The following is a 57,671-nucleotide window of genomic DNA, read 5'->3' as shown; positions in this document are numbered from 1 at the left end:
GTTTCTATCAATCCGGCTTTACACAGTTGGACCATTGAAAATTTGATGAAAAATGCTATTGATGCTATGAAAGGCAGAGGCAAATTGAAAATCATGATTGAAAAAGAAGGTCAAAACATAAAAATCAATGTAATCGATTCTGGAAAAGGTATTCCAAAAAATCAATACAGACGTGTTTTTGAACCAGGATTTACTACTAAAAAACGTGGTTGGGGATTGGGTTTATCACTAACAAAAAGAATTGTTGAGGAATATCATAATGGAAAAATAAAAGTAGCCCATTCAGAAATTGATAAAGGAACTACAATGCAAATTCTTTATAAAAAAGCTAAATAATTATCTGGTTTTTGTAAACATTAATTTTCTTTGCGCTTTATTTTTACTCAAATAATCTTTAACAAACTGAGCGTGTTCTGTTGCGATTTTGATGTTTTGAGCCATCTGTGATTTAAGTGTTTTCAAGTTGGATGTGTTATCTTTTCCAACAGAACCTACACCATAAATAGCATCTTGACATTTTTTTAATGCATCCAAAGGTGTATTTATCATTTCACTAATAATCTCGTCAGAGAAAAGTGGTCTGAAGTTCTTATTTCTATACAAGATAAAATCATTTAGAGAAGCTACAGCACCATTATAGTCTAATACAATTTGTGCTACTTTTTCAATGTTCTTATTTTGACGAATCACATTAAACTCCTCTTTTTTTGAAGCCAAATATTCAGCAATTAGATTATTAATGACAGCATTTTTTTCGATACGTTCAGCTGCTTCAAATGCTTGTTCTTCCTTAGGATGTGTTTCATATTTTTCAATTTCTGAATCGAAATTAAAATTCATTTTAGGCTTATCTTTTTGTATAATTCCACTAAAAAACTCATGGTTTGTAATCGGCTCATTTGAAAATTGCCATAAATAGTCAAATGGCATGTGCGTTTGAATCATTTTAGCAGCTGATGTTTTAAAAAAATTATTATTTAGTTTTTTGTAAAACTTCAAATTATTGACGTAACCTGCACCCCAAGTTGGATCAAAAAGAAACCATTTACCTTCAATTTTAGAAGCATTCCATGCATGACCAATAGGAGAAACAACACCATTTTGTTTGGTGTAACCCACCACAATTACAGTTTTTATAGCCAGTTTGTTTGCTATTTCATTGTAAACCTCAGCATAATGAATACAAACTCCTTTCTTGTTTTTTAATGCACTTGCAATCTTTTCTGAAGAGGAATAAACAAAATTTGGTTCATTCATGTTTTCAACATCATAACTAATATTGTTTGCAGTCCAATAAAATGCGGCTCTAATTTTATCCGATTCTGATTTAAAATTAAGGTTAATATAATCGGCTATATCTGAAGTGGATGTTGTTTTTTCTGTTGGGATTTTATTCATTATTGCATCAATTGTAGTATATTCATTTTTTACTTGAGCTACTACAGATGAGAAAAAAAATAACGATATAAGTTGATAAATAAGTTTCATATATGTAAATGTTAATTTTTAGCGGTCATATATGGTATCGCCTTTTTAATCATTGGAGTTTGTTTGCAACAAACTTTTTGTTAGTGGCGATTTCATAGTATAAAAATAAAAAACCCGTTAAGCCATAAACGTAACAGGTTTGTATTTAAGAAACGATAAATTGTTTTATAAATTGTTTTGAATCGCTTTCGCTAAATCTTCAAACTCATCTTTAGTTAGCGAAACCTTGTTTTGAAAACGCATTTCATCCATTTCGTTTAAAGGAATTAAATGAACGTGCGCATGAGGAACTTCCAAACCAATAACAGCCATTCCAATTCTTTTGCATGGAACTGTTTTTTCAAGAGCAACGGCAACTTTTTTTGAAAAAGCCATCAATCCTATATACAAATCATCTTCAATATCAAAGATTTTATTGATTTCTTGTTTTGGAATACATAAAGTGTGTCCTTTAGCATTTGGATTTACATCTAAAAAAGCTAAAAAGTTATCGTCTTCTGCAATTTTATAACAAGGAATTTCTCCGTTTACTATTTTGGTGAAAATACTACTCATAATTAATCACGTGAAATTTCTACAATTTCAAATTTTATAGTCCCATTAGGTACAGTGATTTCTGCTATTTCTCCAACAGATTTACCAAGTAATCCTTTTCCTATTGGAGATGTTACTGAGATTTTTCCTGTTTTTAAATCGGCTTCACTTTCTGCTACCAACGTATAATTCAATTCCATTCCGTTGGCTTGATTTTTAATTTTCACCTTAGAAAGAACCAGCACTTTAGATAAGTCTAAATTACTTTCGTCAATTAACCTTGCATTAGAATATACTTCTTCCAATTTTGAAATACGCATTTCTAACATTCCTTGAGCTTCTTTGGCTGCGTCATATTCTGCATTTTCGGACAAATCACCTTTATCTCTTGCTTCTGCTATATCTGCTGATGCTTTTGGTCGCATCACACTTTTTAAATGATCTAATTCTTCTTTTAATTTTTTTAATCCTTCAGCTGTATAATACGATACTGTACTCATAATTTTATTCTTTATTAAGCTTCACTTTTTAACTTAAATGAAGTTATTTTTCTGTTAATTTTATATCGAAAGTTACTATTTCATCGTTATCATAAAATAGAAAAAATCCCATCGGAACGGGATTTCTTTTTTCAAAGATATATTTTTTGTTTATTAAATTCCTATTTTTGTCTAGTAATGTTATACAAAGTTAACTAATTTAATTTTTTTTGAACTAATCTTTTTGTAAAATTTTTAAAATGAAAAAAACAACTCTATTAATTCTTTTCGCAACTTTCATTTTTGGATGCAGTAAAGACAGGTTTAATAACGACAATCCTTATCTTCCAAATTACAATTTCTCTATAGATTTGAATACTAATTTGCCAACTTATGCTAGTTTGAAATTCACAGGAAATGCTGTAAAAGCCTATCCTTCAGGTCCTTCAAGAGGAATAATTGTATTCAATACAGGAAGCGGATTTAATGCTTTTGATGGTGCATGTCCAAATCAGGATTTAACATCTTGCTCTACTTTAAACATAAGTGGCTCAAATGCTAATTGCTCATGTGGAAGTGAAAATTATAATTTATTTACAGGACAATCTTCTGGACAATCCTATGATTTAAAAAAATATCGTGTTGAAGTAAATGGAGATGTGATAAGAGTCTTCAACTAAAAATAATAAAGCCAAGTCGGAAAAATTCTAACTTGGCTTTTTTATTAAGAATTAGATTATCATTAAAAGGTTAATATTGCACCAACTAAAAAGTTTCTTGTTGCTTGCGGAAAATATCCAGCACCTTCAATTGTTGTAATAGTTCCTGGATTTGAAAAATCATCATCATAAGTATAGAAATAGCCATTCGACTCATATTTATTATCCAAAACATTATTAATCAATCCTGAGAATAGAATCGATTTAAGTCCTTTATTAATTTTCCATAAATAGGTAATATTGATATCATGAAAGTGGTACTCTTTAAGAATAGATCTTTCTGAATCAATATTTCCCATAAATTGTTTACCAACAAACTTATTTAAAATGGTAAAATTCAAATGCTTGTTTACAGCGTACGTTATTGCATTTCCAACAACTAGATTTGGAGAAAAAGCGATATTAGTATTACCCAAGTTTTGAAGAACTCCATCACGTTGAAAAAAGAAATCTTCATTCTTGTTTTGACTTAAAGTCACATTAGGTTGAAGTGTAAACTTACTTCCCAATTTTAAGGTAGATTCTAACTCCAATCCCAATCTGTAACTTGAACCACTATTTGTAAAAATTGGCGAACCAACATCATTCAAAGCTCCTGTTAAAACCAACTGATTTTTATATCGCATGTAGAAAGCATTTGCATTGATAATCATTTTCTTGGTAGTATATTTCCAACCCAATTCAAAATCAAACAAGCGCTCGGATTTTGTGCTTCCGTTTTCATAATCGTCTCTTCTTGGTTCTTTGTTTGCGATTCCAGCAAAAGTGTAAAAAGCATTTTTGCTGTTCAATTGATAATTTAAACCAACTTTTGGATTAAAAAATCTAAACGTATCATTTACATCATCAAATCGGAAACTATTGGCTTCATAAAAAACCATTCGATATTGCAAATCTGCGAATAAGTTCAATTTTCCAAAAGTTTGTGATGCTTTTACATAAGCATTTACATCATCTTTGTTTCCAATATTATTGTAGTATCTATTTGAATTTGGAACATAATACTGAGTCCAAACTACCTCTCCGAAATGCTTTCCTAAATATCGATTTGCAGCACCACCAAATAAAATATTTGTTTTATTTTTTTTGTAATTTAAAGTAAAAGTCGTTCCGAAAAAATCATTATCTAACCATCTCTTTCTAATTAAATCTGAAGTTGAATTTCCTTGAAAATCGGGTAAATAATAATCGGATAATGTTTCATCTTCTTTGTATTGTTCAAAATATCCTTTTCCAATTGTATAGTGAAGAGCAACATTAGAAGACCATTTTTCAGACCATTTTTCAGACCAATGCAATTGAAAATGATTTTGCCAATAATTATCGGTTTCGTTATCGTGGAAACGTATAGTCCCATCAGCGTCAAAATACATTCCAGCTGGATTGAACGTTCTATCGTTTTTTAATTTGTCCAAATCTTCAATTCCATACCATGCTTGATATGTTTTTTCTTTCCCACCAAAAAACAAGGCTTTAATTTGAGTTGATTTATTAATATAATTGGCATTAAAAAAATAACCAAACATATTAGTAGAAGCTCTATCAACATATCCATCAGAAGCGATTTGAGAAATTCTTCCGTTAAATTCAAAATTATCGTGTAAACCTGTTCCGAAAGCTAATGTATGTTTTCTTGTGTTGAAACTTCCAACAGAATTAGCAATTTCTGCATAAGATTTTTCTTGAAAAGATTTAGTTTGCATATTTAAACTTGCGCCAAATGCACCAGCACCATTAGTAGAAGTTCCTACACCGCGTTGTAATTGAAGACTTTCTACAGAAGAGGCGAAATCGGGAAGATTAACAAAAAATGTTCCTTGACTTTCGCTATCGTTAAATGGAACTCCATTTAAAGTGACATTGATTCTAGAACCATCTGTTCCTCTTACTCTCATGTAAGTGTAACCAATTCCATTTCCTGCATCGGTTGTTGAGACAACAGAAGGTAAATAATTAAGTAAAATTGGAATGTCTTGCCCAAGATTTCTAGGAGCAATTTGTTCTTTACTAACATTAGTAAAAGTAACTGGATTGTTTTTTTGAGCTCGAACTCCTGCAATTAAAACTTCATCGAGTGTTGTAACTTTTGTTGTGTCCTTGGGTTTCTCTTGTGCAATAGAGATAATAGAAAAAAGAAAAAAGAAAATAGATAATAGACTTCGCAATTTAAATCTTTGTGCCTTCGAGTCTTTGTGGCAAGTTTTTTCAAATAAAATTTCCATTCGTAAAATAAATTATACGAATAAAAAGAGGTAATTATTCTTGGTTAAAAAAATAAAAATGTTTGTTTCCTGTGACAAAGTTCAGTGTGCACTCTGCTTTGTCACTTTTCCCTAAACAGCATTACCTGTTCTAGGTTCATTGGGTATAATCTCAGCTCGTAATTTAGAGCACCCCTTTTGAGACGATGCAAAGGTAAAAAGATTTTTAGACTTTTAGATTATTAGACCATTAGATTTTTTTTATAAATCAGGCTTTTTCCTGTTCTGTTTTATTTCAGAATTTGTTGATTTGTCTTTTAATCTTTTTTCGATAACTGATTTTGGAATTTTTGTAGCTTTTCTTTCTTTTGGTATAACTAAAGACTTTTCTATCAACTCCAAAAATCTTTTTATAACGATTTCTTTATTTTTAAGTTGACTTCTGTCTTCATCACAATTTAAAATTAAAATTCCATCAAGAGTTAATTTAGATTTTAATTTCTTTTGAGACCTTTCTTTTTCTTCCTCTGAAAGTGATTGAGAATTGTTTAAATCAAATGTTAAAACTACTTTGGACGAAACTTTATTTACGTTTTGTCCGCCAGCTCCAGAGCTTCTAACGGCTTTGAAAGAAAGTTCTGAAATAATTTTATCCTTGTCCATTTGTTGATTGATGAGCAGGTTTTAATAAATCATTTACCGTTTTCACCGGATTGAAAGTAATAAGTGGAACTTCAACAAAAATAGTCATCCATTTTGCCATAGCACCATTCCAAAGTCCCGGTAATTCAAATGCTCTTAATGACTTTCCTTTGTTGTTTTTTTCAACAATAAAACCTGAATTTTTATCTATGAACTTCATTAAATCAAACTTTTGTCCGTTGTAATCTTTTATTCCACAAACAAGGTCAACTGGATTAAAATGAGTGGCGCTTTCGAAGATTTCTTTTTGCCTTGTATCCTTTGAATCAATCTGAGAAGATTCTATAATTTGTAAAAATGTTTTTCCTTTTTTATCGATTACCCAAAAAGGTCCACCACCAGGTTCGCCTTCATTTTTTACCATTCCACAAACACGAATTGGACGGTTTAAAATCGTTTTTAAATGATCAACTTTACTTTCTTTGGTGAATTTTGAAAAATCATCTTTTATATCAATATTCAATTTTGATTTTATATAATTTACAATTTCATTCAAATCTTCGTTAGAAACATTTTCACTATTAAGCATTTTCATATACTTAAAAATAACTTCTTGATATTGAATTAAAATTCCTGCCAAAGCTTTTTTATAAAGTGCAATTTCTTGAATATGATTTTGTATAACATTATCAATATTCTTGATAAAAATCACATCTGCAATTAGATTGTTCAAATTTTCAATCAATGCACCATGTCCGCCTGGTCTGAAAACGATATTATCCTTTTCATCTCTAAAGGGATTTCCGCCCAAATCAACCGCAATAACATCTGTAGCTTTATTTTGGTAAGAATATTTTACATTAATTTCAGTATTGGTTTGCTTTTCAATTCTAGGTTTTACTTCATTGATAATGGTTTCAAAATCACTTTGATGTTCCTCTGAAACTGTAAAATGAAGATTGGATTTTCCATTTGAAGTAGCATAAAAAGCACATTCATTTAAATGTTCTTCTATCGCAGTAGCAGTGTAATTTTCATATTTATGAAAAGGTAAAACGCCTTTTGGTTTGTTTGAAAAATCAAAATATTTAGGAGAAAGCATTGTTTTTATAAAACCAAAATCTCGGGTATCTTTTTCCCATGTCCCATATTCTGGCAATGAGGATTTGGCAACCTCTAAAATTTCATTGTAGAAAGGAAACTTTTCTTTTGCTACTAAAAAGATAGGTAAATTTTTATCCTTTTTTCTATTAATATAAGCGTTTATACTTTCTTCACCAAGTTTAAATTCATTCAAAAATTCGTTTAAAAACTTGAACATTCTGCTCGCTGCTCCAGAAGCTGGTACAAATTTTTTCAGTTTAAGATTAGTCTTTTTCTCATCAAAAAAATTTGAAAAATACTTAGCTTCGTCATCGGTTATTCTTAGAATTCCGTCATTAATTACAGCCGGTCGTTCTAAATTTATCTTTGGAATTCCATTTTTCAATATTTGAAATTGGTCTTCAATGACATCTAAATTAGTATTTCTATTGTAGATTTTTATATAGTCAAATGAGTTTAAACCTATTTTTTTTGCTTTTTGAAAATCTGAAATTATTTTGGTTGCTTTTTCAAGACGTTCTTCTTTATTTCCAGAAAGTTTGATGAAAGGCTTTTTAAATTCGACCAAAGCTTGTTCAAAAAAAGCTATTGATTTTTCCCTATCGTCTGGTTTATCTCTTAAATCATCTTTTTCCCACGGAACATCAACGTCTGTTAGAAAAATCAAATCATATTTGTGCTTCTTGGCTGCTTTTGCAATTATTGCATCACAAGAATTGTAGTTAATATCAGAAAATACTTTGGTCACAAAAACATTAGTATCACAAAAAAGAATTTTATTAGCACTCTTTAATGCGTTATTCTCAAGTTGTGTTTGCCCAATTGCAATTGGCATTAAATCTTCTTTAACACAAATTTCTTGCTTCAAATCCCATTTGTCTTGAAGATAATCGCGTGCAAACTCTGGAATCCAATTGGTATTGAATTCTTCAGCAAGTTGCGATGCTAATGTGGTTTTACCTGTTGATTCAGGTCCTACAAAAGCAATTTTTATTATTTCTGTATGTTCTTGTTTAAGATGTTCTTCCATTGAATGTATGCTAAAATAGCTAATATTGTAAAAACTAAATACTGTAATGATAACATTCCTAAGCCTCTGTGGGCAAATAAAGGAACTGCTATTAAATCACCGATAATCCACAAGGTCCAATTTTCTATTTTCTTTAAGGCCATGTACCACATAGCGGTAAAAAATATTCCAGATGTAAAAATATCAATATAATTAGGAATTTCAAGTTTATAATCGAAAAAAAGATACACTAAATAAGTAATTATCATTGTTAAAATAAATAATCCTACACCTATTAATTTCTCTTTTGTTGAAGTTCTAGTGATTTCTAATTCGGGTTCATCGGCACTTGAAGTCCACTTGTACCAACCATAAATACTCATTATAGAATAGTAAAAATTCATAGTCATATCGCCAAAATATTTTGCTTGATACAACAAATAAACCGTTATAATTGTCGAAATTAATCCTGTTGGATATACCAAAATATTTTCTTTTTTGGCAAAATAAACGCTCGAAATTCCGAATACAAACGCTAGTGACTCCAATATAATTTGAAGTGTTGTAGCGTTTTTATATTGTGATATCAGAAAATCTAACATTTGATTAACGATTTTTGAATTTTGATTTAAGAATTAAAAAAATTAGTATCATTTTCAAATGCGGTTCCGATTACAACTAAATCTGCACCTGCATTGTAAGCATTTTCGATTTCTTGTTTGGAACGAATGCCGCCACCAACGATTAATGGAACGTTTATATTTTGCGAAACTAATCTTATCATTTCTTTTGGAACAGCTAATTTTGCACCGCTTCCTGCTTCAAGATAAATTAATTTATTTCCGATGAATTCACCAGCTTGAGCAGTTTGCAATGCGTATTCGTGGTTGTTTCTATCTAAAGGTTTGGTTTGACTAACTCTTTCAACAGCCGTTTCATTGCCACTTTCTATTAAAATATATCCTGTTGAAATGACTTCTAAACTAGTTTTTTTAATAATTGGAACAGCATTTACTTGGTGTTCAATTAAATAATCTGGGTTTCTTCCTGATAATAAAGTTAAAAATAAAATTCCGTCGGCTTTATCAGAAATTTGCGATGGATTTCCAGGGAATAATAGAAATGGTAAGTTGATTTTTGATTTTAATTCGGTAATTAATTCATCTAAATGTGTTCCATCGAATGAACTTCCTCCAACGAAAATATGTGTTGCAGGTGATTGATTTATTTTTTCAATTAAATCCGAAAGATTTCCCACTGCCAACTTATCTGGATCGAGAAGAATGGCTAGGAGTTTTTCACCTTTGGTTTTTGAATTTAGAATATTTTGGTAGCTATTTGTCATTGTTTATTTTCAAAGGCGCAGACAAAGATATAATCTTCTACCGAATCAAATTGGATTTGGAACTTTTCTTCTTTATCGTTGAATTTTAATGTTGCCGTTGCTTTTTTATCCTCAAAAGAAAAATCGTCCTCAAAAATATGGTTTGGAAAACTGATACCCTTTTCATTTTTGATTTTGAAAATGCTTTCTTTAATTCCCCAAACGATTGTTGCTTTCTTAATTTTTTCTTCTTCGGATAGATTATCCAAATGCGAAACATCCATAAATCTTTTTGCAATTCGGAGTGTCTTTTCTTTCAGTTGTTCTAAATCTAATCCCACTTTTGAATCACTAATTGCAATAGCAGAAAAATCATTGGAATGGGAAATCGAAATTTCAACATCTTTAATACTACAACCTTGTGGTTTAATGTGTGGCTTTCCAAATTCATCATAAAATAAATCGAAATCCGAATAATCATTGTGTTGTAATAACATTCTCACAGCTAAAAATCCTTTTTGATGACTTTCTGATTTCATAGTTTCCAATCGCGCTAAAGAGGAGTCTTTCAATTTTACTTGACTGAAAAGCGTGTCAAAATCTTCTGTAATCTTCCAAAGATACAGTTTGGTATTGTTAGACAAATAGACAACTTTATGTAATGGCATCTAGTATTTTGTTGTTTTTCAAAAGATTAAACATTTAAACATTTCACAAATTTTAAAATAAATTATTAAAATCAAAACCTATGTTGTAATTTTGCACCAAATTTTAAAAATACAAATATACATAATAGATGAGTACACAAACATTACCATTTGTAGCTTACAAAGTTAAGGACATTAACCTTGCGGCTTGGGGAAGAAAAGAAATTGAATTGGCTGAAGCTGAAATGCCAGGATTAATGGCGTTGAGAGCTGAGTATGGAGCAACTCAACCTTTAAAAGGTGCAAGAATTGCAGGATGTCTTCACATGACTATTCAAACTGCTGTTTTAATTGAAACTTTAATTGCTCTTGGTGCAGAAGTTACTTGGTCATCTTGTAACATTTTCTCAACTCAAGATCAAGCTGCTGCTGCGATTGCTGCTGCTGGAATTCAAGTTTATGCTTGGAAAGGTCTTGACGAAGAGTCTTTTGACTGGTGTATTGAGCAAACATTATTCTTTGGTGAAGATAGACAACCATTAAACATGATTCTTGATGATGGTGGTGATTTAACAAATATGGTTTTTGACCGTTACCCAGAATTAATTCCTGGAATTAAAGGTTTATCAGAAGAAACTACAACTGGTGTTCACCGTTTGTATGAAAGAATGAAAAACGGAACTTTATTTATGCCAGCAATTAACGTAAATGATTCGGTTACTAAATCGAAATTTGACAACAAATACGGTTGTAAAGAATCGGCTGTTGATGCTGTAAGAAGAGCAACAGATATTATGTTAGCTGGAAAAAGAGTTGTTGTTTGTGGATATGGTGACGTTGGAAAAGGAACTGCGGCTTCTTTCCGTGGTGCTGGTTCTATTGTTACAGTAACTGAAATCGACCCAATTTGTGCTTTACAAGCTGCAATGGACGGATTTGAAGTGAAAAAATTAAACACAGTTGTAGCTAATGCTGATATTATCATCACAACTACTGGAAATAAAGACATCGTTCTTGGTTCTCACTTTGAGCAAATGAAAGACAAAACTATCGTTTGTAACATTGGTCACTTCGATAACGAAATTGATATGGCTTGGTTGAACAAAAACCACGGTGCATCTAAAGTTGAAATCAAACCACAAGTTGATAAATATACTATAGCTGGAAAAGATATTCTTATCTTAGCTGAAGGTCGTTTAGTAAACTTAGGTTGTGCAACTGGTCACCCAAGTTTTGTAATGAGTAATTCATTTACAAACCAAACGTTAGCTCAAATTGAATTATGGACTAACAGCGCAGCTTACAAAAATGAAGTTTATATGTTACCAAAACATTTAGATGAAAAAGTAGCTGCTTTACACTTAGCTAAATTAGGAGTTGAATTGGAAACTTTACGTGACGATCAAGCTGCTTATATTGGTGTTGACGTTGCTGGACCATTCAAACCTGAGTATTACAGATACTAGTCTGATATTAGATTTTTGATATTAGATATTAAATATAAAACCCCGATTTCAATTGAAGTCGGGGTTTTTTGTTTGGGATAAAATCAGATGAAATTAAAATTTTATTAAAATAATTTGTTTTATGTTTAAGTTTTACTTAAATTTGACAAATTTTAATACATAAAAATATGGGGAGTCTATTATTTTATAAAAAACGAAGAGAAGAAATAAGAGAGAAATTAATTTCTCTCGAATCTATTATTGAAAAAGTTAATACTCTTCAAGACATCAGTAAAGATTCAATGTATTTGGAATTCATAAAATTAAAAGATTTTAATTCTAAAATTGATGAAATATTTTTGCCTTCCCTATATAATTCGAATCAAAAAGAATTAACATTACTTTCCAAATTTAATTTAGATTATTCTTTTAAGACTAGAAAAAGCCATATCAACAAAAAACTTGAAGAATTAAATATTGAAGAATTAATTAATTTAATCAATAATTATTCTCTAAGTTATTCAGATTATAAAAGAGTAAGGTATTTAATCCACATAAAAAGTTTTTCAAAATGGCTTACTAATTTATCTAAAAAACTAAACAGAGTATTAAAACAAACTTTAAATTGTCATCTCTCAATATTAGAAAATAAGCGTGAAAATTTTAGAAAAATATATAGTTTTAATTTTAAAAATTTAGACGACACACACGCTACAATTATATTTAATTAGGATTATTGAAGCAGAGCGCTTCAATAGAAATTAAATATAATTGTAAAATGAAAAATATATTAGAAAAAATAAATGAAGCTATTGCTTCGGATAAAACATCAGAAGAAAATAAAAAATTATTATTAGAAATAAAAGAAGAATTAGAAATTGCTAAATCAGAAAATAAATCTGAATTAGAAATTTTAAAAATAATTACTTTACTAATAAAAATAATAACAGATTTCTTCTAAAAAAATCAAATCAAATGAAAATAGGAGAAGTAATTAATTCAATAATTAAGAAAAAAGGAATTACTCAAACAGAACTTGCAAAAAAAATTGGTAAAAGTACAACAGCTTTATCACAAATTATTAATGGTGTTTACGACCCGAATCCAGAAACATTAGATAAAATTTGTGAAGCATTGGAAGTTCCTAAAGCAATTATTTATTTCTTAACAATATCTGAAAAAGATGTTCCCGAAGATAAAGTTGAGTTATATAAAATGCTTGCTCCATCATTAAAAGATTTCTTAGTAAAAGTTTTTGGAACAGAACAACAAGAACTTATAAACTAAAACAAAACCCCGATTTCAATTGAAGTCGGGGTTTTTGTTTTTTTTTATGGAATTTAGATTGAAAATCCACCCTATCAGAATTTAGATTTCAACATCATCTTCAATTATTTCAAAGGTTTTTTTGTCTATTCTACCTTCAAATAATGTACTTATATTATCTTGTTTAAACCTATGAATGGTATGAACACATTTAAACTCGAAATAGTCACTTTTATTTAAAATTGTCAAGTCTTCTACAAAACTAATTTTTAGTTCTTTTAAAAGCAGCTCTTCAAACGGAATTTCAAATGCAGAATATTTATCCTGATAAATAATTTTTCTATTATTAAAAGTAGAATATAATTTGAACTGTTTTTCAAAAGACAACTTAAGAGGTAAATAACTAAAAAAATCATTGAAATCAATTTGATTAGGTTTGTTTTTCCAATTATAAACTAAAGAATACTCTTCAACTTTACCATTCCCGAAATATAAATTATCGGACAAATCACATAATGGATTAAATTCGTATTTAGCATTAGGACCATAAATATAACCATGTGAAACTCCAAGTCTATCTATTGCATAATATACAGTTTTAAAGCCAAAATCAGTATCATGTTCTGTTTGATAAATTGTCAAAGGATTTAACTTTAAATTTCTTAAAAGTAAACTTCCAAAATTTATTAATCCTGACGTGAAACTAAAAAAATAATGATCTTCAAAATCTGCAATTTTGCTATTGTGATTAAAACAATCTTCTATAAAGGAAAAAGTTTCAATTCTAAGTTTGGAAAGTTCCGTATAATTCATTTTTAAAATACGATTAGCTACATTTATCTGTAATAATATTCAAAAACAAAACTTTCTACAACGTCTCCTTCAACCATTTATAAAATTCACTTTGCCATACTTGAGCATTTTGTGGTTTTAGAACCCAATGGTTTTCGTCTGGAAATAATAAAAATCTACTTTTTATTCCGCGTAATTGTGCTGCTTGGAACGCTTCTTGTCCTTGTCCTATTGGCACACGGTAATCTTTTCCTCCTTGGATGATTAATATTGGTGTGTTCCATTTGTCCACCATATTGATTGGGTTGAACTTTGCGTATGTTTTTTGTGCTACAGCATTGTCTTTTTCCCAATATGCTCCACCGTGATCCCAATTATTGAAGAATACTTCTTCGGTTGTGCCGTACATACTTTCTAAATTGAAAACACCACAATGTGAAATAAACGTTTTAAATCTGTTGTTGTGAATTCCTGCTAATTGAAAAACAGAATAGCCACCATAACTTGCTCCCACAGCTCCAATTCTATCTTTAGCAACATAACTTTCTTTAGCTACATCATCAATTGCAGATAGGTAATCGTCCATTACTTGTCCGCCCCAATCTTTAGAGATTTGTTCGTTCCATTCTTGTCCGTGACCATACATTCCACGACGGTTTGGAGCAACCACTACATAACCTTGTGAAGCCATCAAAGAGAAATTCCAACGGAAAGAATAACTTTGAGTCAATGGCGATTGTGGTCCGCCTTGGCAATATAAAAGTGTTGGATATTTTTTATTTTTATCAAAATTTGGAGGTAAAATTACCCAAACCAACATTTTCTTTCCGTCAGTTGTGGTAACGTATCTTCTTTCGTATTTTGGCAAAGCTAGTTTGCTGTAGGTTTCATCATTGATTTTAGTCAATTGCAACCAAGTTTTTTTCTTCAAATTATAAGAATAAACCTCAGCAGCATGATTCATATCTGTTCTTGTAACGATTACATTATCGCCAGAGAACGCCACAATATCCGATACATCGAAATCACCATTAGTAACCTGAGTAACCATAACAGCAATTTTTGTTAAACCTGGAAAGTTTACTTCAAATAATTGTTTGGTTCCGTCAACAGCAGCAACAAAATATACTTTTTTACCGTCGGCGCTCCATGCGTAATTATCTACACTTCCGTCCCAATTAGCCGTAAGATTCATGTCCATTCCTTTGAAACGAACGATGATGTCATTTTTATCGGCTTCATATCCGTCGCGCTTCATTTGCAACCAAGTTAAATTTCCTGTTGGAGAAAACGTTGGATTGGTATCATATCCTTTATTAGCTTCTGTTAGGTTTTTAGTAGTTTTCGTTTCTAGATTGTATTCGTACAAATCAGTATTTGTAGAAATAGCATATTCTGTTCCGAATTTCTTTTTAGAAACATAGATAATGCTTTTAGAATCTGGTGACCAAATAAAATCTTCATCACCACCATGAGGTTTTTGAGGTGAATCGTAAGGTTCATTTGGCATAATATCAATTGGTGTAGCCTTATCTATATTTTCAGCATAAAACACGTGGTTGTGACTACCATCGTTGTAAGTATCCCAATGGCGATAATCTAACGAGTTATAAACTTGTGAGTTTGATTTATCAAGATTTGGATAAATATCTTTACCTAAAACTTTATTTACTTTCACTTCTTGAGAGGACAAAATATATTTCCCATCTGGAGAAACATTTTTATCGGCAACTAAATCTTTAGTATCTTTTACTTCGGTTGCATTTCCTCCATTTACTGGAATGGTGTAAAATTTAGAATTCGATTTATTTTCTTCCACTGATGGAATGGCAACTTTATAAACCACCGATTTTCCATCTTTTGAAATTCCTAAAACAGAAACCCTTCCTAATTTCCAAAGTAATTCTGGAGATAAAACTTGTTGCGCTGATGCTGCTATACTCATTGTACTAACGATTATAAAAAATATTTTCTTCATTTTGATGAATGATTTTAATGATTCGTTAAAAGTAATAAAAAAAGCCGTCACGATAAACGCAACGGCTTTTAAAATTAACTGACTAAAAAATTATTGCTTAATAAAACGTTTTGATGTTGCTCCATTAGCATTAGAAACTTCAATTAAATAAGTTCCTGCAGCTAAATTACCAACATTAATACTTTCGTTTTCAATTTTACCTTTTCCTAATTCTTGTCCCATCATGTTGTAAATTCTGTAGCTAGAATCTGCTTCAAGATTAGAAATGTTTAAAACATCACCTGAAACTGGATTTGGATATAAGTTGAAAGATATTTCGTTATTAGAAGCTTCTTCAACTCTAGCTGTAGCAGTAATGTTTACTGTGTAATCCTCAACTTGACCATAATCGAATGTTCCACAAGGAGTTGTTGGAGTAGTGTTATATCTCATGATTACTCTCATTCTTGTAGCTCCAAGTGCTGCAGTTGTTGGAACGGTAAATGAACCTGAAACTGGAGTTGTAGTTGTTCTAGCTCTAGAATAAACGCTTTCACCTGCATCAACAAAATCTCCATCTTTATTGTAATCGATATAGACTCTATAGGCTTCACTATATACAGTACTTGTCCATGATGGTGTAATAGTAATAGTATTAGCTGTTCCTCTTACCAAGTTTGTTGATAAAGCTGTAAAGTTTTCATAACCTGCAGTTCCTGTTGATGGATTATTAATTGTTCCTAATTGAACTCTTCCTATTCTTTCATCTACTGTACTATTTGCAGAAGCAGTACAATAAGTCACTGTAGCAACAGCTAAAGTTGTTACAGAAACAGTATTACTATTTGCAGAAATATTTCCAGCAGCATCTTTTGCTCTTACATTAAAAGTATAAGTAGTTGAAGCTGTTAAACCAGTAACTGCAAAAGTTGTAGCTGTAGTTGTTGAACCAATTACAACTCCGTTTCTTAATACATCATATCCTGTAACCGCAACGTTATCAGTAGCACCAGTCCAAGATAAATTTGTAGTAGTTTGAGTTGTTCCAGAAGCTGATAATGTTGGAGCTGTTGGAGCTGTTGTATCAATTACTGGATCTAAAGTAGTTACAGAAACTGAGTTACTATCAGCAGAAACGTTTCCTGCAGCATCTTTTGCTCTTACTGTAAATGAGTAAGTAGTTGAAGCTGTTAAACCTGTAACAGCAAAAGTTGTAGAAGCTGTTGAACCTAATAAAGTAGCTCCTCTATAAACATCATAACCTGTTACAGCAACGTTATCTGTAGCACCAGACCAAGATAAGTTTGTTGTTGTTTGAGTTGTTCCAGAAGCTGCCAATGTTGGAGCCGTAGGAGCAACTGTATCTGTTACACCAGAAGTAATAGTAAAGTTGGTATTTGAAACATCAAAGAAAATATGATTAGTTCCTTTCACCATAATTCTATTAGTTGTACCTGGTGTATTTGGAATTGTTACCGCTTGTGTTCCATCATTTGGAGTTGCTGCTAATAAAGTTGACCATGTTGATCCTCCATCAGTAGATAATAAAATATCTACGTTAGCACAATTAACGCCATTTGCAGTTGTTCCTGCTACAGCCCATGTTACTGTTTGAGAACTTCCTCCAACATAAGAAACTGCTGTATTTGGTGCACTTACAGAAAATGGCCCTGCTGTTCCGTTTACTGTGACAATCATATCATCAGAATTATTTGCAGAACCACCAGCTCTATTATCGCGAACCGTTAATCTAAAATTCATAGTTCTTGCTACAGATGGTAAAGCTTCAACAGTAATTTCAGTTCCTGCTGTTGTAGTTGCACCAGCCAAAACTCTTGTCATATTTGGAAAATATCTTACCGGAGAAGTTGAAGAATTATAAGATCTAAAAGTTGGTCCTGAAGTTCTTGTAGCACTTGCTGCTGAACTTGCTCCTGTTGCAGTAGATGCTGCATTATCAAATTGTTCCCAGTTGTAAGTTAGTACATCTCCGTTAGCGTCAGTTCCTGAACCAGTTAACATAAATGGAGTACTTTTAGGAATAGTGTAATCTAAACCAGCATTAGCCGTAGGAACTGAATTTCCTGTAGCAGTATTAGTTTGACACGTTTTAGTTTTTACATTATTAGTTACTTGTTGAATACTAATAGCGTGAAAATAAGCATCAGAATTAGGCTGAACGTCTTGACTTGTAATACCTGCATAACCCATAATAGTTGAACCTGAACCTGGTTCCATATTAGCACCTGTTCCTTCATTATTCATTGAGAATGTGTGATTAGCACCAAATTGGTGTCCAAACTCGTGAGCTACATAATCAATATCAAATGTATCTCCAGATGGGATTCCATTGTTTGGAGAAGTATAGCCACTTCCTTTAGAACCATTTACACAAACACAACCGATACAACCAGCATTTCCGCCACCACCAGAAGCACCAAATAAGTGTCCTACGTCATAGTTGGCTTCACCAATTACTGAAGTTAAAGTTGATTGTAGTTGAGAATTCCAATTAGATAAACTTGCTGCAGGAGAATATGGATCTGTAGCAGCGTCAGTATAAATTACATTATCGTTAGTAGCAACTAATACCATTCTTATTGCAAAATCTTTTTCAAAAACTCCATTAACACGAGTCATTGAATTGTTCATTGCCGCAAGAGCTAATGCTTTTGTCCCACCAAAATATGTTGTATACTCAGCAGTTACAGATAAAGCTAAACGAAATGTTCTTAAAGTTGAATCATCTGCATTTGGACGTAAAGCTAAATCATCAATACTTGAAGATGCTTCTTCTACAACGCTACATTCAAAAGGTGAAAATGATTGTGCTTTATCTAATTTCTTATAAATAGAATATGTTTTTAAATCCTGAGAAAATGGCTCAATAAAAACAGCAGATCTATCCGCTCCAAGAACCATAGATTTAAATCCAAGTGGTGACATACTGAAATAAGCAGTCAAAGTAGGATTATTAATTCCAACACCAATGTAAGATTTAATTTCTGGATATCTAGCTGCTAAAGCAGGATCCATGTTGGAATTTTCATAAATTCTAAATTGTTCCATTTCACCATCAGCGTTTGGTAAGGAAACAATCACAGCAGACTTTAAAGATAAATCTCTTTTTGGTGAACTTAAAAGCGTAGCTTTCATTGCGTCCACGTCTAAATCTAAAAGATTTTTTTCTGGTAATTGCATTCTGCTCTCAAGAAGTGGTACATTCTTGTTAGTAGAAGCTTTCCAAAACGATCCTTTTTGTTGAGCAAAAGCGAAACTCGTCATCGCTAATAATGCCACAGGAAGTAACTTTAACTTCATAATAATTAGTTTTTGGTTAAAAAATAGAATATCAAAATTATCAAGAATTTTGTCAAATTTTCATGTTTCTATAAAAGTTATTAACAAATCGATGAAGTGCATGTTCTTAATTTATAAAATTCACAACTATTCTTACAATTTATAAAATTATTCGAATTCAAATAAAAATTCTAAAAAATTATTATTTTTATAAAAAATATTCGATGCATTTAAGTTATTGGGAAATAAAAAATTGGTTTTCAAATGTAGATTTTACTATCGTAGGCAGTGGAATTGTAGGTTTACATTGCGCTTTAAATCTTCGTGAACGATTTCCAAAAAGTAAAATTTTAATACTTGAAAAGGGAATTCTTCCTCAAGGTGCAAGTACAAAAAATGCCGGATTTGCATGTTTTGGGAGTTTGTCAGAAATTATTGATGATTTAAAATCTCATTCCGAAGAAGAAGTCATTCAATTGATTCAAAAACGTTGGTATGGATTGCAAATTTTAAGAAAACGACTTGGAGATGAAACCATTGATTTCAAACCTTATGGAGGTTATGAATTATTTTTGAAAGAAGATGAAAACACTTATAATGAATGTTTACAAAAATTACCTTTTATAAATGATATCATAAAACCACTTTTTAAATCAGAGGTTTTTTCTAAAGAATTCGATCGATTTAATTTTCAAAACATACATGAATATTCTATTTTCAATCCCTATGAAGGTCAGATTGATACCGGAAATATGATGCAAGCACTTCTTAAAGAAGCAATTTCTAAAGATATTTTAATTTTAAATCAAGCCGAAGTTACTTCACATATTGAAAAAAATGATTCTGTTGAAATTATTGTAAACGATTACTCATTTGAAACAAAAAAATTACTTTTTGCCACAAATGGATTTGCATCTCAGCTAACAAATAATGCTGTAAAACCAGCCAGAGCTCAAGTTTTAATTACAGAACCAATTCCAAATTTAGACATTCGTGGCACTTTTCATTTAGACAAAGGATATTATTATTTTAGAAATTTTGAAGATAGAATACTACTTGGTGGTGGAAGAAATTTAGACTTTGAAGGAGAAACTACAACTGATTTATCTCAAACAGAAAAAATTCAAAATAGATTGGAAGAGTTATTAAAAAATGTAATTTTACCCAATCAAGAATTTCAAATTGCACATCGTTGGAGCGGAATAATGGGAATTGGCTCACATAAAAATCCAATTGTTTCTCAAATCTCTGAAAATGTTTATTGCGGCGTTCGACTTGGCGGAATGGGTGTAGCAATTGGAAGTTTAATAGGACAAGAATTAGCAGAATTAATATAAATGGCAACAAAAAAGAATATTTCAAAATCGACAAACAAAACTTTCTTTCAAAAGCTTAAGACATTTATCTGGAAGTCAATGCTTTGGTTTTTTGGCATTTCCATTTTATTAGTTGTTCTTTTTAAATGGATTCCTGTTCCTTTCACTCCATTAATGATTACAAGAGCTATTGAACAAAAAATAGATGGTCAAGAAATGACTTGTAGCCATGATTGGGTTCCTTTAGAGGATATTTCTGTTAATCTTCAAAAAGCAGTTATTGCTAGTGAAGATGGTAATTTTCTAAAACATAGTGGCTTTGATTTTAAAGCGATGCAAAAAGCTTTTAAAAACAACAATCGTGGAAAAAAACTTAAAGGAGGAAGCACCATTTCTCAACAAACTGCAAAAAATGTATTTCTATGGCAAGGCAGAAGTTATATCAGAAAAGGATTGGAAGCTTATTTCACGTTTTTGATTGAAATTGTATGGGGAAAAGAACGCATTATGGAAGTTTATCTTAACTCAATAGAAATGGGCAAAGGTGTTTACGGTGCAGAAGCTGCAGCCGAACATTGGTACAGAACTGACGCAAAAAACTTAACTAAAATTCAAGCAGCTGGAATTGCAGCAATTTTACCAAATCCAAGAAAATATAAAGCCACTAATTCTTCTTCTTACATTGAAAAAAGAAAAGGGAAAATTGTAAGAGTTATGAATCATGTTGGTAAACTAGAATACTAAAAAAAAAGCTTCCGATAAATGGAAGCTTTTTAATTTATTGAAATAACGATTTATAATGTGTCCAATATTTATAAATTAAAATTCCATTTAAAATGGCCACTAATAGTGCTCCACCTATCCCATTCACATCTAAAAACAAATGAAATAATAGAATGTTAATTGATATTGGCGCTAATAATGTTAATGCAAAAGCAACCCACTTTTTCATAAGAAGTAAAGCTCCAATAACAATTTCTAATACTCCAACTATTTTAAGCACATAACCTGTTGCGCCTAAAGAGGTCATAAAATTGTTTGCTTGTTCAGGCAATTCTGGTAAAGGAATAAAGCCAAAAAACTTATTAGCTCCAAAAACGAGAAGTATAATCCCTAAGAGTATTCTAACAATTTTTGTAAACATTGAATTCATAAATATTTATTTTATTGGTTAGTAATATGGTAAAAATATAATTAATTTTTTATATAATAAATATTTTAAAACTTAATTTTTTAAACATTTCTGTATTTGATGTGTTTTTAGTATCTTCATTGTAACTTTTTGTTTAAATAATTATCTAATAGTAATAATCTTAAAAATTGAAATTATGCAAGCTCACGAAATAGATTACCAAATTTTTGGTGAAGAAATGCAATATGTAGAAATAGAACTTGATCCGCAAGAAATTGTCGTTGCAGAAGCTGGAAGTTTTATGATGATGGACAATGGAATCAAGATGGAAACTATCTTTGGCGATGGTTCAGGTCAAGATCAAGGTGGTGTTTTTGGAAAATTACTTTCTGCAGGAAAAAGAGTTTTGACTGGCGAAAGTCTTTTTATGACCGCTTATTTAAATCAGAATAATACCAAGAGTAAAGTTTGTTTTGCTTCTCCTTATCCCGGAAAAATTATTCCGATAGATTTACGACAATTTCAAGGAAAATTCATTTGTCAAAAAGATGCTTTTTTGTGTGCAGCTAAAGGTGTTTCTGTTGGAATTGAATTTTCTAAAAAACTTGGTCGTGGTCTTTTTGGTGGTGAAGGTTTTATTATGCAAAAACTAGAAGGAGACGGAATGGCATTTGTACATTCTGGCGGAACTTTAGCTAAAAGAGAATTATCAGCTGGAGAAGTTTTAAAAGTTGATACTGGATGTATTGTAGGATTTACAAAAGATGTTGATTACGATATTGAATTTATCGGCGGAATTAAAAATACGATTTTCGGAGGAGAAGGAATGTTTTATGCAACACTTCGCGGACCTGGAACAGTTTATGTTCAATCATTGCCTTTTAGTCGTCTTGCCGATAGAATTATCGCTTCTGCTCCTAGAGCTGGCGGAAGTTCTAAAGAAGAAGGAAGTCTTCTTGGCGGAATTGGGAGATTATTAGACGGTGATAATAGATTTTAAAAAACAAAAAGGTTATTCTAAATCAAAGAATAACCTTTTTAAATTAAATTGGTTTATTATTTATTAGTTAACAACTAAAGGATATGTAACTTGTGCATCTGTTGCGCCACCTGCATTTGCTATATTACCTGTTGAAACTCCAGCGGCTGATTTATTCGGCAAATGTCTAAGTGTTACCGTAAGATTACCTGTTGCAGCAGAAGCAGTAACCAAAGTAAAATCTAGCCCTATAGGTTTCCCATTTGCATCAGTATCAGTATAGGCAAAAGTACCAATTGATGCAGGTGCTTGATAAAAAATTTGGTGATCTACACCTTCTTCCTCTACTTCAGTTGTAATATCATCAGCTGGATTTACTGTTTCATTCAAGAAAGCAACTGAACCTGTATAGGTAGTTCCAGCTGTTAAATTCCCTGAAACGGTTACAACAGGCGCATTTGGTCCGTCACCATCTAAATCTTTAGATAATAGTGTTATTGTTTGACCACCTCCAACTAATGTTGTTCTAACAGTTGTTATCACTTCTTCTTCATTTACAGGAGCTGGATTATCATCATCGCTACAAGAAATTAATGCAACAGCAAAAAGAGATAAGAAAAGTTTGTTTGTTAATTTAAATGTTTTCATTTTTTTAATATTTTAGAAATTAATTTTTACTTGAATTTGAATGTTTCTGCCAAGATCATCAGCGTAGAAACGTTGTCTGTTTAAATAGTCTCTGTATTTAGTATTAAATATATTAAACACTGAAAGACCTATGGTTGTAAACGAATTTTTAGATGTTTTAAAATTAACATCCGAAGAAAAATGCAAAAGATTATAGGCTTGAGGCGGTGAACTAATATTTATTTCAACTGGTACTAAGTTTCCATCAACAACAATATTTGAAATAAAATTATTATTTGGAAACTGATTTTGTCTGAAAACTATTTCACTTTGTAATTCTAACTTTAGATTACTCCATTCTTTTTTGTTAAATTGAATACGATTATTAATATTTAACGGAGGCATATCTATTAGTGATTCATTATTTGTTATGTCTGCTCCATTAACAAAAGATATCATCAATTTATGTTGAAAGTATTTAGTTATTTTCCATTGTGAATTAAAATCTACACCAGTTAAAACGGCGTTGGTTTGGTTGAATTCCCAAACCGGAAAAGCTCCGCGAATAGTTGTTTCAAAACCAACTGGTTTTAAAAAGATAAAATCTTCTATGTAATTAAGGAATGGTCCAATATTTACAGCAAAATTATTCCACTTTTTCTGAAGTGAAGTACTGATTTTATTTGACTTTTCACTAACTATTCTTAAATCTCCCAATTCAATCATACCACTAGAATGATGTAAACCATCACTGAAAAATTCTGATGGATTAGGATTTCTAACTGCACGACTAAGATTGAAATACAAATCATAATCTGAACCAAATGAATATTGTGCTCCCAAACTAGCTGAAAGATTATGAAATAAAAATTGTGGCTTAGTCAACCATTGATTTCCAAAATCACCTATAATAAAATCATTATAATCTGGACTATAATTTCTTTCATCCCATCTTGATTTCAAATAAAATTTTGTCGCTTGAATAGATGAAAAATCATAACGTGCACCAAACTCAACAGAAAAATCACTAGAAAAATGATAATCAACAATTCCATAAACTGCAGCATCAACCTTGTCATAAGTTGGGATTAAAGGCCTAACACCTGTATTTGGACTAGCCGTATTATTTTGAAACGAACTTGAAACTCCAAGTTTATAATCCCAATCTCCATTTACAAGTTTGTAATCTGCATTAAAAGTGTGTGTAATTAAATTCAAATCAAGAGCTGGTTTTGAATCTTGAATTCCGGTTCTCAAATCAAACTCTTTTCGATTATTAAATTGAAAAGAATATTGCAATCCCAAAACTTCATTATCATTAAAATTGAAATTATAATTCAATTTAGCTAAATGATGCATCACTTTTTGTTTTGGATTTTTAATTGAATAATCAAAATCATTCACAATATAAGGTATGCTATTATTGATGGAATTATATAAATCATTTACATTACCAATATGTGATGCACTCAAAATTCCTATAGTAGCATTATACAAACTATAAAAAGCAGAAAAATCATATTTCTTTCCGATGTATTTTATATCGCCAGAAAAATTGGCTTCTCTATTTCCAGTATTTGATAAATTATAACTAGGCGATTGTCTATCTCCATAATATTTGAAGCTACCTTGAACGTTCCAACTCCAATCACAAAAATTACCTTTATGCAAACTAGTTGAAATTGTTCCACCTCTACCATTACTCTCTAAAGTAGTTAATGCTTTTCCAAATAGCGTGTCCTTCTTAATACTAATCGGCTCGATAACAACAATTCCTCCAATAGCATCACCGCCATATTGTAGTCCAGATGCGCCTTTTAAAACTGTAATTTTTCCTGCCGAATTTATATCAAAATTTGGAGCGTGTTCAACACCCCATTGTTGATCTTCTATTTTTACATTATTGTTGTAAATTGGTACACGACTACTATGCAATCCATTAATAACTGGTTTTGCTATAGTACTACCACTTTTCAAAATTGAAACTCCTGAAACTTCTTTCAAAGCATTAGCCAAAGACTGACTACTATACTTTTCTATTACTGTCTCCTTAATTTTTTGCTCAGACACGGTATTATTGTAATAATTATCTTTGTGTTTTATTACAATTTCATTCAAACGCTCCGCTTTTTGCCTTAATTTAAAATTAATAACTTGAGTTTGAGTTACAGTAATGATAGTATCAATAGATTGGTAACCCACATAACTTATTAAAAATTTTGTAGGACCAAATGGAATGTCGTTTATCGAATAAACTCCATTTTTATTACTAACAGTTGATTTAGAAGAAATATGAATATGACTTTTTTCAAGTGGTTTTTCATTTTCATCTACTATTTTTCCACTTATTGTGTTTTGACCATAATTAGATGCAAAACATAATAAGCAAAAAAACATTATGATTTTTTGCATTTATTTTTCTTTGAATTGTTTACGTTAAATTAAAACGAAATAAACAATTAAAGTGGAGGTCCTCGAAGTGAATATATACATCCTGAGAAAAAAGAAATATTTTCAGCGGAATGAAAAAACGTTACTTTTCTAAAATAAGAATGGGCGTTTAAAAAACAATCCTCAAGTCTTAATTGAGAACTATAGTTTAATGTAAACTCACAAACAAAACAATGGTCAGAATCGTGATGACTATGACTTATTTCAGTCTTGTTAACTGCATATTTATGATTACAGTGTTTTTCTGAAAGTGCAACTTCTATGTGATGATAAGAATGCAGGGATTGTAACAATATTGCGAACAATATTGCCAAACCAAAAAACAAACTAACTACAGAGTATTTTCCTTTCATTACGGCAAATATATACTAGTAACAATGAAAAACCACTTGAATTAACAAATTTTAAGATTTGTAAACTCAAATGGTTAGTAAACTTGAATTTAATTAAACTAATTTATTAGCAACTAAATATTCTGCAATTTGAATAGTATTTGTTGCAGCTCCTTTTCTCAAATTATCGGCTACAATCCACATATTTAAAGAGTTTGGCTGACTTTCATCGCGACGAATTCTACCCACAAAAACCTCATCTTTCCCTTGAGCAAATAATGGCATTGGATAAGTGTAAGTGTCTGTATTATCTTGAACTACAACACCATCAGTGTGATGAAGAATATCTCTGATTTCGCTTACATTAAAATCGTTTGCGAATTCAATATTCACCGCTTCGCTATGACCTCCAACAATTGGCACACGAATAGCTGTTGCTGTAACGGCAATCGTTTTATCACCAATAATTTTTTGAGTTTCACGAACCAATTTCATTTCTTCTTTAGTGTAACCATTTTCTTCAAAACTGTCACATTGAGGAATTGCATTTCTGTGAATTGGATATTTATAAGCCATTTCACCTTGAATTCCTGCATATTCATTTTCTAATTGCTGCACAGCTTTCACACCTGTTCCAGTAATAGATTGGTAAGTTGAAACAATTACACGCTTGATTTTATATTTTTTATGCAAAGGCGCTAAAACCATTACCATTTGAATTGTTGAACAATTTGGATTAGCAATAATTTTATCTTCTTTAGTTAATTCTGAAGCATTAATTTCTGGAACAATTAATTTTTTTGTTGGATCCATTCTCCAAGCTGATGAGTTGTCGATAACTGTTGTTCCTACTTCGGCAAATTTTGGAGCCCATTCTAAAGAAGTTTCACCTCCAGCAGAAAATAAAGCAATATCAGCTTTCATATCGACTGCTGTTTGCAAACCAACTACTTTATATTTTGCTCCTTTAAACTCAATTTCTTTACCAACAGATTTCTCTGAAGCTACAGGAATTAATTCGGTTACAGGAAAATTTCTTTCTGCTAAAACTTGAAGCATTACTTCGCCAACCATTCCGGTTGCACCAACTACAGCAACTCTCATATAAATATATTTAAAATTTGGAAGTACAAAAATAGGTAGAAAATACTTTGAAAAAAGAAAATTTTGAATATTCAACAAGGAATTTTGAATGTTGAAGTATTAAAAAAGAAAAACCGCCTCAATTAAGAAGCGGTTTAGTTAGAATATATACTGTAGCGGTTTATTATTTTTTCAATAAATCTCTAATTTCTGCTAATAATTCTTCTTGAGTTGGACCTGCTGGAGCTGGAGCTTCTGCTGGTTTTTTCATTTTGTTGTAAGCTTTGATAATCATAAACATTACAAATCCAACTACAACTAAACTCACAATTGAATTAATCCATTTACCGTAACGGACAGCATTTTCTGGAGCAGTTACAACACCTGCGGCATCTTTAACTTCTGGTGACAAAACATACTGGAAAGAAGAAAAATCCATTCCTCCTGTTAACATTCCTACTAACGGCATTGCAATATCTGCAACAAATCCATTAACAACTGCACCAACTGCACCTGCCATAATTACTGCAACAGCAAACTCAATTACGTTTCCTGTCATTATAAAATTCTTAAATTCTTTTAACATGATATTTTATTTTATTGGTTATCGGTGCAAAATTAGTTAAAATATTAACATAATATTATAATTTTTGTAGAAATATTACTACTCTTAATTATAAAAAACTTATTCTTTTATAAACTTTCTAATGATTTCGCCTTTTTCAATGTGCAATTTAATGACGTAATTCCCTGCTTTTAAATCAGAAACATTTATCGAATTTGTTGGACTTGTTGTTATCTGAACCAATTGCCCTAACATATTATAAATGCTAATTGATTGTATATTTTCAAAATCTTTAACATTCAAATTCAAAATATCTTTTGCTGGATTTGGTGACAAGCTAACATAATTTTCAAAATTGAATGTGTTGTTTGCTAAAGCTTGAAAAGTACTTGTTGCTGTGTTTGTTACAATTGGAAAATTGTAGTCAAAATAAATATTTGCCAAATTACTTATGGTATTTCCAACAACCAAAGTTGAATTTGTTTTAATTTTAAACACTACATAACCATCATTTGTTGCGTCATCAAACGGAAGATTTATGTTTTCAAAAATGAATTCTACTTTGTTTGGATTTGTAATTCTTGTAACACAACTGTGTGAAGTGTCCGTGATTTGCAACGTTGAAATATCAAATTTTGTAGTGTCAATCATGTCTTTAACTACAACGTTTTGCGCTGGATAAGTTCCTGTATTTTCAAAACGAATTTGGTAATGAACATATTCACCAATCATAGTAGGATTTATTGTTGTACCTTCTAAACATGTTTTATCATTTGGGTCATAAGAATTTACAACAATTTGACGCAATGGGAAAGTATTATCGAGTTGTGTTTCGTCTGTATTTAATCCATTTATTGTTGCAGTGTAACTCAAAATATCACCTCCATTTACAGCAGGTGTTTCCATTGGAGAATTTACATTTAATGTTACTACAAATTCACCACTTTGAAACGGAATAATTGTTCCAATATTCCAAGAAAGCAAACCTGTACCTGCAGAAGTTGGAGCTAATGTTGAAGAAACATAATCTAAAACATCATCATTAAAATTAAAAATTAAAGTTGCTGTTTCATTAAAATTTCCTTTGTTTTTGAATTTTATTTTATAAGTGGTGTCAAATCCTGGACGAGCAGGAACTAGTGGAATAATAACCACTTCTAAATCGTGATGAACTCCATTAGGAACAATACAAAAATCTTGAGTAAATGGGCTTGCTGTTGCAGGAAAAGTTACAGTTGCATTTGTTGGAGAAATCGTGAAATAACTTGGATTTTCTAATTGTGGAGTTATTGTATGCGTTCCTGCTTGAACAGGAATTGAATAATTACCCGAAGCATTAGAAATTAAACTACCAGAATTGACTCCATCAGTAATTGAATATTTTAAATTTGAATAAAATCCATCTGAGGCATCACAACCATTATTGTCAGTATCTATTTTATTAATTCCATTTATAGTATAAAAAGTTCCGCCTGGAGTGAAAGAACAATAACTGTTTACTTGACATGTTGTAATCCCATATAATAAAAGCAAACTTTGAACATCATCAAGTTCTTGTTCGTCTACACAAATAAATTGTATATTGGGATTGCCATTAAAATAAAGTTCATTAAAATTGGCACCGTTTTTAATATTCAATGAAGTAAGTTGATTGTATGAACAATTTAAATATTGCAGATTAATTAATCCTTGTAAATCTAAGGTGGTAAATAGACTATGATCACAAACTAATCTGATAAGATTTATTGATCCTTGTAAATTTAAAGAAGTAAGTTGATTATTGGAAGATTCTATCTCTAAAAGACTAGTTAATCCTTGAGCATTTATTGACGAAAGGTTGTTTTCATAACATTCTATATATTCAAGATTAGTCAATCCTTGAAGATCGAGAGACGCGAGTTGATTATTAGAACAACCAAAAAATTGAAGATTTGATAATCCACCAACGTTTATACTTAATAATTGATTGTTAGAACAGTCTAATTGTTGTAAATTTGTCAAACCAACAAAGTTTAAATTTGTTAATTGATTACTATTACAGAACAAATATTGCAAATTTGTCAAACCGCTAACATTTAAGCTCGTTAATTGATTACCATTACAGTACAATTGTTGTAAATTTGTCAAACCATCAACGTTTAAACTCGTTAATTGATTATAATCACATTGCAATTGTTGCAAATTTGTCAAACCAGAAACATTTAAACTCGTTAATTGATTTGAAGAACAATTCAAGTTTTGCAAATTTGTTAAACCATTTAGATTTAAACTTGTCATTTGATTGTTTTGAAAAGCTAAATATTGCAAATTTATTAAACCACTCAAGTTCAAACTTGATAGCTGATTGTTTTGAAAAGCTAAATATTGTAAATTTATTAAACCATTCAAGTTTAAATTAAATAGTAAATTATTGAAGCAATGAATTTCTTTTAGATTAATTAAACTATCTACATTTATATTCGATATTAGATTATAACCACAAAGCAAACTTTGCAAATTATTCAATCCAGCTACATTTAAATTTGATATTAGATTATTAGTACAATTCAGTACATATAAATTTGTAAAGCTCAAAACTCCTTCTAAATTTACAATTGAAGTGTCTGAAACATCCAAATATTTAATTAAAATCGCCTCACTTACTTGAATTTCACCATCACTATTAGTATCAATAGAATTAAAAGAGGTTACAGTGCCATTTATGCTTGGTATTTGTATTGATGCAACCTGATTACTAGAACTCGCACTTAATAACTTCGCTTTAAAATTAGCATCAGGAATATTTACAATCTGCGCACTTGCAACAGAAAAGAAAAATAAAAATAATAAAGAAAAGTAATGTTTTTTCATCGTTGCAAGTAATTAAAAATCAAATATAAATAATCTTTTGTAAGAAAAACCTATTCCCTATAAAAAACCCTTTTTACTCTTTGCGAAATGCTTGTCATAATCTCGTAAGGAATAGTACCTAGTTGTTTTGCCATGTAACTTACTGTTGGATTGTCTCCAAAAATGGTGACTTCGGTTCCTTCTTTGCAATCAATTTCGGTGATGTCAACCATTAGCATATCCATACAAACACTTCCTAAAATCGGTGCTTTTTTATTTTTTATAGTTACATAACCTACTCCATTTCCCCAATGTCTTGAAATTCCGTCGGCATAACCAATTGGAATTGTGGCAACTTTTGTGGTTTTGGTTGCTATAAATCTTCGGCTGTAACCAACACTTTCTCCTTCTTCAATAGTTCTAATTTGAGAAATTATAGATTTTAAAGTACCGACATTTTCTAATAATTTTTGTTCGTCTTCATCGTTGGAAACTCCATAAAGTCCAATTCCTAGTCGAACCATATCATATTGCGCTTGAGAATAATTAGAAATTCCAGAAGTATTCAAAATATGACGAATCGGATTTATTTGCAATTCAGTAATTAACTTGGAAGATAATTTTTCAAATAATTTAATTTGTGAAAGCGTAAAATCAACAAATTTCATGTCATCACTTGCTGACAAATGTGATAAGATACTTTTTACCTCAACCGTTTTGTTGTCTTTCAGTTTGGCAATTAATTCATCAATAGTTTCCTCTTCAAATCCTAATCGATGCATTCCGGTATCTAATTTTATATGTATTGGGAAATGCTTTAACTTTTTTTGTTCGGCAATTTTCAAGAAAGCATTCAATCCTTTTATCGAATAAATTTCGGGTTCCAATTGATGCTGAATAATAGCAGAAAAACTGGTGTTTTCAGGATTCAAAACCATAATCGGCAAATCAATTCCAGCATTTTTTAACGAAATTCCTTCATCGGCGAAAGCTACTCCAAGATAATCTACTTTATGATGCGAAAGCAATTTGGCGATTTCATAACCTCCATTTCCATATCCAAAAGCTTTTACCATAACCATCAATTTGGTCTTTGGATTTAATTTGGATTTAAAATAATTCAGGTTATGAGTAATGGCATTTAGATTGATTTCTAAAACCGTTTCATGTGTTTTTTCTTCCAATATTGAAACGATTTCTTCGAAGTGAAAATGGCGTGCACCTTTTATCAAAATGGTTTCATTTTCAAAAGAAATGGTATCGATATTTTGAAGGAATTTTTCGGTTGATTCAAATGCAATGCAATTTGGAAACTTATTTTTAAAAGTTGAAATTGTTGCTCCAATAGCAATGACACGATTGATTTTGTTGGAAACAATTAAATGTGAAACATTAGAATACAATTCTTCCAAAACCAATCCTGATTGAAAAATATCCGACAGAATTAAAGTTTTCTTTTTGTATTGTTTTTGACTTTCAAGAAAATCTAATGCGATTTTTAACGATTGATAATCAGAACTATAGCTATCATCGATTAGTGTTGTGTTATTGATTCCGTTTTTAACTTTCAAGCGCATTTCAACTGGGTAAAGCAACTGCATACGATTTTGAATTGTATCTTGATCGTAGTTGAAATACAAAAGTACCATCAAACATTGAATAGCATTTTCAATAGATGCTTGATCGTTGAACGGAATTGTAATTTTAAAACAAAGTTTGTGATAAGTTATTTTGAGTTCCGTTTGATCTGAATATTCTTTTGCAATTACAAAAACATCGGCTTTTCCATCCTCAGAACTCCATGTGAAGGTATTGATTTTTGGATTTAAAAAAGCTTCTATCGTTTTGTTTTTATTCATTATTAAAACTTCAACCGAGGTAAAAAGTTTTAATTTCTCTTTAATTTTTTCTCCTAAATCTTCAAAACCTTCATCGTGAGCCGAACCAATATTGGATAAAATTCCGATAGTTGGTTGGATAATTTTTTGAAGGTTTTCCATCTCATTTATGGTAGAGATTCCAGCTTCAAAAATTCCGAGATTGTGTTTTTCATTGATTCCTAAAACCGAAAGAGGCACTCCAACTTGAGAATTATAACTTTTGGGAGAACGAATAATATTATAATCCGGACTTAACAAAAAGTTCAACCATTCTTTGATGATGGTTTTTCCGTTACTTCCTGTGACACCAATAATTGGGAAATCGAAATTGCTTCTGTAGGCTGATGCAAAATTTTGAAGTGCTTCTAGCGTATTTTCAACCAATAAAAAATTGGCTTTGTTTTCAAATTCTTTTGGAACATGATTCACCACAAAATTGGAAACACCAATTGAAATTAAATTAGAAATATAATGATGTCCGTCATGATTTGGACCAACTATAGCGAAAAATAAAGTGCTTTCAGAATTTTGAAGCGAACGACTATCAATAGAAACCGAATCGATTACAGCAATTTCATTAACGCCAACAAATTGTGCTTTAATGATTGGGATGATATTTCTTATGGAAAGTGTCAATTTAGACTATGGATTTGTGTCTTCCGACAAATGTTCAGCATCTTTTACTTCCATATTTTCGCGCATGGCTTTGTAGTAAGCTGCTCTACTTAATGGTTCGTATTCTTCCGTTTCACCAAGCAAAACTAGATTATCACTATCTGCTTTTCTGAAACTATAATGTGCTAAGTTTCCTGTACGCGTGCACACAGCATGAACTTTAGTAACATATTCAGCAGTTGCCATTAGCGCAGGCATTGGTCCGAAAGGATTTCCTTTAAAATCCATATCCAAACCAGCAACGATAACGCGAATTCCTGAATTGGCTAAATCATTACAAATTTTTACAATTTCATCATCAAAAAACTGTGCTTCGTCAATACCAACCACATCGCAACCTTGTGCCAAAATAGCAATATTAGCCGCAGCAGGAACAGGCGTTGAACGAATTTCGTTTTTATTGTGAGAAACTACCATTTCTTCATCATATCGAGTATCGATGGCAGGTTTGAAAATCTCCACTTTTTGCTTAGCAAATTGCGCTCTTTTGAGTCTTCTGATGAGTTCTTCGGTCTTTCCTGAGAACATCGAACCGCAGATTACTTCAATCCAACCAAATTGTTCTTTATGATTTACTGTATTTTCGAGAAACATTTTGTATTTTTAGACCTTAAAAAAGGAATTGTTTTTATTACTTTGTATCGAAACAAATTTATTATAAAATAAGATAAGCTAGTCACTATAATTTCAAAAAGTTATGAAAAAAAGATTGGAAGCCGAATTAATCAGCATTGCACACCGAGTTTTAAAGCTAAAAAACAAATCGGAAATCGATCAATTGTATCATGAAACCCAAAAATTATACGAAGCATTAACGGTTTTGAAGTTTTATGGTGACAATTACGAGCAAGTAAAATCGGATATTTCTAACGAAGATATCGAAGAAAAAATCGAAAGTTTTGTTGAAAATAAAACAGTTGTTGCAACTCCAAAAGTAGTTGTTGAAGAAATTGTTGAAGTTGAAGAAACTGAGAATCTGAAACAAGTTCAGATTGAAGAAGTTGAAGAAGTTGTTGAACAAGAAATTGTTGCCGCATCTGAAGAAACAGAAGTTCAAGAAGAAGATGTTGAAGAAGAACCAGTTATTGTTGGAGAAATCACTCTTGAGGAAGAAGATGAAATTGAAGAAGAAGTTCCTGTTGGTGAAGCTAAAAGCGACTTAGATTTTGAACCTATTTTTGAATTAGCAGCAGAAACTCCAGTTGAAACTGAAGAAATCGAAGAACCAAAAGTAGAAGAACCTAAAAAGGAAACGCAACAAATTTCTTTTGAAGATTTATTAGGTCAAAATTATACCGAACCTGTTTTTGTAAAACCAAACGATGTTACGCTTCCAACTTCTAAAAAAGAGGTTTTTGAAAAATCGGATGATATTATTGTTGATCGTTTCGAAGGAAAAACACCTTCATTGAATGATAAACTTGCTAAAACCATCAATATTGGATTGAACGACAGAATGGGATTTGTAAAATTCCTTTTTGCAGACAGCAATGAAGATTACAACCGCGTTTTATCACAATTAAATACGTTCAGCACTTTTAGAGAAGCAAAAGATTTTATTGACGAAATCATCAAGCCAGATTATAACAATTGGGTTGGCGCTGACGATTATGCTGATAGATTTATTGAATTGGTTGAGAAAAAGTTTTTATAAATGTCTAAACTTTATATCGTTCCAACGCCTATTGGCAATCTTGAAGATATGACTTTTAGAGCTATAAAAGTTTTAAAAGAAGCCGATTTAATTCTAGCTGAAGACACGCGTACCAGTGGAAAACTATTGAAGCATTTCGAAATTTCCACACATATGCATAGCCATCACATGCACAACGAACACAAAACCGTTGACAATTTGATTGCACGATTAAAAGGTGGCGAAACTATTGCTTTAATTTCTGATGCAGGAACACCAGCCATTTCTGATCCTGGTTTTTTATTAACACGCGCTTGCGTTGAAAATAATATTGAAGTCGATTGTTTGCCAGGCGCAACAGCTTTTGTACCAGCATTAGTAAATAGTGGATTACCAAACGACCGATTTATATTTGAAGGATTTCTACCAGAAAAAAAAGGAAGACAAACAAGATATTTAGCTTTAGCAGAAGAAACACGAACGATGATTTTCTATGTTTCGCCACATAAATTGGTAAAAACCTTAGCCGAATTTGTGCAATATTTTGGAGCCGAACGCCAAGTTTCTATCTCAAGAGAATTATCTAAACTACACGAAGAAACCATTCGCGGAACAGCTGAAGAAGTTTTAAAACACTTTGAAGAAAAAGCACCTAAAGGTGAAATTGTGGCGGTTGTAGGTGGGAAAAAATAGTGCTCAGTGTTCAGTTGTCAGTGTTCAGTTAATTATAAGTAAATGAAAAAAATTGTTTTATTACTTTTTATGATGTCATTTTCATCTTGTGATAGAGCAATATTTGCATCTGTAACAAATCAAAAAAATGAGCCTTGCAATTTAAAGATTTATTATAATGCCAATTCTGAATCAGTAAAAGACCACATAGCCCGGCACAAAAGTTTCGAAAATTTTTCAAAATTTATTGTAAAATACAACAATTATAATTTCAAAAAAGATCTAATCAATGATTCAATTGAAAAATCAACATTAATTAAATTAAGCCCTAAAGATTCTTTTATAATTTGGGGTGGCGTATTTCAGTTGGAAAATTTTGATGAGATTGAAAAAATAGAAATTATTAATTCGAACAATCAAATAACAGAAATAAAAGGCTCTGAAATAAGTACCAGTTTTGAGCTAAAAGAAGGTGTTACATATCTTTATACAATTAAATAATCTTTTTTATATTTTAATAAATGTATTGTCTTTATGAAAAAATATTTCTTCCTTTTAGTACTATCTGTTATCCTTTTTTCTTGTAAAAAAGAGGAGAAAGATGATAGTTATAATTATTTATATAATAAACTTAATGAGTTGTCAAAGAGAGATCATAGTTTTGCGGAATTTACATATCTTCAAAATTTTCATGAAATTAAAAATGATATTTCTAAACAAAAAAGATTTGATAGTTTGCATAATATATCTTTAGATATTGAAAAAAAATTTAAAAGCTTAGATTTTTCCAATCGTGAAAAAGTGTTTAATTTTAGAGATTCAACAATTAAAAGTCAGAAGCTGCCACCAATATTATTTGATGAGAACGATTTCAAAAACCTAAATGATAGTGTATTTAAAATTAAGATGGAATTAGAAATTTTAAATTTAAGAGAATCTTTTCATTACTTGAGAATTTACGATAGAAAAGCACAATTATAAAAATGAATAACACAATTATGCAAGCCTTAATAAACCAAAAATCGTTTCAAGAAACCATCGCTTATATCGATGAAAAATATAATTTCACACCAACCGCTTTTAAAAACGGGAATCAATTTAACAATGCAAACGAGAATAACGGTTCTTGCAAAATTTTCGCTTTCGCCAAAATAAATAATTTAGAAAAAGACGCAACTTTATCACTTTTTGGAAGTTATTATTTTGATGATGTTTTAAAAAATCCTGATGGAATTGACCATCAGAATATTAGAAATTTTATAATTTTTGGCTGGGATGGAATTTCATTTGATGGTGAAGCTTTGGAATTAAAGTATTAAAACACTTCGAAGAAAAACGCCAAAAGGTGGATATTGTACTAAAAATAGCATTCAGTTGGTTAAAACATAATTAAATCTGTTTATGAAAAAATATTTCATCTTTTTAATACTATCTGTCATCTTTTTTTCTTGTAAAAAAGAGGAGAAAGATGATAGTTATGAATTTCTTTATAACAACATTAGTGAATTAATACGTCAAAATAATTTAGAGAATCAAAATATTTATTTTGCAGCTTTAGAAAAATATAAATCCGATTCTATAGAATTGAAAAAATGTGAATTTCGCTTCAAATTGACTTCTGACATAACGAAAAAATTGAATAGTTTGAATTATACTAACAGGGCTAAAGTTCTTAAATTTAGAGATTCTGTTTTGATAGTTCTTAATAGAAATTTTACCTATAATAAAGAGTTTGATAAACTTAACTTAAATGACAGTGTCTTTAAAAAAATGGTACAATATAAAATGTCTGAGGTTGTAAATGAATATCTAATTTTTCATGTCTTTAAACCAACTGCATTAAGAATAGAATAAGACACAAGTAAAAATCCGCGCTAATCCGTTAAATCTGTGTCATCTGCGTTTCAAAAATTTGCATTTCAATAAATATTTATACATTTGCAAAACAATTACAAGCCATAAAATCATAATTCATAATTTTTAATTCATAATTAAACTATGCGTTGGACATTACAATCGAAGCCAGAAAAAGAACAAGTTCAGAAACTACAAAACGAACTTCAAGTCGATGAAATCATTGCGACTTTATTAGTACAAAGAGGTATTACAACCTTCGACCAAGCCAAAACATTTTTCAGACCAACTTTAGACGATTTGCACAATCCGTATCTGATGAAAGATATGGACAAAGCTGTTTCTCGAATTGAAAAAGCTATTGCAAACGGAGAAAATATTTTAGTTTTTGGCGATTATGACGTCGATGGAACTACTGCTGTTTCGTTGGTTTCCTCCTATTTAAAAAGTTATTATCCAAATATTGCTACTTACATTCCAGATCGTTATGACGAAGGTTACGGAATTTCCTATAAAGGAATTGACTACGCCGACGACAACGGAATTTCTTTAATAATTGCGCTAGATTGTGGTATAAAATCCATCGATCATGTCGCTTACGCAAACGAAAAAAACATCGATTTTATCATTTGTGATCACCATCGACCAGGAAACGAATTGCCCAATGCGGTTGCAGTTTTAGATCCAAAACGTGATGATTGTACTTATCCTTATGATGAACTTTGCGGTTGCGGAGTTGGTTTTAAATTGATTCAAGCTTTGGCAGAAAACAGAAATCAGTCTATTTTAGATTTAATTCCTTACTTAGATTTGGTCGCCACAGCAATTGCAGCAGACATTGTTCCGATAACTGGTGAAAATCGAGTTTTGGCAAAGTTTGGTTTGGAAGTAATCAATTCCAATCCGCGTCCTGGAATTAAGGCTTTGGTTCAAAATGTAAAGAAAAAAGTGCTTACCATAACGGATGTTGTTTTCATTATCGCACCAAGAATTAACGCTGCAGGAAGAATAAAACACGGAAACGAAGCGGTTGCCTTATTGACCGAATTTAATTTAGAACAAGCCGAAATTTTTGCTTCCGAAATTGAACAACACAATGCAGATAGAAAAGATTTAGACAAACAAATCACAGTTGAAGCGTTGGCTCAAATTGAAAACAATAACGAAAAAGAGAACTTTACAACGGTACTTTATCAAGAAAATTGGCACAAAGGCGTTATCGGAATTGTAGCTTCTCGATTAACAGAAACCTATTATCGACCAACAATTGTTTTTACAAAAAGCGGTGATAAATTAGCAGCTTCAGCACGTTCGGTAAAAGATTTTGATGTTTATAATGCGTTAGAAGCTTGCGCAGAACATCTAGAACAATTTGGCGGACACATGTATGCGGCTGGAATGACTTTGAAAGAAGAGAATTACCAAAAATTCAAAGATGCTTTTGAACAAGAAGTTCAAAAAACCATTCACCCAGATTTATTAATTCCAGAAATTTCAGTGGATTTGGAAATCAATTTTTCAGATATTAATCCGAAGTTGATTCGATTATTGAGTCAATTTGAACCTTTTGGACCACAAAATATGACACCTGTTTTTATGACTAAAAATGTTAAAGACACAGGTTATGCAAAACCATTAGGAAAAGACAACGAACATTTAAAGTTATTTGTAAAGCAAAACAACTCGGAAGGATTTGGCGCTATTGGTTTTGGATTAGGAAGTAAACTAGAATCTACTAAAAATCGAAAACCATTTGATGTCGTTTATTGCATTGACGAAAATGAATTTAATGGAACTGTAACGGTTCAATTGCGTTTAAAAGATTTGAAAAATTAATACTATAAATTGTATCGTGAATTTTGTCTATTTTTGTCTACAAAATAACCTCTACTTATTATGAAACAGATTATCATCGTACTTTTAGCAGTAATCGTATTGATTTTGGGCTATAATTTATATAGTAATTACCAACGTTTTCATTCGCCAGGAAGCGATTATGTTAGTAACCAAAAGATTGATTTAAACTATTATGACGCTACTACGCTACAAAACTATTATCAAGCTATAGAAGACGCGAATAGTTATGTAAAAATGGCTTGGGCAAATGATGATGTAGATGTTAGAAATCCAGAAGATGACGATGACGATACAAAAGCGGTTGTTTCTAGCTACACCAAAAAGCTAGGAATCGTTAAATTATATGAAGAAAAGTTAGTACAATCTGCGAAAATGAAAAGTGAAGGATTGAACGACAAAGATGTAATTGCCTTTGAAGAAAGTGGCTATAAAGCAAAAGATTACAACGAGTTCATCAAAAGAAAATTCCTGATGGAAACTTTTAAAAGCAATCCGGAAAAGTATAGTTTGAAAGTTGGCGATTTCAGTTCCTTCGTGTATGAATTGCAAAAGATTTTGGTTAAAAAAGGTTATAACATTCCAGTTGATGGTCTTTTTAAACAAACAACTATTGAAGCACTAGGTTCATTTGAACAAAAAAATGGTTTATTTCCTGATGGAAAACTAGATGCTGTAACTTTAGATTATTTACTTAGATAAGTATTCGAACTTTTTCAATTCAAAATTTTCTCCGTCAAAAACTCCGTAGGTAAAGTAGCCAATCCAATCACCAAGGTTTACGTATTCTGAATTTTTACCAATTTTTAAAGTCATTGGTAAATGTCTGTGTCCAAAAATCAGGTAATTGTAATGTTTGGTTTCAATTTTTTTCTTAGAGTATAAAATTAGCCATTCGTTGTCTTCGCCTAAGTATTTTACGTCTTCAACTCCTGAAATCAATTTGTTTTTTACAGAAAGATATTGTGCTAATTTCATTCCGATATCTGGATGAAGCCAACGGTATAGCCATTTTGAAAATGGATGAACAAATACTTTCTTCATTCGTTTGTAACCTTTATCTCCAGGACCTTTTCCGTCACCATGACCAATAAGAAACGTTTTATTGTTGAAAGTAAACTCTTTATTATCGTGATAAACTGGAATATTGAGTTCTTTTTGAAAATAATCATTCATCCACAAATCGTGATTTCCGACGAAGAAATAAATAGGAATTCCACTATCTCTAATTTCAGCTAATTTTCCAAGAACTCTTATAAATCCTTTTGGAACAACGGTTTTATATTCGAACCAAAAATCAAACAAATCACCCAGAAGGAAAATGGCTTCCGCATCTTTTTTTACTTCATCTAACCATGCCACGAATTTTTTTTCGCGCGGAAAACTAGTTTCAGGCGTTGGAGCTCCAAAATGTTGGTCGGATGCGAAATAGATTTTCTTGTTTGACATTTTGTAAAAGTAGTAAATTACATATTATCAGAAGCATACCATTCGGCAAACGAGCTTTCTGTTTCTTGTAATTTTAAAGAATGTAATTGAATATTGTTTGGTAATCTGTCTTGAATTTTCTTAGCAAAATCAATTACCATATTTTCACTTGTTGGTTGATAATTTACTAAAATTACATGATGACCACGATTTTTTAGTTCTTCAGCTAACTCAACATGTGGTGTATTCTTGTTAAAAACTGTAGCATGATCAAAAACATCAACTATTTCTTCTCGTACAATTTTTTTCAAATCAGAAAAATCAATTACCATTCCGAATTTTACATTATTCGAATCGGATATTGGTGTTCCAATTACGGTTACTGAAAGTTTGTAACTGTGTCCATGAACATTTTTACATTTTCCATCGTAGCCATAAAGCGCATGACCTGTTTCAAAAGAAAACTGTTTGGTAATTCTGATTTTACTCATCATTTAGATTTTAGAATGCAAATTTAAGGAATTTTACTCTAAGTCTTTTCTGTTTTTTGAACGATAGTACATATAATAAGCAAGTCCTATTAGCACTACAAATGGCAAAACATAACCAATCCATACGCCAATTAAATAACCATTATCTGGTGCATTCTTAATTTTATCATCAATATTGACTTGCTGAATCAAAGAAATAAATTTCATTTCAAATATTTAAAATTATTACACAAATTTACTAAAAAAAATAAGGTCGCCTTTCGAGCGACCTATATAAATTTTAAAATTATTTCCCTTTTATGGATTAATTTCAAATTGTTGATTTTCGTTAGGTAAAGCACCTCTCACATTGATGGCTTTATTATCAGCTCCATCCACTACAAAAGCAACAAAGCTTAAATTTGCTGCATTAGAAACATTTGAAGGAATTGCAACAGTATAGTTTTTAGTAATGGTTTGTCCATTAGTTGTACTTTCTGTTATTGCATCACCTAATATACTATTTGTTAAACAAGCTCTCAAAACATTATCATGTTCAAAATTTGAAATAACACTTCCTCCACCATAAAAACTTGTGTAATTTACTTGATCATAAATCAAATTATTTTCAAGAACATAAACTACTAATTTTAAATTAGTGTAGTCTTTAGCAAATTTAATTTTAACATCAAGGTTAATATTTCCTCCTGAAACTGTTGAATTCAAAGCAAGTCCAAGTCCAACATTGTTTAGAGCTAAATTCTTAACTTGATTGATATTTGAATTTTCTGGATAACTCCAAGTTAGCATTCTGTTTAATTTACCTGTTGGATAACCTTGCAAATCGATTAGTGTTTTTAATGGGGTAGCTCCTGCAAAATGATAAGGATCATATCCGCTACCAGATTGTTGATGAATAGCCACAGGAACAACTTTTGTAGATTGCTCTAATACTTTCTCAATACCATAAGCAACTCTTGGGCAATATCCGCACCATGCTCCTGTATAATCCTCAACCAAAACTCTTTTTTGAAATTGACCAGAAATTGGTGTATTATCTACTGCAGGTGGTTGAGAAGATCCTGAGCCAGATGAATCATCTTTACTACAAGAAATAAAAAAACTTGCAGCTAAAAGAAAACTTAAAAATTTAAAATTCTTCATAAATAAAAATTGTTGGTTTGTTTAATAGATATGCAAATAAATAAAAAAAAACACAAAACAATACATTAATTTTTATTTATTTGCACAACAAATTAAGAAAAAATGAGAAAACTACATTTACTACTTTTATTATTTGGCTTCTTAAGCTATTCCCAACAAAATGTTCCAAATATTAAGACCACAAGTATTGATGGTAAAACCATTTCAATTCAAACAGATTTTTTAGAAAAAGATAAATTATACATTTTTTCTTTTTGGGCAACTTGGTGTTCACCTTGTATTCAAGAATTAGATGCAATAAATGAGGTCTATGAAGATTGGAAAAAAAATCTAAATGTTGAATTAATTGCAGTTTCTACTGATGATTCTAGAACTCAAAAAAGAGTAAAGCCTTTGGTAAACGGAAAAGGTTGGAACTATACTATTTTACTAGACACAAATCAAGAGTTTAAAAGAAGTTTAGGTATTTCAAATATTCCTTATTTAATTGTAATTAAAAACGGTAAAATTGTCTTTACTGAGAATGGTCATACTCCAGGAAATGAGGACAAATTATTTGAAAAATTAAAAAGCTTATAGTCATGAAAAACTATTTATTAGTCGTATTTTCTTTATTTCTCTCAACACTACTTCAAGCACAAGAAAAAGAAAAAGCACCTGTTAAAGGTCTATTATCTGGTTCTTTTGAATCTACAGGTCAATGGTACTTAAATGATAAAGAAAGGGATTTGGAACAAGATTCTATACCATTACGTTCTAATAGTTATCTTTCTTTAAATTATAACTATGGTAGCTTTACAGCAGGAGTTCAAGCAGAATCATATACTTCAGAAGCATTATTGAATTATAACCCTAAATTTACCAAAACCAATTTAGGAATTTATTTTTTAAATTATAAAACGAAAAAAATTGATGCTACTTTAGGTCACTTTTATGAGCAATTTGGTAGTGGATTATTATTGAGAAGTTTTGAAGATCGTTCATTAGGAATAAATAATGCTCTTAGAGGTGGGAAAATCAATTTTAGACCAAATGATAATATTTCGCTAACTGCATTGTATGGAAAACAAAGAACTGGTTTTGATGTTAGTAAAGGAAGTGTTTTTGGATTTGATTCAAATGTTAATGTCAGCTCATTGTTAAAAAACACCAAATATGAGTTATCTTTTGGCTTAAGTTATGTTGGAAGATATGAAGAAAGTTATTTTGCAAAACCAAATTTCTCAGAATTAACTAATGCTTACTCTGGTAGAATAAATTTCAGCAAAAGTAATTTTTACATTAATGGTGAATACAACATTAAATCAAAAGATGCCTTATTAATCGTTGCAACTAATAAAATCACTAATGACGTCATAAAGCCAGGTTCAGCTGCTTTAATAAATTTTGGTTACTCTAAAAAAGGATTGGGCTTTGATACCACTTTAAGAAGATTAGAAAACATGACTTTTCTGTCGGAAAGAGAACCTCAATTTATTGGAATTGAAAGAACTAGTTTGTTTTTTAACGACAGAATAATGAATTTTTTACCTAGTTTAACAAAACAAAATCACTCTAACCTATCAAATATTTACGTATACCAAGCACAAGGCGGTGTTAATATCGACCCAACTAATGGTATTGCAAAAGCAGGAGAAATTGGAGGCCAAGTTGATTTTTTCTATGATTTCAAAAAAGGGTCTTTATTTGGAGGAAAATATGGTACTAAAATCGCTTTGAATTTTTCAAACTGGTATAATTTAGGTGGTACCTATACTTTTGAAGATCAATTTGGAAACTACGCACCAAATTACAAAACAGATTTTTTCTCATCGAAACAAAAATATTATTCTGATTATAATATCGAAATTTCTAAAAAGTTTAGTTCTAAAGTCAATGGAAGTCTTTCGTACATTAACCAATACTATAACAATAGATACATTACTGGAGCAGCTAATTTACTGATTAAAACCAATATTATAGCAGCAGAATCAACAGTTAAATTTGGTAAATCTAAATCTATAACTTTTGGTTTAGAACATATGTGGGCTGATACTGATAGAAAAAATTGGTTTTCATCATCTATAGAATACAATCACAATGCTAATTGGTCTGTATACTTAAATGATATGTACAATTATGGCTATGATATAAATGAAGAACAGATTTCTAGAGGTGTTGATGCTTTTAAGATTCATTTTTATAATCTTGGTGGCTCATATAAAAAAGGGAGCACAAGAATTGCTCTAAACTACGGACGTCAAAGAGGAGGCTTAGTTTGTGCAGGTGGTGTTTGTAGATTTGTGCCACAAAGTACAGGAGTTACTTTATCTTTATCAACTTCATTTTAATTTTTGGGGGATTAGCTCATTTGGCTAGAGCGCTTGCCTGGCAGGCAAGAGGTAACCGGTTCGACTCCGGTATTCTCCACTTTAAAAACAAAAATGCCTTGATATCAAGGCATTTTTGTTTTATTTTCCATTTTTTAAATCTTCAGCTACTTTTTCTAGTTCTTGGTACCAATCTTCTCCAAATTTTCTAATCAAAGCTTCTTTTACAAATTTATAAATTGGAACTTGAAGTTCTTTTCCTAGTGAGCAAGCATCATCACAAATATCCCAACGATCATAATTGACTGCTGCAAATTCAGTAAAATCTTTTACTCTAATTGGATATAAATGACATGACACAGGTTTTTTCCAAGAAATAACTCCTTGATTATAGGCTTGTTCTATTCCGCACAAAGCAGTTTTCCCGTCAAAAATAACGTAGGCGCAATCTTTATTATCTATTAAAGGTGTTTCTAAATCTTGCTCCGTTCCTTTTACCCAAGCTCCCAGTCTCTCAATAGCTTCTATTCCTTCTTTACGTAAAAATGGTTTTACTTTAGGATAAATTTCTTCCAAAATTTTAGTTTCTTCTTCACTCAATGGCGCACCTGCGTCTCCATCTACACAACATGCACCATGGCACGCAGAAAGATTACAAACAAAATCCTTTTCTAAAATATCTTCCGAAACTATCGTTTTTCCTAACTGAAACATATGTCAAATATTTGATATTAAATTTTAGATATTAGATGTTTTCTCTTATCTAAAATTTTGGGCAAAGGTACAAATGATTTTATGGTTTTAATAAATATCCTAAAATTAACGTATCGTTTTGATTTTAACAATTTGGAAAGCAGTAGTTTTGCACTTTGAAAAATGAGGAATTATGTTTGGATTAGATTTTAAAGAGATTGTAACTATTGGAATGGTGCTTTTTGCAGTAATTGATATTGTAGGAACGATTCCTATTATTGTAGAATTACGTCAAAAATTTGGTCACATTGAATCAGAAAAAGCTTCGGTTGTTGCTGGAGTTATTATGATTGTTTTCCTTTTTGTTGGAGAAGAATTGTTAAAATTAATTGGAATTGACGTTCACTCTTTTGCAGTTGCAGGTTCGTTTGTTCTTTTCTTTTTAGCATTAGAAATGATTCTCGGAATTCGAATTTATAAAGAAGAAGCCAGTTCTTCTGCATCGATTGTTCCATTGGCATTTCCTTTAATTGCTGGTGCTGGAACAATGACTACGTTACTTTCATTACGTTCACAATTTGCAACTATAAATATCATAATTGCCATAGTTTTAAACATTATTTTGGTTTACGCAGTTTTAAAATCTTCTGCTAAAATTGAAAAATTATTGGGTAAAAATGGTCTTGGTGTTATTAGAAAAACCTTTGGTGTGGTGCTTCTTGCTATTGCTGTTAAATTATTTGCAGCTAATGTTAAAGGATTATTCATTTAATCTGATTTTTATTATTTTTGTATCAAATATTTATCAATGAAAATTTTTACTACTATATTGATTTTAGTTGCAATTGGATTAATCGGTTTCAACATTACTTTACTTGATTTTCAAAATCCATTTGAAGGTGATAGTTTGATTGCTTTAGTTGGAATTGCTGCTGCTTTTTGCGCTGTTTTAATTTTACTTATCTTCAAAATGTCTAAAAAAATTGAAGAGAAATTAAAAAATCAATAAATTCATGTTTGATGTTTTAATAATTGGCGGTGGCGTTTCTGGAGTTTCTTGTGCACTAGTATTAGGTTCGGCTCATAAAAAAGCCTTTGCTCAAGATAAAAAAATCGGAATTATTACACATCAAAAAACCTCTTCTTTACAAGAAGCCTTATTCAATAATGCTTACGGAATTCCTGCTGGAAAATTAGGCTCTGAACTTTTAACTGAAAGTTTAGAACAACTTCAAAATTTATATCCTCACGTAGAACAAATTGAGAACGAAAAAGTACTTAAAATTGAAGGTGATTCTCTAAATTTCAATGTAATCACAAATAAAAACTCTTACAAAACTAAAAATATTGTTGTTGGAATTGGCTCAGCAAATACGTTTGCAATTGAAGGTTTAATGCATTACGTTGAACCTCACAAAAAAGCAATTGCTGAAAAACAACGCATCCAATTAAAAAACGATGACCACAAAGTTGCTGACGGAATTTATGTAGCCGGAACTCTTGCCGGACACAGAAGTCAATTAGCAATCGCTGCAGGAAGTGGCGCTGCCGTAGCAACCGATATTCTAACGTTGTGGAATGATGGGATTTCGAGTCAAGCGCACGATTCTATAAGGAAGTAGGTTTATCTTTTTGGTAAAAATTCCAAATTCTTTTAGATAGTTTGTATAAAAATACAATTACGATCACTGAAATTAATAGAATAGCGATTTGCCAAAGAAACAAACCTAAACTAAAATCATCTATTACTTTTTCCATAGTAATTTATTTACCATTCAAAACCGTTTTCACCATTTTATCTTCTTTCAAAATAATCTGATAATATTGATTTTCTCCAAATAATTGACGAGCAAATTCTGCAGTGATGTAACGATTTACTAATGCTCTACTTTTGTTCAAACTAATATCTAAACCAGCTTTTGAAAGGTATTTTTCGAACAAACTAATGTAGGTTTCATTGTTTAGCATTTTAGCTTGAAACTTTTGAAAATCATCTCCTTTGAAAGCATTTCTATTTTGATCTAACTGTTCAAAAACAAAATGTCCAACGATACCTGTTTGAAGTATATATTCTAAACTTTCTTGCCCGTGTTCTACTTCTAAAGGCACGAAAACATCTGGAACAATTCCGCCACCACCATAAACTGTTCTTCCTTTTTTGGTTTTGAATTTTAACGAATCAGCAATTTTTATTTTGCCTTTTTCATACAATTCGCCACTTTCAAAACGCGTTTCAGATTCTTTGTAATATTCTTCAGTATGACCTTTTACATATGGTTTTTGAATACTTCTTCCACTTGGTGTGTAATATCTTGCAATGGTCAATCGCACTGCTGAACCGTCATCAAAACCCATTTCGCGCTGCACCAATCCTTTTCCAAAAGAACGTCTTCCGTAAACCAAACCTCTATCGTTGTCTTGAATAGCTCCAGCTAAAATCTCGCTTGCAGAAGCTGAATTTTCATCAATCAAAACAGCTACTTTTCCAGTCTCAAAATTACCTTCGTCTGTTGCAAAAGTTTTATCTATACTTCCTTTTTTGTTTTTAGTAAAAACTATTAATTCTTTATCTTTCAATAATTCATCAGCGATTTCTACTGCCATTTCCATAAATCCGCCACCGTTTTCACGTAAATCAATTACAAGTGAATTGATGCCACTTTTCTTCAATTTCAGTAAAGCTGTATGAAATTCATCAGCTGTAGTTTCAGCAAAACGATTGATTTTTATGTAACCTGTAGTTTTATTCAATAAAATCGCAATGTCAACACTTTTTATAGGTATGATATCGCGTATTACTTTAATTTTCAGATTTTTATTTTCAGATTTTCTGTAAATTGTCAGGGTAACTTCCGATTCTTTTTCACCTTTCAATTTGCTGTAAAGGACTTCGTTTTTTAGTTTTTTACCAAATAGCTTGAAATTATCAGCATACAAAATTCTGTCACCAGATTTGATTCCGGCTTTTTCTGCTGGACCATTTTCAATTGGTTTTATAACGGCAATTGTATCATTATAATTGTAGAAATTTACACCAATTCCAACGAAATCGCCTTTCATATTCTCAGCAACAGCGGTTTGCTCACTTGGCGGAACATAAACTGAATGTGGATCAAGATTAGCAAGAATGTTATTAACCGTTAAATCTACAATGGAGTCGGTTTTTACATCATCAACATACTCATTATCAATAAAATTGATGAGTTTATTTAGTTTTGTTTTGTAATCGTTTTTAGATAAAGAAGGTTTTGCTACAGGATAATTAATCAAACCACCAATAACAATGCCCAGCGCCACGCACGAGAAAAAAAGTAATGGTATGTAGATTTTATTAATTTTCATGAAAAACAATTAATTAGCTTGTCAAAATTACAAAGGTTTATAGTATAGGAACGTTAAACATATCCTATTATTTCCTAAAACTTTATAAAACTTAATCTAACTCTTCAATTTGAGAAACTTCGATTCCTGCTTTTTCAAGGAAATCAATTCCTGATCTGTCGCGATAACCATTTTGATAAACCACTCGTTTTATTCCTGATTGGTGAATTAATTTACTACATTCCTTACAAGGTGAAAGTGTAATATATAAAGTAGCGTTATCGCAAGATTGAGTAGAACGTGCCACTTTTAAAATAGCATTTGCCTCAGCATGAAGCACATACCATTGTGTTAGTCCTTCGTCATCTTCGCAACAATTTTCAAATCCTGAAGGTGTTCCGTTGTAGCCATCGGAAATTATCATTCGGTCGCGAACAATTATTGCGCCTACTTGCTTGCGCTTACAATAAGAAAGTTTACTCCATTCAGCCGCAATTCTTAAGTAGGCTTTATCGTATTTGTTTTGTTTTTTGTCTTTCATATTAATGCTGAACTTGTTTCAGTATCTCTTCATTATTTATTTAAGGCACGAAGGCACAAAGTTTATTTTATTTATTTCTGAACTCTATTCAAATGGTATCTCCTTTAGCCCTGATTGTAGCAACTACCATGTAGTGCGGAAAGCAGGAATTACAATTACAAATATAACTACTGATTGGCTCCTATTCTAATATTATCGTTTCCAAATTGGACTTTCTATGATTAACGGAATTACAACTCCAATGACAAATGCTGACATGGTTAATGTAAAATCGCGTTTACTGAATCGGAATAAGGTTTGAACAATGAATGATAAAATTAAAACTACTAAAACTACAATAATTTGCGCGGCTTCAATTCCGAGTGCGAATTCTAGTAATGGCCACAATTTGTCAGTTGGTTTTCCTGGAAGGATTTCTTTAAAATAGTTTGAAAATCCTAATCCATGAATGATTCCGAAGAATAAAGTTATGGCTCCTATGAAGGTTATACTTTCTTGTTTTGAGGATTTTCCTGCTGTAAAAAGATTGAAAAATGCTGTTATTAGAATCGTAATTGGAATCAAAAATTCGACAATATTAGCTTGAACAGTTACGATATTAAAAACAGAAAGCATCAAAGCAAGCGTGTGTCCGATGGTAAAAATGGTAACTAATAGAAGTATTCTTTTCCAATCTTTGAAAGCATAAGGAACGGTTAGAGCTATTAGAAATAAAACGTGATCATAACCATTGATGTCTAAAACATGGTTGAGACCAATTTTGAAATAAATCCAAAAATCTGACATAAGTTCGGTTTTTAGCAATTTTTAGGAATGTAAACTTACAATTTATTTTGAATTTGGCAGAAAAGATTATCTTAAATTCGATGAAAAACATTTTCGGTTTTTGAGGAATTTGAATTATATTTGCATAATAAAACCATTATAATTATGTCATTTTCAGATTTATTTGATAGCGAATTTAAAACGAGAAATAAAGGTCATTTTTCGGCTATTGTTCGTGTTGCCACTTCTGACGGAGATTTGAGCAAAGAAGAAAAAGAATTTTTAGATAAACTAGCTGTAAGATTAGAAATTTCGGCAGCTGAATATGAAGAAATTCTTGAAAATCCATTGAAATACCCAATCAATCCGCCGTATTCTTATGCGCACAGATTGGAGCGTTTGTATGATTTATCAAGAATGGTTTATGCAGATCACATTCTTGGACCTAAGCAAAAAGAAATTTTAACTCGTTTTGCTTTGGCATTAGGTTTTACTCCAGGAAATGTAAATTACATAGTTGACAAAGCATTGTCTTTATTAGTAATGGGTGTTGATTTAGACACATTTACTTTTGAAATGACTCACATGAATAAGTAATATAATTATTCTTTGAAATATAAAAAAGTCCTAATTTCTTAGGACTTTTTTAGTTTTAATACTTCATAAACCATTTCATAAATTTCTTCTTTCTTGTATGGCTTTGTTATATACCCATTAAAACCCATTGCGTCAAAAATCTCCTTTTGATTAGCAACAGGATGGCCTGAAACGCCAATAATTGGAATAGAATTAATTTCTTTTTTTATATTTTCCCTCAAAACAACTGTAGTTTGATAGCCATCCATTTGGGGCATTTCTTTATCCATAAAAATTAAATCATATGGATTTTGTTCTACCATTTCAATAGCTTGCAAACCATTATTAGCAATATTAATATTAAATCCACCATGATTTAATAACAATTTCATCAATAAAAGTTGATTAATTTCATCGTCTTCTACAATAAGTACATTAAGTTTATTGATGATTTCAATAAATTCAAATGGTTTAGTACCAACTTCACTTTCTTTAATTTCTAATGGAATTTCAATCTCAAAAGTGGTACCTACATTTAATTCTGTTTGATAATCTATTTTACCTCCCATTAATTCTAATAGATTTGAAACAATAGAAAGTCCTAAACCTGAACCATCAATTTTTTTGGAATCGTGAAGCTTTTTGAAACTTTGAAAAACTTCGCCTTTTTCATTAGCTTTTATTCCTGTTCCTGTATCGGCAACTTTAATCAAAATTGTAGCATTATTACTTTCAATTTCTTTTACAACAACCGAAAGAACAACACTGCCTTTTTTGGTAAATTTTATGGCATTATCTAGCAAATTGATAATAATTTGTACAATTCTAGTTTTATCACCAACCACTAATTTTGGTAGGTTTTTATCTTTTACAATTTGAAAATCAAGCTTTTTGGTTCTTGCTTTTGGAGCTATAATTTTTTCAATATGGTAAAGCATTTCAATAAAATCAAATGGAGCAGTTTGAAGTTTTATTTGCCCCATTTCTATTTTTGATAAATCTAAAATATCATCTACTAGCTCTTTTATATGATTTGTTGTTTCTTTCATTAATGCAATCATTTCTTTTTGAGAAGAAGTGATTTCAGATTTTTCTAACATTCCCAAAAACCATAACGAAGCGCTTAATGGTGTTTTCAAATCATGACTTACATTGGCTAAGAATTTGTTTTTAAAATTCTTCTCCGATTGTAATTGTTGGTTTTTTATTTCCGCCAAATGAAAACTAAGAACAGATTCATTTTTTTCTTGGGCAATGCTTTGAAAATTATTGTAGTGTTCTGTAAAATCAATAAAAATTAGAAACGGATTTTCATTATTTGAACCTGAATTGAAAATGACGTCAATAGTTTTTTTAATTCCTTCATAATCAATGTGAATACAGCTAAATGTAAACTCGTTGTATTCTAAATCAATCAAAGAAATAATAGTCTCGAAAAAAGGATGAAAATCAGAAATCGAAGTTTGTTTCTGAATTTTATAAAGCAAATCATCGGAATGTAAAACAATTCCTTGCTTGTCTAAAACTACAATTTGAGTTTTATTATAGAGATATTTATTTCTAATTTGCTCAAACATTTTTTACCATTTTCAGTCCAATTGTTTGAAATAAATTTTCAACTTCAATTCCTTCTTTGGCACTTGCAAAATAATCAATTGAAATGTTTTCTTGCTCTAGTAATTTTTTAAATTCCTCAATATCAATTAAATCTGATTTATTGGCAACAGAAACAATTTTTGAAGTTGGATAGGTTGTTTTTAAAAAATCAATCTCTTCGTTAAATCGTTCAAAGGTTTGTGAACGCGTTGGATCGATAACATAAATAAATCCTGAAGTACCTAAAAGATAAGACGAACGTACTTTTTGAATATCGTCTTTTCCTTCAATATCCCAAATTACTAAAGTTAGATTTAGTTCTTCAATTTTAATTTCTTTTTTGAGAATATGAACACCAATAGTAACAATATAATTATCAGAAAATGTGTTTTGAACAAATCGCCTCATCAAAGAAGATTTTCCAACACCAAAATGTCCTACTAAAACAACTTTTTTCGAACTATTCATGGATGAATTCTGTTAGCTTAATGGTTATATGTTCTTTATCGACAGCATCTGTTTTAATATGAGAAGCAATATCGAATAATTTATTTTCTAATTTATTTTTGAAAGAAGCATCAAATCCTCCTGAAATTACAACTGCAAAATAATAGGAAGTAAAATTTTGAATATGAATTTCAAATAATTCATATTGAATTGATTCTAAGCTTTGCTGGTCTTTTTTGAAAGCATCCTCAACGAAACTTTTAATCGCTGTTAACATTCCAGCAATCATATCTTCATCAATACTTTCTTTTTTGGATGCACTTGAAATAATCAAACCTGAACCTTTTTCGATAACAAAAATTTGTTCGACAGAAGTTTGATTCATTTCGCTCAAAATGATTTCTTTTTCGGAAACTCCTGTGAAAATCGCTTTAACTTTTCGTTGCCAGGTTTTAATTGAAAAAGTGGTTTGAACTTGGCTATTAATAGAATCTGAAAGCGCTTTTATTTCTTGCTGAATGTATTTCTTTATCATTTTACCAATGATTGGAAAAAGAGCTTCAACAACTTTATCTTGCGATTTAGTTAAAGCATCGGCAATAACTGGACCTAATTTTGTTGGAATTTCTTCCACAAAAGTGTCTATTTTTTTATCAATAATTGGGTTTACTTTTTCAGAAAGTTTTTCGTGCGTGTTAACCGTATCTTCAAGAGAATCTAATTTTTGTAAAATATTTTGCGCAAAATCTCTGTCCTCACTAAGAAGAAGTTCTTTGAGCTTAATTAATTTCTCTGAATCTGTCATAATAATGAATTAGTCCTTCATTATTTTTTCGCCCATAGAAACTAGAAGTGTTCCAAGTAAGTTTCTATCGACTTTTTTGTGGTTTAATTCATCCGTTTTATCATTCATACTGTTCTCTAAATCAGTAATTCTGATGTTTAAATCGGTAGCTAAATTATCGATAGTACTGTTCAACTCCTTACGAGTTTCAGCAATAAAGTCTTCTAATTCCTCTTTTCTTTTTTCAATGTGATTTTTAATCGCTTGAAATTCCTGATCAATTTGCTGAATGTTTTCACCAAAAATCAGGTTTTTGATAGCTTCCAATCTTTGAGCAGATTCTAGTGGGTTTACTGCTGGAGCTTCTGTTTCTTTTGATTGATTTTTAGACATATAAGTAAGTAGTTTTTGTTGAAAAAAATGTTTGCAAATTTAGTAATTTTTCTTTCAACTAAGCTACTTTTCAGTATTTTATGTATTTGTAGAATTTGTTCTACAAATCAGATGCTTTCATAAATTCTTCTGCCTTACTAACCATATTGTAACTTCCACAGAAAAAAGGAACTCTTTGATGTAATTCTGTTGGTTGAATTTCCATTATTCTTTGATAACCATCAATAGCTCTTCCACCTGCTTGCTCAGCAATAAAAGCCATTGGGTTACATTCATACAACAATCTAAGCTTACCATTTGGCGCTTTTGAACTTGTTGGATAAATATAAATTCCACCTTTAATCATGTTTCGATGCATATCGGAAACTAGACTTCCAATATATCTTGAAGTATAAGGTCTATCGCCTTCTTCTAATTGACAATATTTGATATAATCTTTTACACCTTGAGGAAAATGCACATAATTTCCTTCATTTATAGAATAAATAGTTCCATCTTTTGGATACTGCATATTTGGATGTGAAAGATAAAAAGTTCCTATAGCAGGGTTTAAAGTAAAACCATTTACACCATGACCAGTTGTATAAACCAACATCGTTGAAGTTCCATAAATAACATATCCTGCAGCTACTTGTTGCGTTCCTGGTTGTAAAAAATCTTCACTGGTTACTGGTGTTCCAACAGGAGTTTTTCTTCTAAAAACAGAAAAAATTGTTCCAACAGAAACGTTCACATCAATATTAGAAGAACCATCTAAAGGATCCATTAAAACCACGTATTTATTACTGTGAGAATTATCTGAACCTGCAACAGTAATGAAATCGTCATTTTCTTCTGAAGCGATTCCACACACAATTTCACGATTGATTAACGTTTGAATAAAAACTTCATTGGCATAAACATCCAATTTTTGTTGGTCTTCTCCTTGAACATTTTGTTCTCCAGCAGCTCCAACAATATCAACCAATCCAGCTTTATTTACTTTGTAGTTAACAACTTTTGCTGCCAGTCGAATTGAGTTTATAATTCTTGATAATTCTCCTGAGGAATACTGAAAAGCATTTTGATTTTCAATGATAAATTCACCTAAGGTTTTATTGCGTTCTTCCATTACGAAATCGTTGTAGTTATTTGTGCAAATATCGTTTATTTTATTAAATTTCAAATCAATTAAACGAATTAATACTACAAATTTATTATCAAACTTATTTTATCTTTGTTCATTAATTTATTAAATCATAATACAATGAAAATTAAATCATTTTTAGCAATTGCTTTGTTAGTCATTTTAAATATTTCTAAAACTAATGCTCAAATTAACTTGGGAGAAAAAGCGCTAGGAGCTTTACAAAATGGAGTTGCAAGTTTTACTTTTTCTAATGAAGATGCAGCAAAATTATCTAAAGAAGCTGTTAGAAAAATGGATTCAACAAACGTTGTTGCAGGTCCAAAAGATGGTTATACACTTAGACTAAACAGAATTTTTGGGAAACATGCAAGCGAAAACGGATTAGCATTAAACTACAAAGTATATCTAACAAAAGATGTAAATGCATTTGCAACTGCAGATGGTAGTGTTCGTGTTTATTCAGGTTTAATGGATATTATGGATGACAATCAATTGCTTGCCGTTATTGGTCACGAAATTGGTCACGTTGCCAATGAAGATACAAAAGACGCTATGAAAGCTGCGTTAAGAAAAGCTGCACTGATTGATGCAGTTTCATCACAATCTGATAAAGTTGCCAAACTAACAGACAGCCAATTAGGTCAAATTGGAAACGCAATGTTAGACAGCAAACACAGCAGAAAACAAGAATCTGAAGCAGATACTTTTTCATATGATTTTATGAAGAAACATGGTTATGATGTAAACGCAGTTGAATCAGCTTTTAACTTATTAGCCTCTCAAAGTGGTGGTGCATCAGCCGATTTTTTATCAAGAATGATGAGTTCACATCCTGACCCAAAAGAAAGAGCTGAAACTGCTAAACAGAGAGCAATTGCTGATGGGCTATACAAAGCATACGTTCAAAAACCAATAAATAATAAAGCAGTTGCAACAAAAACTACTACTAAAAAAGCAACTACTAAGAAGAAAAAGAAATAACTTCTTAAAACTGATATTTTTAAAAATTCCAAATTCCACTATTGCAGTTGGAGTTTGGAATTTGTATTTTTGGGCAATACTATTTTTACTATGATAATTAGAAAAGGAACTCCAAACGACATGCCGTCTGTTTTAGAGTTGATAAAAGAATTAGCAATTTTCGAAAAAGAACCTGATGCCGTTGTTATAAATGTCGACGATTTAATTCGTGATGGTTTTGCAGAAAACCCTTTGTTTCATACATTTGTTGCAGAAGTTAACCAAGAAATCATCGGAATTGCACTTTATTATTACAGATATTCTACTTGGAAAGGTAAAACAATTCACCTTGAAGATTTAATTGTAAAAGAAAACAAACGCGGAACCGGAGCAGGATTTGCACTTTACAGCGAAATCATAGCCCAAGGAAAACGCGATAATGTGAGAAGAATTGAATGGAATGTTCTTGATTGGAATACGCCTGCAATTGAATTTTACAAAAAAAGTGGCGCAAAAATTCTAGCTGATTGGGATGTTGTTCAAATGGATGAAAATGGAATCGATAATTTTTTAAATAAAATCTAAAAGAATAAAATCTTAATACTTAATACTAAAGTCTTAATACTAATATGAGAATATTTAAATTTGGTGGTGCATCAGTGAAAGATGCCGATGGTGTAAAAAATGTTTTTGATGTTTTACAAAAAACAGGTCATGAAGATGTGTTAATCGTAATTTCTGCAATGGGAAAAACAACCAATGCTTTGGAAATTGTAATCAAAAATTATTTTGAAAAATCTAACGAATTTCATGCATCTTTACAAGAAGTTAGAAAATACCACAACCAAATTTTATTAGACTTATTCGATGATGAAGAACATGATGTTTTCTTTGCTGTAAATAGTCATTTTGCCGATTTAGAATATTTTTTAAGAAGTAATAAATCTCCAAATTACAACTTCGTTTACGACCAAGTAATTAGTTATGGAGAAATTGTTTCAACTACTATCGTAAGCTATTATTTCAATCATCAAGGATTAAAAAACAATTGGATTGATGTTAGAAATTTCATTAAAACCGATGCCACTTATCGCGATGCCAATGTAGATTGGGAACAAACTCAAAAATTGATTTCTAAAGGAATCAAGAAAAAAGCATTAAACATTACACAAGGGTTTTTAGGTTCAGACGAAAATAACTTTACCACAACTTTAGGTCGTGAAGGTTCTGATTATACAGCTGCAATTTTTGCTTATTGCTTGAGCGCGGAAAGCGTAACCATCTGGAAAGACGTCCCTGGAGTAATGAATGCCGACCCAAGATATTTTGAAAATGCTATTCTATTAAATCAAATTTCTTATCGTGAAGCTATAGAATTAGCATTTTATGGAGCTTCTGTAATTCACCCAAAAACTTTGCAACCTTTACAGAAAAAAGAAATTCCGCTTTTTGTAAAATCCTTTATAAACCCTTTGTTACCTGGAACTTCGGTTTCTAAAGGTGCTGATTTGGAACCAAAAACTTCGTGTTTTATTGTAAAGAAAAACCAATTATTAATTTCTCTTTCCTCCATAGATTTCTCTTTTATCATGGAAGAAAATATCAGTGAAATTTTTGCGCTTTTACATAAGTATAAAATCAAAGTAAGTTTGATTCAAAACACAGCCATCAGTTTTTCTATTTGTATTGAAGATAAATTTGGGAATTTCAATGAATTGAAAACTATTCTTTCAAAGAAATTTAAAGTTTCATATAACGAAAATGTTTCGCTTTACACCATTCGTCACTTCTCTAAAGAAGCAGCAGAAATGGTAGAAAAAGACAAAACAGTTTTAGTAAAACAAATTTCAAGAGAAACCATGCAGATTGTTACTAAGGAGTAAAATTATGAATGAACAATCACCATTAATTGCTTTTTCATATCCTTACTTTCAATTAACCAAAAATTGTCTCGAAGAACTAATTAAATCAGGTAATTCGAATTACTTGAGAACAAATTTTGACGAAAATATTTCAAAAGAAGAGAGTGATTTTGCACTAAATGAAAAAACAAAATGGTCAGATTATAATGTGATTCAGCCAATCTTATTTAATTTTTATCATTCATTAGAGCTATTAATGAAAGGAATAATTGTGTTGAAACAAGAAAACCCTATAGATACTCGTCACAACTTAGAAAAACTTTTCTCAACAATTTCTGAAATCGGATTAAATTCTCCAATAATGTTAGAAAAACTAGAAAAGTATTGTTTAAATAAAAAAAATGACAACAGTCCAATTTCAAGATTTTTAAAAACTAATAATGA

General features: G+C 30.8%; 60 protein-coding genes and 1 tRNA gene (2 of these 61 running past the window's edge). 28 read left to right on the top strand and 33 right to left on the bottom strand.

All coding sequences use genetic code 11. The annotated features are described in order from the left end of the window. Window positions 1-336 carry the final stretch of a sensor histidine kinase gene (locus tag ACYU7A_RS01340; protein ID WP_298304215.1) on the top strand. The gene continues 810 nt to the left of window position 1, outside the view, so the window shows 336 of its 1,146 coding nt (coding positions 811-1,146); its start codon lies beyond the left edge, outside the window; its stop codon occupies window positions 334-336. On the opposite strand, the gene ACYU7A_RS01335 is transcribed toward ACYU7A_RS01340, so the two are convergent. The 3 genes from ACYU7A_RS01335 to greA all read right to left on the bottom strand — a co-directional run bounded on the left by ACYU7A_RS01335 (window position 337) and on the right by greA (window position 2,522). Beyond that, window positions 337-1,488, bottom strand: coding sequence for a transglutaminase domain-containing protein (locus ACYU7A_RS01335; protein WP_460573664.1), 1,152 nt, complete (start codon window positions 1,486-1,488; stop codon window positions 337-339). Window positions 1,489-1,653: 165 nt separating this feature from the next. Then, window positions 1,654-2,043, bottom strand: a complete 390-nt coding sequence (locus ACYU7A_RS01330) for an HIT family protein (protein ID WP_460573662.1) — start codon at window positions 2,041-2,043, stop codon at window positions 1,654-1,656. 2 nt (window positions 2,044-2,045) lie between these two features. Further along, a complete protein-coding gene (gene greA, locus ACYU7A_RS01325; protein ID WP_345095066.1) occupies window positions 2,046-2,522 on the bottom strand; it encodes a transcription elongation factor GreA in 477 nt (158 codons plus the stop codon). A gap of 239 nt (window positions 2,523-2,761) precedes the next feature. Between greA and ACYU7A_RS01320 the strand changes: the two genes are divergently transcribed. Continuing rightward, a complete protein-coding gene (locus tag ACYU7A_RS01320; protein WP_460573659.1) occupies window positions 2,762-3,181 on the top strand; it encodes a Rieske (2Fe-2S) protein in 420 nt (139 codons plus the stop codon). 62 nt (window positions 3,182-3,243) lie between these two features. Here the strand turns inward: ACYU7A_RS01320 and ACYU7A_RS01315 are convergent, their stop codons facing one another. From ACYU7A_RS01315 to ACYU7A_RS01290, 6 genes are all read right to left on the bottom strand, one after another. Further along, window positions 3,244-5,385, bottom strand: coding sequence for a TonB-dependent receptor (locus ACYU7A_RS01315; protein ID WP_460573657.1), 2,142 nt, complete (start codon window positions 5,383-5,385; stop codon window positions 3,244-3,246). Window positions 5,386-5,682: 297 nt separating this feature from the next. Beyond that, a complete protein-coding gene (arfB, locus tag ACYU7A_RS01310) occupies window positions 5,683-6,084 on the bottom strand; it encodes an alternative ribosome rescue aminoacyl-tRNA hydrolase ArfB (RefSeq protein ID WP_460573655.1) in 402 nt (133 codons plus the stop codon). Continuing rightward, a complete protein-coding gene (locus ACYU7A_RS01305) occupies window positions 6,071-8,197 on the bottom strand; it encodes a DUF4301 family protein (RefSeq protein WP_460573653.1) in 2,127 nt (708 codons plus the stop codon). The genes arfB and ACYU7A_RS01305 overlap by 14 nt, the downstream gene beginning before the upstream one ends. Then, on the bottom strand, window positions 8,161-8,778 hold the full coding sequence (pnuC, locus tag ACYU7A_RS01300) for a nicotinamide riboside transporter PnuC (protein ID WP_460573651.1): 618 nt from the start codon (window positions 8,776-8,778) through the stop codon (window positions 8,161-8,163). Before pnuC ends, ACYU7A_RS01305 begins: the two co-directional genes overlap by 37 nt. 26 nt (window positions 8,779-8,804) lie before the next feature. Next, entirely contained in the window at window positions 8,805-9,521 is a 717-nt protein-coding gene (locus ACYU7A_RS01295; RefSeq protein WP_460573649.1) for a phosphoglycerol geranylgeranyltransferase, read from the bottom strand. Next, window positions 9,518-10,168: a 4'-phosphopantetheinyl transferase family protein gene (locus tag ACYU7A_RS01290; protein ID WP_460573647.1), complete on the bottom strand. Its 651-nt coding sequence runs from the start codon at window positions 10,166-10,168 to the stop codon at window positions 9,518-9,520. The genes ACYU7A_RS01295 and ACYU7A_RS01290 overlap by 4 nt, the downstream gene beginning before the upstream one ends. A gap of 128 nt (window positions 10,169-10,296) precedes the next feature. Between ACYU7A_RS01290 and ahcY the strand changes: the two genes are divergently transcribed. The 4 genes from ahcY (at window position 10,297) to ACYU7A_RS01270 (ending at window position 12,879) form a co-directional block, all read left to right on the top strand. After that, window positions 10,297-11,613, top strand: coding sequence for an adenosylhomocysteinase (gene ahcY / locus ACYU7A_RS01285; RefSeq protein ID WP_396142903.1), 1,317 nt, complete (start codon window positions 10,297-10,299; stop codon window positions 11,611-11,613). A 167-nt stretch (window positions 11,614-11,780) separates the two neighbouring features. After that, window positions 11,781-12,323, top strand: coding sequence for a hypothetical protein (locus ACYU7A_RS01280; RefSeq protein ID WP_460573645.1), 543 nt, complete (start codon window positions 11,781-11,783; stop codon window positions 12,321-12,323). Window positions 12,324-12,370: 47 nt separating this feature from the next. Next, window positions 12,371-12,553: a hypothetical protein gene (locus ACYU7A_RS01275; RefSeq protein ID WP_460573643.1), complete on the top strand. Its 183-nt coding sequence runs from the start codon at window positions 12,371-12,373 to the stop codon at window positions 12,551-12,553. 14 nt (window positions 12,554-12,567) lie between these two features. Then, complete coding sequence (locus ACYU7A_RS01270) at window positions 12,568-12,879, top strand: helix-turn-helix domain-containing protein (protein ID WP_460573641.1); 312 nt, start codon at window positions 12,568-12,570, stop codon at window positions 12,877-12,879. An 81-nt stretch (window positions 12,880-12,960) separates the two neighbouring features. On the opposite strand, the gene ACYU7A_RS01265 is transcribed toward ACYU7A_RS01270, so the two are convergent. The 3 genes from ACYU7A_RS01265 to ACYU7A_RS01255 all read right to left on the bottom strand — a co-directional run bounded on the left by ACYU7A_RS01265 (window position 12,961) and on the right by ACYU7A_RS01255 (window position 18,928). Next, window positions 12,961-13,671 carry a hypothetical protein gene (locus tag ACYU7A_RS01265; protein ID WP_460573639.1) on the bottom strand — a complete coding sequence of 237 codons (711 nt, stop codon included), beginning with the start codon at window positions 13,669-13,671 and terminating at the stop codon, window positions 12,961-12,963. A gap of 55 nt (window positions 13,672-13,726) precedes the next feature. Then, a complete protein-coding gene (locus tag ACYU7A_RS01260) occupies window positions 13,727-15,628 on the bottom strand; it encodes a S9 family peptidase (protein ID WP_460573638.1) in 1,902 nt (633 codons plus the stop codon). A gap of 90 nt (window positions 15,629-15,718) precedes the next feature. Further along, on the bottom strand, window positions 15,719-18,928 hold the full coding sequence (locus ACYU7A_RS01255) for a reprolysin-like metallopeptidase (RefSeq protein WP_460573636.1): 3,210 nt from the start codon (window positions 18,926-18,928) through the stop codon (window positions 15,719-15,721). A 203-nt stretch (window positions 18,929-19,131) separates the two neighbouring features. Here ACYU7A_RS01255 and ACYU7A_RS01250 point away from each other — a divergent pair, with 203 nt between their 5' ends. Beyond that, window positions 19,132-20,244 carry an NAD(P)/FAD-dependent oxidoreductase gene (locus ACYU7A_RS01250; RefSeq protein ID WP_460573634.1) on the top strand — a complete coding sequence of 371 codons (1,113 nt, stop codon included), beginning with the start codon at window positions 19,132-19,134 and terminating at the stop codon, window positions 20,242-20,244. Beyond that, window positions 20,245-20,967, top strand: coding sequence for a monofunctional biosynthetic peptidoglycan transglycosylase (gene mtgA, locus ACYU7A_RS01245; RefSeq protein ID WP_460573632.1), 723 nt, complete (start codon window positions 20,245-20,247; stop codon window positions 20,965-20,967). A gap of 34 nt (window positions 20,968-21,001) precedes the next feature. On the opposite strand, the gene ACYU7A_RS01240 is transcribed toward mtgA, so the two are convergent. Next, window positions 21,002-21,376: a DoxX family membrane protein gene (locus ACYU7A_RS01240; protein WP_344815595.1), complete on the bottom strand. Its 375-nt coding sequence runs from the start codon at window positions 21,374-21,376 to the stop codon at window positions 21,002-21,004. A gap of 175 nt (window positions 21,377-21,551) precedes the next feature. On the opposite strand from ACYU7A_RS01240, the gene ACYU7A_RS01235 reads away from it, so the two are divergent. Beyond that, window positions 21,552-22,355, top strand: a complete 804-nt coding sequence (locus tag ACYU7A_RS01235) for a TIGR00266 family protein (RefSeq protein WP_460573629.1) — start codon at window positions 21,552-21,554, stop codon at window positions 22,353-22,355. A 63-nt stretch (window positions 22,356-22,418) separates the two neighbouring features. Here the strand turns inward: ACYU7A_RS01235 and ACYU7A_RS01230 are convergent, their stop codons facing one another. From ACYU7A_RS01230 to ACYU7A_RS01200, 7 genes are all read right to left on the bottom strand, one after another. Then, the gene (locus ACYU7A_RS01230; RefSeq protein WP_460573627.1) at window positions 22,419-22,982 is read right to left on the bottom strand and encodes a type 1 periplasmic binding fold superfamily protein; all 564 of its coding nucleotides are present in this window, start codon (window positions 22,980-22,982) and stop codon (window positions 22,419-22,421) included. A gap of 12 nt (window positions 22,983-22,994) precedes the next feature. Beyond that, entirely contained in the window at window positions 22,995-25,373 is a 2,379-nt protein-coding gene (locus ACYU7A_RS01225; RefSeq protein ID WP_460573625.1) for a TonB-dependent receptor, read from the bottom strand. A gap of 485 nt (window positions 25,374-25,858) precedes the next feature. After that, window positions 25,859-26,848 carry an aspartate-semialdehyde dehydrogenase gene (locus tag ACYU7A_RS01220; RefSeq protein ID WP_460573623.1) on the bottom strand — a complete coding sequence of 330 codons (990 nt, stop codon included), beginning with the start codon at window positions 26,846-26,848 and terminating at the stop codon, window positions 25,859-25,861. Window positions 26,849-27,011: 163 nt separating this feature from the next. Continuing rightward, a complete protein-coding gene (gene mscL, locus ACYU7A_RS01215; RefSeq protein WP_460573621.1) occupies window positions 27,012-27,413 on the bottom strand; it encodes a large conductance mechanosensitive channel protein MscL in 402 nt (133 codons plus the stop codon). A gap of 99 nt (window positions 27,414-27,512) precedes the next feature. Beyond that, complete coding sequence (locus ACYU7A_RS01210) at window positions 27,513-30,242, bottom strand: DUF7619 domain-containing protein (protein ID WP_460573619.1); 2,730 nt, start codon at window positions 30,240-30,242, stop codon at window positions 27,513-27,515. 50 nt (window positions 30,243-30,292) lie between these two features. Continuing rightward, window positions 30,293-32,737 (bottom strand): bifunctional UDP-N-acetylmuramoyl-tripeptide:D-alanyl-D-alanine ligase/alanine racemase, encoded by a 2,445-nt coding sequence (locus tag ACYU7A_RS01205; protein ID WP_460573617.1) that lies wholly within the window; start codon window positions 32,735-32,737, stop codon window positions 30,293-30,295. 6 nt (window positions 32,738-32,743) lie between these two features. Beyond that, on the bottom strand, window positions 32,744-33,370 hold the full coding sequence (locus ACYU7A_RS01200; protein WP_298116606.1) for a thymidine kinase: 627 nt from the start codon (window positions 33,368-33,370) through the stop codon (window positions 32,744-32,746). A gap of 103 nt (window positions 33,371-33,473) precedes the next feature. On the opposite strand from ACYU7A_RS01200, the gene ACYU7A_RS01195 reads away from it, so the two are divergent. The 8 genes from ACYU7A_RS01195 to ACYU7A_RS01160 all read left to right on the top strand — a co-directional run bounded on the left by ACYU7A_RS01195 (window position 33,474) and on the right by ACYU7A_RS01160 (window position 39,491). Next, window positions 33,474-34,430 (top strand): hypothetical protein, encoded by a 957-nt coding sequence (locus ACYU7A_RS01195; protein WP_460573615.1) that lies wholly within the window; start codon window positions 33,474-33,476, stop codon window positions 34,428-34,430. Further along, window positions 34,431-35,102 (top strand): 16S rRNA (cytidine(1402)-2'-O)-methyltransferase, encoded by a 672-nt coding sequence (rsmI, locus tag ACYU7A_RS01190; RefSeq protein WP_460573613.1) that lies wholly within the window; start codon window positions 34,431-34,433, stop codon window positions 35,100-35,102. It begins immediately after the preceding gene. Window positions 35,103-35,144: 42 nt separating this feature from the next. Continuing rightward, on the top strand, window positions 35,145-35,582 hold the full coding sequence (locus ACYU7A_RS01185; RefSeq protein ID WP_460573611.1) for a hypothetical protein: 438 nt from the start codon (window positions 35,145-35,147) through the stop codon (window positions 35,580-35,582). Window positions 35,583-35,615: 33 nt separating this feature from the next. After that, window positions 35,616-36,062, top strand: coding sequence for a hypothetical protein (locus tag ACYU7A_RS01180; RefSeq protein WP_460573609.1), 447 nt, complete (start codon window positions 35,616-35,618; stop codon window positions 36,060-36,062). A gap of 2 nt (window positions 36,063-36,064) precedes the next feature. Beyond that, window positions 36,065-36,400, top strand: coding sequence for a HopJ type III effector protein (locus ACYU7A_RS01175; protein WP_460573607.1), 336 nt, complete (start codon window positions 36,065-36,067; stop codon window positions 36,398-36,400). Between the two features lie 82 nt (window positions 36,401-36,482). Then, entirely contained in the window at window positions 36,483-36,935 is a 453-nt protein-coding gene (locus tag ACYU7A_RS01170) for a hypothetical protein (protein WP_460573606.1), read from the top strand. A 144-nt stretch (window positions 36,936-37,079) separates the two neighbouring features. After that, complete coding sequence (gene recJ, locus ACYU7A_RS01165) at window positions 37,080-38,771, top strand: single-stranded-DNA-specific exonuclease RecJ (protein ID WP_460573604.1); 1,692 nt, start codon at window positions 37,080-37,082, stop codon at window positions 38,769-38,771. Between the two features lie 60 nt (window positions 38,772-38,831). After that, complete coding sequence (locus ACYU7A_RS01160) at window positions 38,832-39,491, top strand: peptidoglycan-binding domain-containing protein (protein WP_460573602.1); 660 nt, start codon at window positions 38,832-38,834, stop codon at window positions 39,489-39,491. Here ACYU7A_RS01160 and ACYU7A_RS01155 read toward each other — a convergent pair. From ACYU7A_RS01155 to ACYU7A_RS01140, 4 genes are all read right to left on the bottom strand, one after another. Further along, window positions 39,480-40,238, bottom strand: a complete 759-nt coding sequence (locus tag ACYU7A_RS01155) for a UDP-2,3-diacylglucosamine diphosphatase (protein WP_460573600.1) — start codon at window positions 40,236-40,238, stop codon at window positions 39,480-39,482. The genes ACYU7A_RS01160 and ACYU7A_RS01155 overlap by 12 nt on opposite strands. 17 nt (window positions 40,239-40,255) lie before the next feature. After that, window positions 40,256-40,708, bottom strand: a complete 453-nt coding sequence (locus tag ACYU7A_RS01150) for a 6-pyruvoyl trahydropterin synthase family protein (protein WP_298308923.1) — start codon at window positions 40,706-40,708, stop codon at window positions 40,256-40,258. Window positions 40,709-40,741: 33 nt separating this feature from the next. Then, window positions 40,742-40,900 carry a hypothetical protein gene (locus ACYU7A_RS01145; protein ID WP_460573598.1) on the bottom strand — a complete coding sequence of 53 codons (159 nt, stop codon included), beginning with the start codon at window positions 40,898-40,900 and terminating at the stop codon, window positions 40,742-40,744. A gap of 105 nt (window positions 40,901-41,005) precedes the next feature. Then, window positions 41,006-41,851, bottom strand: coding sequence for an Omp28-related outer membrane protein (locus tag ACYU7A_RS01140; protein ID WP_460573596.1), 846 nt, complete (start codon window positions 41,849-41,851; stop codon window positions 41,006-41,008). 102 nt (window positions 41,852-41,953) lie between these two features. Here ACYU7A_RS01140 and ACYU7A_RS01135 point away from each other — a divergent pair, with 102 nt between their 5' ends. The 3 genes from ACYU7A_RS01135 (at window position 41,954) to ACYU7A_RS01125 (ending at window position 44,260) form a co-directional block, all read left to right on the top strand. Then, window positions 41,954-42,430, top strand: a complete 477-nt coding sequence (locus tag ACYU7A_RS01135) for a TlpA family protein disulfide reductase (RefSeq protein WP_460573594.1) — start codon at window positions 41,954-41,956, stop codon at window positions 42,428-42,430. 2 nt (window positions 42,431-42,432) lie between these two features. Next, on the top strand, window positions 42,433-44,181 hold the full coding sequence (locus ACYU7A_RS01130) for a DUF6029 family protein (RefSeq protein ID WP_460573592.1): 1,749 nt from the start codon (window positions 42,433-42,435) through the stop codon (window positions 44,179-44,181). Window positions 44,182-44,186: 5 nt separating this feature from the next. Then, a tRNA-Ala gene (locus ACYU7A_RS01125) sits at window positions 44,187-44,260 on the top strand. Between the two features lie 41 nt (window positions 44,261-44,301). On the opposite strand, the gene ACYU7A_RS01120 is transcribed toward ACYU7A_RS01125, so the two are convergent. Continuing rightward, window positions 44,302-44,874 carry a DUF3109 family protein gene (locus ACYU7A_RS01120; protein ID WP_460573590.1) on the bottom strand — a complete coding sequence of 191 codons (573 nt, stop codon included), beginning with the start codon at window positions 44,872-44,874 and terminating at the stop codon, window positions 44,302-44,304. Between the two features lie 172 nt (window positions 44,875-45,046). Here ACYU7A_RS01120 and ACYU7A_RS01115 point away from each other — a divergent pair, with 172 nt between their 5' ends. From ACYU7A_RS01115 to ACYU7A_RS01105, 3 genes are read left to right on the top strand one after another with little or no spacing between them, the layout of a single operon-like run. After that, window positions 45,047-45,625, top strand: coding sequence for a MarC family protein (locus ACYU7A_RS01115; RefSeq protein ID WP_460573588.1), 579 nt, complete (start codon window positions 45,047-45,049; stop codon window positions 45,623-45,625). Between the two features lie 36 nt (window positions 45,626-45,661). Next, on the top strand, window positions 45,662-45,862 hold the full coding sequence (locus ACYU7A_RS01110) for a hypothetical protein (RefSeq protein ID WP_460573586.1): 201 nt from the start codon (window positions 45,662-45,664) through the stop codon (window positions 45,860-45,862). A 4-nt stretch (window positions 45,863-45,866) separates the two neighbouring features. Continuing rightward, the gene (locus ACYU7A_RS01105; RefSeq protein WP_460573584.1) at window positions 45,867-46,475 is read left to right on the top strand and encodes an FAD-dependent oxidoreductase; all 609 of its coding nucleotides are present in this window, start codon (window positions 45,867-45,869) and stop codon (window positions 46,473-46,475) included. Window positions 46,476-46,617: 142 nt separating this feature from the next. On the opposite strand, the gene ACYU7A_RS01100 is transcribed toward ACYU7A_RS01105, so the two are convergent. From ACYU7A_RS01100 to ACYU7A_RS01090, 3 genes are all read right to left on the bottom strand, one after another. Continuing rightward, complete coding sequence (locus tag ACYU7A_RS01100; protein ID WP_460573582.1) at window positions 46,618-48,195, bottom strand: S41 family peptidase; 1,578 nt, start codon at window positions 48,193-48,195, stop codon at window positions 46,618-46,620. A gap of 91 nt (window positions 48,196-48,286) precedes the next feature. Continuing rightward, window positions 48,287-48,715, bottom strand: a complete 429-nt coding sequence (locus ACYU7A_RS01095) for a deoxycytidylate deaminase (RefSeq protein WP_460573580.1) — start codon at window positions 48,713-48,715, stop codon at window positions 48,287-48,289. Window positions 48,716-48,907: 192 nt separating this feature from the next. Next, window positions 48,908-49,501 carry a HupE/UreJ family protein gene (locus ACYU7A_RS01090; RefSeq protein ID WP_396142843.1) on the bottom strand — a complete coding sequence of 198 codons (594 nt, stop codon included), beginning with the start codon at window positions 49,499-49,501 and terminating at the stop codon, window positions 48,908-48,910. 144 nt (window positions 49,502-49,645) lie between these two features. Between ACYU7A_RS01090 and ACYU7A_RS01085 the strand changes: the two genes are divergently transcribed. Next, complete coding sequence (locus tag ACYU7A_RS01085) at window positions 49,646-50,077, top strand: TerB family tellurite resistance protein (protein ID WP_396142841.1); 432 nt, start codon at window positions 49,646-49,648, stop codon at window positions 50,075-50,077. A 38-nt stretch (window positions 50,078-50,115) separates the two neighbouring features. On the opposite strand, the gene ACYU7A_RS01080 is transcribed toward ACYU7A_RS01085, so the two are convergent. From ACYU7A_RS01080 to fbp, 5 genes are all read right to left on the bottom strand, one after another. Beyond that, a complete protein-coding gene (locus ACYU7A_RS01080) occupies window positions 50,116-51,633 on the bottom strand; it encodes a hybrid sensor histidine kinase/response regulator (protein ID WP_460573578.1) in 1,518 nt (505 codons plus the stop codon). Next, window positions 51,626-52,120, bottom strand: a complete 495-nt coding sequence (locus tag ACYU7A_RS01075; RefSeq protein WP_460573576.1) for a Rab family GTPase — start codon at window positions 52,118-52,120, stop codon at window positions 51,626-51,628. Before ACYU7A_RS01075 ends, ACYU7A_RS01080 begins: the two co-directional genes overlap by 8 nt. Further along, entirely contained in the window at window positions 52,113-52,904 is a 792-nt protein-coding gene (locus tag ACYU7A_RS01070; protein ID WP_460573574.1) for a cell envelope biogenesis protein OmpA, read from the bottom strand. The genes ACYU7A_RS01075 and ACYU7A_RS01070 overlap by 8 nt, the downstream gene beginning before the upstream one ends. A 9-nt stretch (window positions 52,905-52,913) precedes the next feature. After that, complete coding sequence (locus tag ACYU7A_RS01065; protein WP_298116569.1) at window positions 52,914-53,276, bottom strand: fructose 1,6-bisphosphatase; 363 nt, start codon at window positions 53,274-53,276, stop codon at window positions 52,914-52,916. A gap of 100 nt (window positions 53,277-53,376) precedes the next feature. After that, on the bottom strand, window positions 53,377-54,387 hold the full coding sequence (gene fbp / locus ACYU7A_RS01060) for a class 1 fructose-bisphosphatase (RefSeq protein WP_298306221.1): 1,011 nt from the start codon (window positions 54,385-54,387) through the stop codon (window positions 53,377-53,379). Window positions 54,388-54,522: 135 nt separating this feature from the next. Here fbp and ACYU7A_RS01055 point away from each other — a divergent pair, with 135 nt between their 5' ends. The 4 genes from ACYU7A_RS01055 to ACYU7A_RS01040 form a co-directional block, all read left to right on the top strand. Further along, on the top strand, window positions 54,523-55,386 hold the full coding sequence (locus tag ACYU7A_RS01055) for a M48 family metalloprotease (RefSeq protein WP_460573571.1): 864 nt from the start codon (window positions 54,523-54,525) through the stop codon (window positions 55,384-55,386). 90 nt (window positions 55,387-55,476) lie between these two features. Further along, entirely contained in the window at window positions 55,477-55,950 is a 474-nt protein-coding gene (locus ACYU7A_RS01050) for a GNAT family N-acetyltransferase (RefSeq protein ID WP_460573569.1), read from the top strand. 44 nt (window positions 55,951-55,994) lie between these two features. Next, on the top strand, window positions 55,995-57,248 hold the full coding sequence (locus tag ACYU7A_RS01045; RefSeq protein WP_460573567.1) for an aspartate kinase: 1,254 nt from the start codon (window positions 55,995-55,997) through the stop codon (window positions 57,246-57,248). A gap of 4 nt (window positions 57,249-57,252) precedes the next feature. After that, window positions 57,253-57,671 carry the 5' portion of a hypothetical protein gene (locus tag ACYU7A_RS01040; protein ID WP_460573565.1) on the top strand. 163 nt of this gene lie beyond the right edge of the window, so the window shows 419 of its 582 coding nt (coding positions 1-419); its start codon is at window positions 57,253-57,255; its stop codon lies off the right edge, out of view.

This window comes from Flavobacterium koreense (assembly GCF_054776075.1).
The sequence above is the reverse complement of the archived record's forward strand: the minus strand, read 5'-3'. Positions and strand labels throughout refer to the sequence as shown.

Excerpts from the sequence above, each read along its gene's own strand:
- ACYU7A_RS01235 (WP_460573629.1), top strand. The coding sequence starts at position 21,552 with ATGCAAGCTCACGAAATAGATTACCAAATTTTTGGTGAAGAAATGCAA.
- ACYU7A_RS01055 (WP_460573571.1), top strand. The coding sequence starts at position 54,523 with ATGAAAATTAAATCATTTTTAGCAATTGCTTTGTTAGTCATTTTAAAT.
- ACYU7A_RS01185 (WP_460573611.1), top strand. The coding sequence starts at position 35,145 with ATGAAAAAAATTGTTTTATTACTTTTTATGATGTCATTTTCATCTTGT.
- ACYU7A_RS01080 (WP_460573578.1), bottom strand. The coding sequence starts at position 51,633 with ATGTTTGAGCAAATTAGAAATAAATATCTCTATAATAAAACTCAAATT.
- ACYU7A_RS01240 (WP_344815595.1), bottom strand. The coding sequence starts at position 21,376 with ATGAATTCAATGTTTACAAAAATTGTTAGAATACTCTTAGGGATTATA.
- ACYU7A_RS01290 (WP_460573647.1), bottom strand. The coding sequence starts at position 10,168 with ATGCCATTACATAAAGTTGTCTATTTGTCTAACAATACCAAACTGTAT.
- ACYU7A_RS01335 (WP_460573664.1), bottom strand. The coding sequence starts at position 1,488 with ATGAAACTTATTTATCAACTTATATCGTTATTTTTTTTCTCATCTGTA.
- ACYU7A_RS01180 (WP_460573609.1), top strand. The coding sequence starts at position 35,616 with ATGAAAAAATATTTCTTCCTTTTAGTACTATCTGTTATCCTTTTTTCT.
- ACYU7A_RS01045 (WP_460573567.1), top strand. The coding sequence starts at position 55,995 with ATGAGAATATTTAAATTTGGTGGTGCATCAGTGAAAGATGCCGATGGT.
- ACYU7A_RS01250 (WP_460573634.1), top strand. The coding sequence starts at position 19,132 with ATGCATTTAAGTTATTGGGAAATAAAAAATTGGTTTTCAAATGTAGAT.
- arfB (WP_460573655.1), bottom strand. The coding sequence starts at position 6,084 with ATGGACAAGGATAAAATTATTTCAGAACTTTCTTTCAAAGCCGTTAGA.
- pnuC (WP_460573651.1), bottom strand. The coding sequence starts at position 8,778 with ATGTTAGATTTTCTGATATCACAATATAAAAACGCTACAACACTTCAA.
- ACYU7A_RS01140 (WP_460573596.1), bottom strand. The coding sequence starts at position 41,851 with ATGAAGAATTTTAAATTTTTAAGTTTTCTTTTAGCTGCAAGTTTTTTT.
- recJ (WP_460573604.1), top strand. The coding sequence starts at position 37,080 with ATGCGTTGGACATTACAATCGAAGCCAGAAAAAGAACAAGTTCAGAAA.
- mscL (WP_460573621.1), bottom strand. The coding sequence starts at position 27,413 with ATGTTAAAAGAATTTAAGAATTTTATAATGACAGGAAACGTAATTGAG.
- ACYU7A_RS01075 (WP_460573576.1), bottom strand. The coding sequence starts at position 52,120 with ATGAATAGTTCGAAAAAAGTTGTTTTAGTAGGACATTTTGGTGTTGGA.
- ACYU7A_RS01255 (WP_460573636.1), bottom strand. The coding sequence starts at position 18,928 with ATGAAGTTAAAGTTACTTCCTGTGGCATTATTAGCGATGACGAGTTTC.
- ACYU7A_RS01175 (WP_460573607.1), top strand. The coding sequence starts at position 36,065 with ATGAATAACACAATTATGCAAGCCTTAATAAACCAAAAATCGTTTCAA.
- ACYU7A_RS01135 (WP_460573594.1), top strand. The coding sequence starts at position 41,954 with ATGAGAAAACTACATTTACTACTTTTATTATTTGGCTTCTTAAGCTAT.
- ACYU7A_RS01270 (WP_460573641.1), top strand. The coding sequence starts at position 12,568 with ATGAAAATAGGAGAAGTAATTAATTCAATAATTAAGAAAAAAGGAATT.
- ACYU7A_RS01220 (WP_460573623.1), bottom strand. The coding sequence starts at position 26,848 with ATGAGAGTTGCTGTAGTTGGTGCAACCGGAATGGTTGGCGAAGTAATG.
- ACYU7A_RS01160 (WP_460573602.1), top strand. The coding sequence starts at position 38,832 with ATGAAACAGATTATCATCGTACTTTTAGCAGTAATCGTATTGATTTTG.
- ACYU7A_RS01330 (WP_460573662.1), bottom strand. The coding sequence starts at position 2,043 with ATGAGTAGTATTTTCACCAAAATAGTAAACGGAGAAATTCCTTGTTAT.
- ACYU7A_RS01225 (WP_460573625.1), bottom strand. The coding sequence starts at position 25,373 with ATGCAAAAAATCATAATGTTTTTTTGCTTATTATGTTTTGCATCTAAT.
- ACYU7A_RS01085 (WP_396142841.1), top strand. The coding sequence starts at position 49,646 with ATGTCATTTTCAGATTTATTTGATAGCGAATTTAAAACGAGAAATAAA.
- ACYU7A_RS01150 (WP_298308923.1), bottom strand. The coding sequence starts at position 40,708 with ATGAGTAAAATCAGAATTACCAAACAGTTTTCTTTTGAAACAGGTCAT.
- ACYU7A_RS01130 (WP_460573592.1), top strand. The coding sequence starts at position 42,433 with ATGAAAAACTATTTATTAGTCGTATTTTCTTTATTTCTCTCAACACTA.
- ACYU7A_RS01170 (WP_460573606.1), top strand. The coding sequence starts at position 36,483 with ATGAAAAAATATTTCATCTTTTTAATACTATCTGTCATCTTTTTTTCT.
- ACYU7A_RS01100 (WP_460573582.1), bottom strand. The coding sequence starts at position 48,195 with ATGAAAATTAATAAAATCTACATACCATTACTTTTTTTCTCGTGCGTG.
- ACYU7A_RS01115 (WP_460573588.1), top strand. The coding sequence starts at position 45,047 with ATGTTTGGATTAGATTTTAAAGAGATTGTAACTATTGGAATGGTGCTT.
- rsmI (WP_460573613.1), top strand. The coding sequence starts at position 34,431 with ATGTCTAAACTTTATATCGTTCCAACGCCTATTGGCAATCTTGAAGAT.
- greA (WP_345095066.1), bottom strand. The coding sequence starts at position 2,522 with ATGAGTACAGTATCGTATTATACAGCTGAAGGATTAAAAAAATTAAAA.
- ACYU7A_RS01210 (WP_460573619.1), bottom strand. The coding sequence starts at position 30,242 with ATGAAAAAACATTACTTTTCTTTATTATTTTTATTTTTCTTTTCTGTT.
- ACYU7A_RS01295 (WP_460573649.1), bottom strand. The coding sequence starts at position 9,521 with ATGACAAATAGCTACCAAAATATTCTAAATTCAAAAACCAAAGGTGAA.
- ACYU7A_RS01230 (WP_460573627.1), bottom strand. The coding sequence starts at position 22,982 with ATGAAAACATTTAAATTAACAAACAAACTTTTCTTATCTCTTTTTGCT.
- ACYU7A_RS01155 (WP_460573600.1), bottom strand. The coding sequence starts at position 40,238 with ATGTCAAACAAGAAAATCTATTTCGCATCCGACCAACATTTTGGAGCT.
- ACYU7A_RS01265 (WP_460573639.1), bottom strand. The coding sequence starts at position 13,671 with ATGAATTATACGGAACTTTCCAAACTTAGAATTGAAACTTTTTCCTTT.
- ACYU7A_RS01050 (WP_460573569.1), top strand. The coding sequence starts at position 55,477 with ATGATAATTAGAAAAGGAACTCCAAACGACATGCCGTCTGTTTTAGAG.
- ACYU7A_RS01070 (WP_460573574.1), bottom strand. The coding sequence starts at position 52,904 with ATGACAGATTCAGAGAAATTAATTAAGCTCAAAGAACTTCTTCTTAGT.
- mtgA (WP_460573632.1), top strand. The coding sequence starts at position 20,245 with ATGGCAACAAAAAAGAATATTTCAAAATCGACAAACAAAACTTTCTTT.
- ACYU7A_RS01065 (WP_298116569.1), bottom strand. The coding sequence starts at position 53,276 with ATGTCTAAAAATCAATCAAAAGAAACAGAAGCTCCAGCAGTAAACCCA.
- ACYU7A_RS01280 (WP_460573645.1), top strand. The coding sequence starts at position 11,781 with ATGGGGAGTCTATTATTTTATAAAAAACGAAGAGAAGAAATAAGAGAG.
- ACYU7A_RS01105 (WP_460573584.1), top strand. The coding sequence starts at position 45,867 with ATGTTTGATGTTTTAATAATTGGCGGTGGCGTTTCTGGAGTTTCTTGT.
- ACYU7A_RS01320 (WP_460573659.1), top strand. The coding sequence starts at position 2,762 with ATGAAAAAAACAACTCTATTAATTCTTTTCGCAACTTTCATTTTTGGA.
- ACYU7A_RS01090 (WP_396142843.1), bottom strand. The coding sequence starts at position 49,501 with ATGTCAGATTTTTGGATTTATTTCAAAATTGGTCTCAACCATGTTTTA.
- ACYU7A_RS01110 (WP_460573586.1), top strand. The coding sequence starts at position 45,662 with ATGAAAATTTTTACTACTATATTGATTTTAGTTGCAATTGGATTAATC.
- ACYU7A_RS01120 (WP_460573590.1), bottom strand. The coding sequence starts at position 44,874 with ATGTTTCAGTTAGGAAAAACGATAGTTTCGGAAGATATTTTAGAAAAG.
- ACYU7A_RS01095 (WP_460573580.1), bottom strand. The coding sequence starts at position 48,715 with ATGAAAGACAAAAAACAAAACAAATACGATAAAGCCTACTTAAGAATT.
- fbp (WP_298306221.1), bottom strand. The coding sequence starts at position 54,387 with ATGGAAGAACGCAATAAAACCTTAGGTGAATTTATCATTGAAAATCAA.
- ACYU7A_RS01275 (WP_460573643.1), top strand. The coding sequence starts at position 12,371 with ATGAAAAATATATTAGAAAAAATAAATGAAGCTATTGCTTCGGATAAA.
- ACYU7A_RS01260 (WP_460573638.1), bottom strand. The coding sequence starts at position 15,628 with ATGAAGAAAATATTTTTTATAATCGTTAGTACAATGAGTATAGCAGCA.
- ACYU7A_RS01195 (WP_460573615.1), top strand. The coding sequence starts at position 33,474 with ATGAAAAAAAGATTGGAAGCCGAATTAATCAGCATTGCACACCGAGTT.
- ahcY (WP_396142903.1), top strand. The coding sequence starts at position 10,297 with ATGAGTACACAAACATTACCATTTGTAGCTTACAAAGTTAAGGACATT.
- ACYU7A_RS01305 (WP_460573653.1), bottom strand. The coding sequence starts at position 8,197 with ATGGAAGAACATCTTAAACAAGAACATACAGAAATAATAAAAATTGCT.
- ACYU7A_RS01200 (WP_298116606.1), bottom strand. The coding sequence starts at position 33,370 with ATGTTTCTCGAAAATACAGTAAATCATAAAGAACAATTTGGTTGGATT.